The sequence below is a fragment of the Massilibacteroides vaginae genome (assembly GCF_900178525.1).
GTDB classification, from domain to species: Bacteria; Bacteroidota; Bacteroidia; order Bacteroidales; family Tannerellaceae; genus Massilibacteroides; species Massilibacteroides vaginae.
This window is the reverse complement of sequence record NZ_FXDJ01000003.1, coordinates 1-51,564: the sequence shown is the minus strand read 5'-3', so window position 1 is coordinate 51,564 and position 51,564 is coordinate 1. Positions and strand designations below refer to the sequence as shown.

Annotated in this window: 32 protein-coding genes and 1 riboswitch; of the genes, 18 read left to right on the top strand and 14 right to left on the bottom strand. The window is 40.7% G+C overall.

Going from position 1 to position 51,564, the window contains the following annotated elements:
* Positions 1–375: 375 nt before the first annotated feature.
* On the top strand, positions 376–4,494 hold the full coding sequence (locus B9Y81_RS00170) for a DUF6383 domain-containing protein (RefSeq protein WP_085534986.1): 4,119 nt from the start codon (positions 376–378) through the stop codon (positions 4,492–4,494).
* 398 nt (positions 4,495–4,892) lie between these two features.
* On the opposite strand, the gene B9Y81_RS00165 is transcribed toward B9Y81_RS00170, so the two are convergent.
* From B9Y81_RS00165 to B9Y81_RS00145, 5 genes are all read right to left on the bottom strand, one after another.
* Positions 4,893–5,981: a sugar phosphate isomerase/epimerase family protein gene (locus B9Y81_RS00165; RefSeq protein ID WP_245832366.1), complete on the bottom strand. Its 1,089-nt coding sequence runs from the start codon at positions 5,979–5,981 to the stop codon at positions 4,893–4,895.
* A gap of 422 nt (positions 5,982–6,403) precedes the next feature.
* Complete coding sequence (locus B9Y81_RS00160) at positions 6,404–7,192, bottom strand: histidine phosphatase family protein (protein WP_085534985.1); 789 nt, start codon at positions 7,190–7,192, stop codon at positions 6,404–6,406.
* A 5-nt stretch (positions 7,193–7,197) separates the two neighbouring features.
* The gene (locus B9Y81_RS00155) at positions 7,198–8,121 is read right to left on the bottom strand and encodes an endonuclease/exonuclease/phosphatase family protein (RefSeq protein WP_085534984.1); all 924 of its coding nucleotides are present in this window, start codon (positions 8,119–8,121) and stop codon (positions 7,198–7,200) included.
* Positions 8,122–8,140: 19 nt separating this feature from the next.
* Complete coding sequence (locus B9Y81_RS00150) at positions 8,141–10,450, bottom strand: TonB-dependent receptor (protein WP_085534983.1); 2,310 nt, start codon at positions 10,448–10,450, stop codon at positions 8,141–8,143.
* 32 nt (positions 10,451–10,482) lie between these two features.
* Positions 10,483–12,795, bottom strand: a complete 2,313-nt coding sequence (locus B9Y81_RS00145; protein ID WP_085534982.1) for a glycoside hydrolase family 3 protein — start codon at positions 12,793–12,795, stop codon at positions 10,483–10,485.
* A gap of 193 nt (positions 12,796–12,988) precedes the next feature.
* Here B9Y81_RS00145 and B9Y81_RS00140 point away from each other — a divergent pair, with 193 nt between their 5' ends.
* Complete coding sequence (locus tag B9Y81_RS00140) at positions 12,989–13,723, top strand: NUDIX hydrolase (RefSeq protein WP_085534981.1); 735 nt, start codon at positions 12,989–12,991, stop codon at positions 13,721–13,723.
* Between the two features lie 166 nt (positions 13,724–13,889).
* On the opposite strand, the gene B9Y81_RS00135 is transcribed toward B9Y81_RS00140, so the two are convergent.
* From B9Y81_RS00135 to B9Y81_RS00125, 3 genes are read right to left on the bottom strand one after another with little or no spacing between them, the layout of a single operon-like run.
* Positions 13,890–14,516, bottom strand: coding sequence for a LysO family transporter (locus B9Y81_RS00135; protein ID WP_085534980.1), 627 nt, complete (start codon positions 14,514–14,516; stop codon positions 13,890–13,892).
* A complete protein-coding gene (locus B9Y81_RS00130) occupies positions 14,513–14,794 on the bottom strand; it encodes a LysO family transporter (protein WP_085534979.1) in 282 nt (93 codons plus the stop codon). The genes B9Y81_RS00135 and B9Y81_RS00130 overlap by 4 nt, the downstream gene beginning before the upstream one ends.
* Before the next feature lie 10 nt (positions 14,795–14,804).
* Positions 14,805–15,164: a hypothetical protein gene (locus tag B9Y81_RS00125; protein ID WP_139822866.1), complete on the bottom strand. Its 360-nt coding sequence runs from the start codon at positions 15,162–15,164 to the stop codon at positions 14,805–14,807.
* A gap of 154 nt (positions 15,165–15,318) precedes the next feature.
* Between B9Y81_RS00125 and B9Y81_RS00120 the strand changes: the two genes are divergently transcribed.
* Entirely contained in the window at positions 15,319–15,681 is a 363-nt protein-coding gene (locus B9Y81_RS00120) for an MmcQ/YjbR family DNA-binding protein (protein ID WP_085534988.1), read from the top strand.
* Positions 15,682–15,824: 143 nt separating this feature from the next.
* On the opposite strand, the gene B9Y81_RS00115 is transcribed toward B9Y81_RS00120, so the two are convergent.
* A complete protein-coding gene (locus tag B9Y81_RS00115) occupies positions 15,825–16,133 on the bottom strand; it encodes a hypothetical protein (protein WP_085534977.1) in 309 nt (102 codons plus the stop codon).
* 267 nt (positions 16,134–16,400) lie between these two features.
* Here B9Y81_RS00115 and B9Y81_RS00110 point away from each other — a divergent pair, with 267 nt between their 5' ends.
* A complete protein-coding gene (locus tag B9Y81_RS00110; RefSeq protein WP_085534976.1) occupies positions 16,401–18,770 on the top strand; it encodes an ATP-binding protein in 2,370 nt (789 codons plus the stop codon).
* On the opposite strand, the gene B9Y81_RS00105 is transcribed toward B9Y81_RS00110, so the two are convergent.
* On the bottom strand, positions 18,767–20,092 hold the full coding sequence (locus B9Y81_RS00105; RefSeq protein WP_085534975.1) for a sigma-54-dependent transcriptional regulator: 1,326 nt from the start codon (positions 20,090–20,092) through the stop codon (positions 18,767–18,769). The two genes, B9Y81_RS00110 and B9Y81_RS00105, sit on opposite strands and share 4 nt — an antisense overlap.
* A gap of 180 nt (positions 20,093–20,272) precedes the next feature.
* On the opposite strand from B9Y81_RS00105, the gene B9Y81_RS15235 reads away from it, so the two are divergent.
* From B9Y81_RS15235 to B9Y81_RS00045, 13 genes are all read left to right on the top strand, one after another.
* A complete protein-coding gene (locus B9Y81_RS15235) occupies positions 20,273–20,413 on the top strand; it encodes a hypothetical protein (RefSeq protein WP_176221421.1) in 141 nt (46 codons plus the stop codon).
* Positions 20,414–20,892: 479 nt separating this feature from the next.
* Positions 20,893–25,488 carry a translocation/assembly module TamB domain-containing protein gene (locus B9Y81_RS00100; RefSeq protein WP_085534987.1) on the top strand — a complete coding sequence of 1,532 codons (4,596 nt, stop codon included), beginning with the start codon at positions 20,893–20,895 and terminating at the stop codon, positions 25,486–25,488.
* An 8-nt stretch (positions 25,489–25,496) separates the two neighbouring features.
* Entirely contained in the window at positions 25,497–27,800 is a 2,304-nt protein-coding gene (tamL, locus tag B9Y81_RS00095; protein ID WP_394335425.1) for a translocation and assembly module lipoprotein TamL, read from the top strand.
* A gap of 58 nt (positions 27,801–27,858) precedes the next feature.
* Positions 27,859–28,809: a tetratricopeptide repeat protein gene (locus B9Y81_RS00090; protein WP_085534973.1), complete on the top strand. Its 951-nt coding sequence runs from the start codon at positions 27,859–27,861 to the stop codon at positions 28,807–28,809.
* Between the two features lie 138 nt (positions 28,810–28,947).
* Positions 28,948–29,100 carry a 50S ribosomal protein L34 gene (gene rpmH, locus B9Y81_RS00085; protein ID WP_075555701.1) on the top strand — a complete coding sequence of 51 codons (153 nt, stop codon included), beginning with the start codon at positions 28,948–28,950 and terminating at the stop codon, positions 29,098–29,100.
* A gap of 872 nt (positions 29,101–29,972) precedes the next feature.
* Positions 29,973–30,599 (top strand): PASTA domain-containing protein, encoded by a 627-nt coding sequence (locus B9Y81_RS00080; protein ID WP_085534972.1) that lies wholly within the window; start codon positions 29,973–29,975, stop codon positions 30,597–30,599.
* Between the two features lies 1 nt (position 30,600).
* Positions 30,601–31,674, top strand: a complete 1,074-nt coding sequence (locus B9Y81_RS00075; RefSeq protein ID WP_085534971.1) for an RluA family pseudouridine synthase — start codon at positions 30,601–30,603, stop codon at positions 31,672–31,674.
* A 1-nt stretch (position 31,675) separates the two neighbouring features.
* Complete coding sequence (locus B9Y81_RS00070; protein WP_085534970.1) at positions 31,676–32,662, top strand: D-alanine--D-alanine ligase; 987 nt, start codon at positions 31,676–31,678, stop codon at positions 32,660–32,662.
* A gap of 14 nt (positions 32,663–32,676) precedes the next feature.
* Positions 32,677–33,840: a 1-acyl-sn-glycerol-3-phosphate acyltransferase gene (locus B9Y81_RS00065; protein WP_085534969.1), complete on the top strand. Its 1,164-nt coding sequence runs from the start codon at positions 32,677–32,679 to the stop codon at positions 33,838–33,840.
* Positions 33,841–34,134: 294 nt separating this feature from the next.
* On the top strand, positions 34,135–37,512 hold the full coding sequence (locus tag B9Y81_RS00060; protein ID WP_085534968.1) for a DUF6383 domain-containing protein: 3,378 nt from the start codon (positions 34,135–34,137) through the stop codon (positions 37,510–37,512).
* Between the two features lie 541 nt (positions 37,513–38,053).
* Positions 38,054–38,251: riboswitch (cobalamin riboswitch) on the top strand.
* 38 nt (positions 38,252–38,289) lie between these two features.
* Entirely contained in the window at positions 38,290–40,284 is a 1,995-nt protein-coding gene (locus B9Y81_RS00055; RefSeq protein WP_085534967.1) for a TonB-dependent receptor plug domain-containing protein, read from the top strand.
* Between the two features lie 12 nt (positions 40,285–40,296).
* Complete coding sequence (locus B9Y81_RS00050; protein WP_139822865.1) at positions 40,297–41,391, top strand: YncE family protein; 1,095 nt, start codon at positions 40,297–40,299, stop codon at positions 41,389–41,391.
* Positions 41,388–42,515, top strand: a complete 1,128-nt coding sequence (locus B9Y81_RS00045; RefSeq protein ID WP_085534965.1) for an ABC transporter substrate-binding protein — start codon at positions 41,388–41,390, stop codon at positions 42,513–42,515. The genes B9Y81_RS00050 and B9Y81_RS00045 overlap by 4 nt, the downstream gene beginning before the upstream one ends.
* Here B9Y81_RS00045 and B9Y81_RS00040 read toward each other — a convergent pair whose 3' ends face one another.
* The 3 genes from B9Y81_RS00040 to carB all read right to left on the bottom strand — a co-directional run bounded on the left by B9Y81_RS00040 (position 42,516) and on the right by carB (position 49,272).
* The gene (locus B9Y81_RS00040) at positions 42,516–43,868 is read right to left on the bottom strand and encodes an FAD-dependent oxidoreductase (protein ID WP_085534964.1); all 1,353 of its coding nucleotides are present in this window, start codon (positions 43,866–43,868) and stop codon (positions 42,516–42,518) included.
* A gap of 130 nt (positions 43,869–43,998) precedes the next feature.
* Positions 43,999–46,044, bottom strand: a complete 2,046-nt coding sequence (locus B9Y81_RS00035; protein WP_085534963.1) for a helix-turn-helix transcriptional regulator — start codon at positions 46,042–46,044, stop codon at positions 43,999–44,001.
* A 9-nt stretch (positions 46,045–46,053) separates the two neighbouring features.
* Complete coding sequence (gene carB / locus B9Y81_RS00030) at positions 46,054–49,272, bottom strand: carbamoyl-phosphate synthase (glutamine-hydrolyzing) large subunit (RefSeq protein WP_085534962.1); 3,219 nt, start codon at positions 49,270–49,272, stop codon at positions 46,054–46,056.
* A 212-nt stretch (positions 49,273–49,484) separates the two neighbouring features.
* On the opposite strand from carB, the gene B9Y81_RS00025 reads away from it, so the two are divergent.
* Complete coding sequence (locus B9Y81_RS00025; protein WP_085534961.1) at positions 49,485–49,919, top strand: hypothetical protein; 435 nt, start codon at positions 49,485–49,487, stop codon at positions 49,917–49,919.
* A gap of 707 nt (positions 49,920–50,626) precedes the next feature.
* Here B9Y81_RS00025 and B9Y81_RS00020 read toward each other — a convergent pair.
* On the bottom strand, positions 50,627–51,400 hold the full coding sequence (locus tag B9Y81_RS00020; protein ID WP_085534960.1) for a nucleotidyl transferase AbiEii/AbiGii toxin family protein: 774 nt from the start codon (positions 51,398–51,400) through the stop codon (positions 50,627–50,629).
* Positions 51,401–51,564: the final 164 nt, after the last annotated feature.

Below are 51,564 nucleotides of genomic sequence, written 5' to 3'. Positions count from 1 at the left end.
AAGTCCATTCCGAGAGAAACAATATAGTAAAAGGGAGCGCAAAATAAAGTAAGAGAATAAGAAATCGCTTTTTATGTCTTTAATTATTGCAGAAACAAGTCCGTTTATATACTATTTACGATCAATTAATCTATACAATATGAAAATGGTTTGTCATCGAAACAGGTCGTTTCGTACAGTGAAAGAATATCAATGGATAAGAAAGAAATGAGTAAATTAAAAAAAACAGAATAGCTATTGTTCGTATCGATCTTATCCCTATCTTTGCTGATGATATAAATTGATCGTATAATATGTGCATTCGTGTACATTAATAGTATACGGTGCTTAGAAGGTTTATTTATTAACACTATTACTAATATTAATTATCTGATTATGAACAAAAAGTTTTCTACTTTGATTGCCGGTATTCTTTTTACCGGTGTCTTTCCGGTAGTTACGATGGCTCAGGGGATCAAGCACGATGCGGATGGGCTTGATTTGAAATCTGAGATCCCTTATCGTACGCAATTGACTAAACCGGATGTTTTTGATGTCACTTATAATGACTACGGTGTAAACAAAATTGAGCCTAATAAATGGTATCAATTGGAGGTTTCTACTAGTGGTGGCAATGTTTTAAAGGCTGTTCCGTTCACCGCTGAAACAAGGGTGTTAGTTCAGGTTCGTGATTACAACACGGGTGAATTAACATTAAAAGTTGTTGATCAAGATGCTTTGACTATAGGTACATCTGCGCTTCAGGGTGAAGGTTGGGAGGCGATAACAGAACCTTCTTTGAACTCGTCTTTATGGAAGATTGAAGTAGTTAGCAAGACTCCAGGTTCTTTTATGTATAAGTTTATAAATAAAGAAACTGGTTATGAATTGAGTTATAATTGTGCTGATGCGGTTAATTTGGAAAAAGCAAATGACCTGCCAACTTCTTTTATAGATGAATCTGCTACAATTATTAAGAATGACGTAAATGCTTGGCGTTGGTACACTAATGATGTGAATACTGCAGGCGATTTCTCAAAGTCTAAGCTATATACTTACAATCATACGAATGAAAAAGTATTAGGTCTTGTTCTTAATGATGATGATGAAGTTGTTTTAGTTGACATTCCTGCAACAGAGGTGGTAGGTACAGTTGGCGAAGAAATGGTAGGTAATTACAATGTATTAGCATTTACAGTTCGTAATGCCGGTGCTCATGTATTGAATGCTGCCGATTTGAACTCAATGCTTGATGCTGATGGATCATGGGCAAACAGATCTGAATCTGATGGTATTGCAAAATTTAAAGAAGTGTTGAAGGGTTTTGCCGGAAATGATTTCTTTAAGATGAAATATGTAGCAGAAGATACTAAAATTTCAAACTACCTGAATACAGATCTTACTTCACCTTACGGTGGTTATAGCATTGTTCTCAAAGCTGATGCTGATAAGTATTTTATGGTAGCAACAGATGCTACATATGAGGAAGATAAATTGCCGGGTTTACATGGTGGTTTGGTTGTGTTAAATGATAAGTTTGAAGGTGATCTGACAACAGCCCCGATGACTGCGTTAAAGGCTCGCTATCACTGGAAAGTAACTTATTTCCCAACTCCTGACAGTTTGGCCTTTGAACCACTGAACGCTTCTTATATTGCTAATGCGGATAAACAAGCAGGAAAAAAATGGAAGGATACTCCATTAAAAGATGCTGTTCCTGCAGCTTATTATAATACTGTAAATGCGGCTATAGCACATCCTGATGCTGGTGCGACACTAACAACAAGTGTTCCATTTAATAAAGCTGCATTGATTCCGGTTGCATTGACTTTGATGAATAGTACAGCAGGCATTGATAATAACGCTGTGTTAACAGTAGGACAACCTGCGAATGCTGTTGAAGCAAAATTGTATGTTACAATACCGGGGACACCTGCACAAGCAGCTACTCATAAATGGTATCCTCGTGAACATGGTCACTTTGGTCACCCTGGTCGCCCTGCAGGTTTCTATTTTCCACACCAAGGAGATGTGCCAACTCATTATTGGAATGGCTCTGCATTTGTCCTTGCAACAGAAGGAACACCTGCTACTCCAGGTAAATACGGTGTCCCTGTATTAACTACTGTTCCTTCTCAAATGGGCTTGAAGATTAGTTTCGATCATAAATATACTTATCTTCAACGTTCTTCTGTAGCTAATGATGTATATTTCATTCAGATCAGCGTAGATGATAAGAATAAAACGGACTATCGTAAAGAAGGCATGTACCTTGTTTATAACATGGAAGGTCGTTTGATTTATGACAGACCGGATGATTATCAGGATTACAAACAAATGCCTGCAACTCAATGGGTAATTGAGCGCGATTCTTGTGATCATTCCAAAACTGGCGCTAACTATGTTACGATTAAAAACCGTGAATATGGAGATAAAGCTCCTGCTTTGTTCTATGGTCAGTTGTATAGCGTTCCGGGAACGAATAAGTATTATATCATCAACCATGAGAGTTATGATGTAAAATCAAATTCAAACGGTAAATTCCCTGATGAATATCCGTTGTTGTCATGTGGTGATACGATCTATTTCACTCCGTTAACTAAGAGTTTCAAGGAAGATGCTACTTTAGGTTATAAGAAATTTAATCATGAAAGTTTGAAATATGAAACTTACGCGATGAAATATCTGAACGCTGTAACTTTAGGAACTCCTAATACAGATAACTTCCTGAGTGTAGATGAAGCAACAAGTTTCTTAAGCATAAACAAAAATCTTTGGAATGATTTCGAAATCGACACATTACTTGTAGATCAGGAATATGGTGTTAAGAGTACTAAGGCTGGCGCTGTTCAATTGAAGAGAACAAACTATGCCTTGAAAGTTCGTGATAATAATCTGATTGATAACCAATGGAGATACGTGGTTGTTAAAGAGGATGCGAATAAGAATCCTTATTATCAGATGGCTCACTTGAAAGATGTAGATGGAAAGAACGTGAAATTAGGAACATTCTATTTCAAAGCGGATCAAATCTCTGCAGACAAAACTCCTGTAAACGCTTATGCATTAGTTGATGCTACGGGTTGGAGTGCCGATGCTGATAAAAACAAGAAAGAAAACTGGGTTTACAAAGTAGGTTCAAGAGACTCAATGTTGCTTCAGGTTAATCCTGATGATACAGACCCTTATGATGGTCGTAAGTATTTTGAAAACGGATACAAACGTGCTGATGTGAAAGACCAGACAGCTAAAGTATCATTCATGTCATTGAATACTGCTCCGATGGATCGCGTATCTGCTTTCGTATTCACAGATTCTCCTCGTCCATTGTATAGAACTCTTGACCTGGAAGGAAACAATACAATTAGCAAAGTTTATCGCCAGAGAGGTGCAAATGCAGAGGCTACAGAATATCTGTTTGAAGATGGTAATAATGCAGCTGGTTTAGAAGCCGGTGAATATATTAAAGGCTTCAACTATCTGGGAGTTACTGCTGAAAACGTGAAACCGGTAGGTAATGGAACGACAACAGCAATGTATATTGATTCTGTAATCTCTTCTAATCCTCGCATGCCGAAATATTTATTCTTTGTTGCTCCGGATAGTATTGCTGATGGTCAATGGTGTCAAACCGGAGTTCATGGTTACTTCCCAAGTAAAGAGGCTGCTGAAGAAGAAGATGCTTCTCACCACGTATTCTATAACGGTTACCTGGCTGGTCGCGTAATGATTAACCTGAATGACTCAATTGAAGAATATGCTGGTCATGACATGTTGAATCAAGCTCGTAAATACGGTTTCAGAAACTATAGCCGTCTTGGATTTGTTGAAGCAATCCATATGAATGTAACAGCGGAAGAAGCTGCAGAAAAAGACAATGCATTTGGACTCAAGGCTGGTGAATATCTGTTTGTATTCAAAACGACTACGATTAAAGACGTTACAAGCAAATGGAATGTAATTCATCCGGATAGTCTGAACAAAGCTGTTAAGGCCGGTGCAGTAGATCAGATCACTCTGACTGCTAACCATCAGAATGTTGCCTTCTCATTGCGTCTGACAGATGATGAACAACAAAAAGTTTTGTTGGAATCCAAAGGTCTTAAAGTAGCAGGCTCTTATGGAACATTCAGCGAAGCAAGTTGGGTACAGATCCTTGACGGAGTTCCTGTGTTAGCACAGAAGTTCAATATCAATGGTGACCATACAGAGATTGACGGAACATCAACTCTTAACCAATTGGTAAATCAAGCTCAGATCTTCCGTATTGGTGAAACTGATGAACTGCCAACTTCTAACGAAGATATCAATGTAACAGATGTTAAGGTTGTAGCCGGAAACGGTAGCGTAACTATCCTTAACGCTGCAGGTAAGACTGTTGCTATCAGCAATATCTTAGGACAAACAGTTGCTAACACAACAATCACTTCTGATAACGTAACTATCGCTGCTCCTAAGGGTATCGTAGTTGTTGCTATCCAAGGTGAAGATGCTGTAAAAGCAATAATAAAATAATCAATATAATATTAATAAATCACATGCACCGCCTCTCTTCTTCGGAAGGAGGCGGTAAGTAACTTGTGAGAAGTGAAAAAGTGTGAGCGTTAAAATAAAGTAAGAGTCTGCTTCAGCCTGTGAAGGCAGAATAGACATAATCAAAGTACAAAAGTTGGCCCGGGAAACCGGGACGACTTTTGTCTTTGTTATTTAATCAACCTCATATATGAAAATATGATGGACAAAATAAATGTGTTAAAATCATTGACCACAGAATGAAATAACTCGAGATGAGTAAAAAGTGGTGATATAAATTACCAAAAAGATTTATGGCCGCGTCTGCCTGTGGAGGTAGACGCGGTATTTTTTAGTTAATGTCCATTTTGACACATCTCTAATTTGGGTAAACTCCCGGCTTATACCAAGATCTGTCTCAGGTAATCTACACAAGTGGCAACTTCTTTTTCTGCAGTTGACCAGGGAGCGATCGGATATTCCAGTTCGATGTCAACATAGATTGGCCATTTTTCCTGTTGGAGTAGCTTGAGTAGCTCGGCAATAGGTGTTTCGCCCTGACCGAATACCTGATTGGCGTTTGCAGGATCTGTGGTAGGTCCTGTCTTATCTTTGATGTGAATACTGTAGATCCTGTCGTGGTATTTCCGGACAAAGTCACACGGGTTTTTTCCGGTTGAGCCATAATAGTGCCCGGCATCAAAGTTCAGCATGATAGTTGGATTTACTGCCAGGATTGCGTCAACATCAAAGTCAGGCTCGGCATACTGCATATGGTTATGCATGCCTACATACATGTTGTGCTTTTCGGCAAACGGAGCTAACTTCTTGGCAGAATCAAGCGAAATCTCTTCTGTTACGGCTTTAGCTCCCATTGCTTTGGCTACTTTGAACGCGTAGTCTATTTCTTCGTCCGACCAACGGGCTGGGCTGAATTTTACAATATGTGCCTGAATTCCGTTATCTTTCAGTAATGTGCGTGCTTCTTCCGCTTTCGACATGGGCAGGTTGATGCGCCATTCTTTGATGTCTGCATTGTACTTATCTACAGCAGCTTGTTGTTCCGCTGTAAACGGGTAGGGAACTCTTATATAACCGCTTCCGACTGCAACGTAGCGATATTCCTGATTGGGTTTAGGCTGTGCGGCCGGATCACGGCTCTCATCGCGGAAGACTTCCGCCAACGGATTTTCCGGAAGTCCCATGTATTGTTCCAAATCTCCGCTCATCAGCTCAATAGAACTGATACCTGCTGTTTTGCAATACTTGATAATGTTGTCGAGACCTCCCGGCATTGTGCGCCAACTGTAGGTGATAGTTCCAATCTGCACACCACTGAATTTAGACCCCTCCTCAACGGGAAGACTATTTGTTGTGTTGCTACCGGTACAGGAAGAAAAACCGGGTGTAACAAGTGTTGTTGTAACCAGAGCAGTTGCTGAGGTTCCAAAAAACTTTCTTCGAGAAATTTTACTGTTTGTGTTTTCCATAATGCATATTTTATTTGAGTGATAAGTCTGCAAAACCATTCGGATAGAATAGGTGAATATACTTATTATTTACACTTCAATTATTTTTTTGTGTTTTATAGTATCTTCCTTTAAGGTTATTTCAGATTTCTCTCCATAGAAACTCTCCACACGTTTTATTTCCGGCAAGAAAAGAGCTTGCTTTTTTTTAGACATTTTCTCAAAGATAGATTATATACGTATACAAAAACCCCCTTTATAAAACACACTAAACTTGTTGCTAAATTTCAATCACCAAATGTAATTGAAAGCTATGGCTTGTCTGTGTTCTACAAAGGGGGTTGATCAACTTTTGTGCTTGATTTGTTGATCGTAAGTGTTGTGACTAAATTAATCTGAGAGAGAAATCAACTGCTGATTCACATTGTTAATCAAATAGAAGATTATTTCGCTTTGCCTTTTTCTACATAACTCATATCGCCGAAGGATTCTAATGTGAACTTTCCGTCTTTGTAGGTTACTTTACATACGGCAGCATTTCCCATGTGTCCTGCTGTTGGTTTTTTACCAGAACTATCTAAGTCTGAAAGGAAGATACCGATAGACATACCATGACCTACCATCAATACATTTCCTCCACCATTTTGGGCTTGTTTCTCCGCAATATCACGAATGGCTTTTTGTCCTCTGGCTTTCACTACATCATAAGGTTCGCCAATGCCAAGAGTTTCTAATGCGGCAAAAGCATCCACCATTTTCTTCATTAATGTAGGATCTTTCTCCAGGTCTGCCATCAATTCCGTATACGATTTATAACCAAGGCGAAGTGCAGCATCATTCCACATTCTAGGATTAAACTCCCCTTCATAACTACCGAAACAAGTTTCGCGCATTTGAGGTACTTCGGTTATCGCCATATCATTTTGTCCTTTACTGTCTAATACGATACGTGCTGTTTGGCGAGCACGACCAAGGTCGCTGGAATAGGCTGCTTTAAATATAATACCATCGCCTTTCAATCCCTTGCCCAAATATTCCGCAACCTCAATTCCAGCAGGTGTCAGAGGCGTATCTGCCCAACCTTGAACACGGTCCATCGTATTCAAAATTGTCTTACCATGGCGCGTAATATAAAGTGTTACCGTATTGTCTTTCGCGTCTTGTTTTTGCGCAAAAGAAGTAGGAACAAAAGCTGACAGCATAAAGCCGATTAATAAAATGTAAGTTTTCATGATTATTATTTTTTGATTGTTATTATAACAGGATAATGGTCTGAATAAACAGCTGTAAAATCATCTTTGATCACTTCACACTTCACTAATTGCTCCTCCATGTTTTTGCTTACATACAAATAGTCATACCTCAGTGGATGATTTGATTGATCGTAAAACATTTTAGTAGGAGCAGTGGCTATAAAGTGTGGATGAAACGTTTTGAGAGCATCAATAAATCCAAAATTCAGGATTTTTTGTTGAACCGAATAGTCTAACTCATCATCTTTGCTCAGGTTCATATTTTGAGGTCTCTTTTTTCTATCCTCCCTAATGAAATCGCGCAAAAGGTTGTTGTCATATTCCTCTTTATCCAAAGGAGAAACCGAATTCAGGTCGCCCATAAATAACCATTTTTGATCTGAAGAGCGAGATGCGATAGTTGCTAAAATTTGATCTACTTCAGTTCCCCTTCTTTCAGACGAGAATGGATGGAAATGTGTAATAATAAAATGCAAACCTTCAATTTCAGCTTCCAAAAATCCATGAACGGTATTCTCTAACACCCTACGAACGTTAACAATAGGATATTTGGAAGTAAGAGCTACAGGGAAACTAATTGCACCATCAGGCGCGGGCTCTCTTACGATATAACAATACGGATGTCCATAGCTGCGAGCCAGCTTAGCCAAATTGTTTTTGTTTGCAGTTTCAGCAGGTATAAAGTCCGGATCTACAGTCGTGAATCCGTTCATCTCTTGCAACGCTACGATGTCAGCATCTTGTGCCTTAATCCACTCTGCAAATTTAGACTTATTGGCCGTAGTGTCTTGTTTCATTCCCCAATACACATTGTAACTCAATACTTTCAACGTCTTTTCTTGTGAAAAAACACTTGCTGAACACATCAAGGCAACAAATAGCAATATTATTGTCAATTTGTTTTTCATAATGCTTAGTTTAGATTACTTAGAATCTGATTTTAGTTTTAAATTCGATTGTAAACGGACGGATATAGGTTCCTACTAAAGGTTTGTCGTATAGTGCTGTTGCTTGTTCGGCATTCGTGGTGTTTGTTCCCGAAATAGAACCCTGAGCACCGCTTTGGTTCAACAGATTGACAACGCTGATTCCGAAGTCTACATTTTTGTCGTACTTGTAGTTCAAGCCGGCAAAGGTTTCCCATCTTTCTTTAAAGATCAGTGTGTTGGGATAGTTCGCGTATTCTTTGCTAAAGTAGCGCGCGCTTCCCCAGATTCTGAATTTTCCGAACGTATAGCTTGGGTCGATTTCAATCAATGTTTTTGATACGCTACGTGCCACATTGTCGTTGTTGTTAACCTCTTGTCCCCAGCTGGTTGTAAACTCATAGTTCTTGTATTTAGGGTTTTGGAGGGTAAGCAACATGTGTAAGTCGAAGCCTTTGAATGGGCGGAACAACACGTCGGAAGTCCAACCGATTGTACTTACATCGTAGCTGATTGTTTTCTTATCTACCGCTCCGGTTACCGGATCGTTGAACGTTGAGTTGTTCTTGAAGTTTGTGCGTTTGATAGAGGTTACTTTAGAAACAAGACTAAGCATCGGGTGATTGAAATAAACTCCGGCTGCAAATCCAGGTATCTCACATTTGTCTATTTGAGGGTCGTCAGCACCTGCGTACATGCTTAATTTTCCGGCTTGTTGCAAATAATAAGCGTCGGCAAGGAATCCGAAATTCTGGAATGCTTTCCATGTTGCATTTGCTGTTACGCTAAAGTTGAACCAATCCTTCTTTACATCGGATGTTTTGCCCGAAACCCAGTTTGTTCCACCGGCTTTTCTGTCCTCTGCCGAATACCAGTCGCCATCAATGCGTTGCCACTCCAAACGAGTACCGGCGTCTACCGTAAACCTGTCGTTGATTTTCCACTTTTCGGTAGCTACTGCTGCCATTTTGTTTTCAAATCCGTTATAATACTGCATAGCACCATTGTGTTTGCTATTACCACTTTTGTCGGTTTTACGTACCCACTGTCCGTTACCATCGGCATCCATGGTCCATTCATCGTACACCAAAGAACGCGGATTGGGCGCTACATCAAACTGATAAGAATAGGTAGCCGAAGTTGCTTTATCTACATTGTAATACCAATTGTGCAAGCCTACCATCCAATGATGATTCTCTGTTTTCTTACTTAATTCCACACGTGCCATCACGGTGTTTTTCTTTGATTTCGGCGAGAAGATCATCATGCCGTTTTGTACATATCCTTCGTATGGAGCGTTGGGGCTGTCGGCATAATAGTATCTTTTATTTCCTGCCTTCAAGTCTGCCTCCGCCGCATTCGGATCTACGCTGGAAGTGATTGCCGTTAAGTATGGATTGTATAGTCCTGAATTAGAATACTGATAGCGGAATGTATAATCCAATATCATGCCATTACCTATTTGCTGATCACCCAAAATATCGACTACGTGTGATGTGCTTCCTCCATCTTTCATGGCATCCCAAGCCACGGCTTCACCTGTCAAAGGATCGATTGCGTTAATCATCCCTGATTGTTCAAGGTACGAATCACGTCCGATACGGAAGCCCGGAAGTCTTGACACGCTACCGTCTTTATGATAGATATACGGACTTTGTTTGGCGTTGATGGATTCACTGTTTGCAAATTTGTACTGAATACCGATTTGTCCGGTTTCATACTTCTTATTCAGAAAGCCCTTGTAGATTTGCGTTTTATCTAAAAACGTAGAAATATTCGAACGGAAAGTTCCCGGGTCCATATTTAAAAAGGCAGTAGCCGAATAGTACCATCCGTTCTTCAACGGACCGCTTATATTAACATCACCTCTTAATAACCCAAAAGAGTTGGTGGTGAAACCGGCCGCGCCTTTCACAGTTTCTGTACCTCTATTGGTCCATGTGCTTACCGACACGCCAATGTCGCTGGCAAGCAAAGCCGTTTCGGATACATTCAGCACCTGAAATTTAGACACGCCGTTATCTTGTCTCCACACAGCAGTAGGCATCTGCCCCATAAAGTCATAAACCACCGGCAGTCCATTTTCCAACACAACCGTTCCGCCCACACTGGCAGGTAAACCAATATTTACAGCCCGGGGACCATTATCAGCCGATGCGTTTAGCATCACATTGGCAGTTCCTCCTGCCTTTTGAGCAACTTTTGCGGTGTCACTCTTTGCTGTCTCTGTGTTCTTTTGCGCCATCAGGTTTGATGTGCCGAAGAAAGCGAGCAGGCTTGTTGCAACTAAAGATATTGTTGCTTTTTTCATACTTTACCTAAAATTTAAAATCGTTAATTGTATTATTTAAGATTATATTTTTCTGTTCTGGCATCTTTAATAATGCCTTTCCAATTGAGACCAAAACCAAAGTCGTAAGTATTTCCCTCAGTGTCTTTGTGGCATTGCATATCACGACCTACGTCTTCATATTGTGCTTCCACAGTTAACATATCAGCCGGCATTTGAATTGGTAGCAATCCATTTGGTTCATAGTTGCCCGATATTATCTCCATTAAGGATTTATCGGAACTTCCAAATTGAAGGATGATTCCATCCATCTGATTCTCAAATTCGCTGAATACCATAGGGTTTGAAAGGTCAATAATGGTTATGACAGGTTTCTCCTGCATCATTTCACGCGTGCGCAGCATTACTTCCAAATCGTTGGCATTTGCAGTGCGAGACGTTTTACCATTATATGATCGGTTGTTAATCGTTGGGTCTATCACCGGATCACCTGCAGCCATGCTTTGTTTACGTGCATTCGTAGCCGTATAAGGTGAATATTGGAGCGAGATGGGAATATAACCATTCTCTCCGGCTAAACGATCTGTTGTGGAATAGCCATTAAATTCACTTTTCGGATTTTGCACAAACACAAGAGCAAAGTCTGCTTCAGTCGGGTTTTGTGTTACTTCATAATATTGATTCACAACATCCAAATTTACCGGATAATCCAACGTAGGTTCAGTCCATTGTCCCCACCAATTTATTGTAGAAGCTGTATATCTTTTAGGAATATATACTTTTTTCTTCTGTGCAATAGGCAATATATTATTCTTGTTTTTTAAGAGAATAGTAGATTTAAGTTGCGCTTCGTATCCTGCTTTCATAAACTCGTCATTCCCCACAGTAGCAACACTCGCTTCTACATCAAGGTATGGATTTTCAAATAAACCTAAACGGAAAATGTTTTTCAATAAGCGCACAGCCGATTGCTCGAAACGATTGCGCATATACTCCTCACCAAATTCCGTTACCCCCATTTTGTAGGCTTCTAAAACCGGCTCTTTATCGTTGTTTCCACCAAATTGATCCATCCCTGCTTTGATACATATATAATGTCGTTCGGCAACGGTCAATTCTTCCACACCCCATGGTTTCCCTGCAAAATCCGCCGGAGTTTTACCTTCATCTGCTGTTATCAGCCAATCGGTACAAACCACACCATCATATCCATATTTGTTTCTCAGCAAATCAGTAATAATATATTTGCTGAAACCATTTCCATAATTGGTTCCATCCATCGCCTGATTGTAAGAAATAGTATAATAAGGCATTACGGCAGAAGCTTCTCCGGTTTTACCGGCCAATTTAAAGGCGCCTTCCGTGAATGGTTTCAAGTGTTCTTCAAAATTCTTTCCCGGATATACGGCAAATTTTCCGTTTGCCCAATGTCCGTCACGCCCTCCTTCTTCAGGGCCTCCGCTTGGCCAATGTTTTACCATCGCGTTTACACTTTGATAGCCCCATCCCTTTTCAATTTCACTGTCTCCTTCTGACGTTTGAAAGCCATCAACATAGGCCCTGCCCATATCAGTCACCAATTTTGTGTCTTCTCCAAAGGTCATTCCTAAGCGAAACCAACGTGGCTCGGTAGCCAGATCTACTTGCGGCGATAGTGCTGTTGTAATGCCCAACGCTCTGTATTCGGTTGCTGCCACCTCTCCGAATTGTTGTACTATCTGAGGGTCAAAAGTGGCTGCCAGTCCAATTTCGCGTGGCCATTCGGAAATAGTTCCGCCATCGGCATTGAACTCCGCTTTTGTAGTTACGGAATGACGGGGGTCTGAGCTTGAATTGCCGGGAATACCCAATCCCAAACTTTCTACATACGCTTGCATTTGGTTATTCCAGCGTGCCGCCGTTTCCGTGTTTTCCAAGCCCATCAATAAAATATGTCTCAGATTGTCTTCCTTTAAAAACTTCTTTTGTTGATCACTCAAATCCCAGGCGTTAGCACCACTTTCCGAATAGGCTTTACCATTATATGTACCAGCTCCAAAACCAAAAGACGGAGCCGGCAACATTTGGTGCGCACTATAAAGCATTAATCCGGCAATTTGTTCTACACTCATCTGTGAAGCCAAATCTTTAGCCCTTTCGTCTGAGTTTAGCCGCCAGTCTTCATACTTGTCTAACTTACCGTTTTTATTCAAGTCTTTAAACCTGAGGCCATCTTGCTCAATAATAGTCACTCCCGAGGATGGAGAGTAGCCTAGCATTCTGCCTTGCCCACTTTCTACCAATACAAAATCTGCAGTTTCCCGTTGAGGAGCACTACATTGTATCCCCAGGAATCCAATTAAAAGAATAGATAAATATACCTTCATAGCTTTTTATTTAATGCGTCATTACGACACAAAGGTATCTAAGTTATTTTCGCCGCCAAATTTAAATGCGTCAATTGTACGCAGTTATGTTTTAAAACACAATTGTATCATTTATAGGCACTTCTTGGAACATCCAATTTAACTTTACTATATTTGCCATGGAAATTATACTAATTCATAGGACTCTGGTAAAATGAAATCTGATGATTTAAAATATTATACAGAAGATAATATTCACCCCGGCTTTTCTGTAGATTGTGTATTGTTGAGTTTTCACAAGGGGAAAATAAAAGTACTACTAAGGAAATTTGCTTTAGATGATTATTACTCACTTTTAGGCGGTTTTATGTTCAATCATGAAGACGCCAATCAGGCAGCACACCGAATATTAGAAGAAAGATCCGGCATAAAAGATGTTTTTCTAAAACAATTCTATCTGTTTAGTGACCCTAACAGAACGATTACTTCTCAGAATAAAGATTATTTAGAAATAAACGCAGAATCGGAAAATGAAGGTAAATGGCTTTTAAGGCGTTTTATCAGTATGGGCTATGTAGCGATTGTACAATATGATAAGGTGGTACTATCAAAAGATGCCGGTGAGACCTTAAAATGGTACGACATCAATAAATTACCTCCTCTGCAATCCGATCACGCGAACATCATAGAAAAAGCGATGGACAGCATCCGGATGGTGTTTCCTGTCGTACCTGTGGGGTATGAGCTGCTACCTGAAAAATTCACAATGACTGACCTGAGAAAAATATATGAGATCTTTTTGAAGAAAAAATTGGATAGAAGAAACTTTCAGCGCAAAATTCTCGCCAATGATTGCATCGAACAACTGGACGAAACAGTGGAGGGAAGAACGTATAATCCTTCCATTTTATACCGGTTCAAATCTCCGGACATTGGCTTAGTGTTTTGACGCATCCTTTATTAAAAAAAAGATAAAGGTTATTTTTTCAAATATAAAGGTTATTTTTCGAAAAATAACCTTTATGTTTTTGGGTCTTCTTAGTTGCTGATATTCAATGATATACAAAGGTCTGTTTTTTTACCTTTTTTTACCTGTTTGCAGGTGCGAAATTATCTTACAATGAACAGAAAAAAGGGACGAAAAACGGAACGGTAAGGTCTACTAAAATGCCGTGAAAAATAGATACGAAAACCAGGTCTTTCCCACAGTATCGGGTGATGACGGGTAAGGTGGTGTCCATTGTAGTGGCTCCTCCGGCGCAGATGGGGGCTAAGCGACCGAAGTATTTTACAAACAGTGGCGCTCCGAGCAATGCCATGATTTCACGAAAGATATTGGCCATAAGGGCAATCGTTCCCAATTCGGCAGCTACTTGTACACCAAGGGTGGCTTCTTTTAATTCTGTGATGAGTATAGACGAAAGTGAATAGTAGGCGAAACCACTACCCACAGCCAGACAGTCAAATACACTCCACCGACTAATCAATAAGCTGATCAGGGCAGACGCGATCAGCGTTCCGGTTATTGTGGCAAATGGAACCAATAGTAAGTGAGGACGAATGCTGAAGAGTATTTCTTTTAGTTTTTTGTCGCTTCCAATGCTGATCCCTACTTGCAGCATCAGGAGATAAAGCACATAGACTGTAAAGTTTTGTTCTGTAAGAGAGGTAGGGAGTACATCAGCCCAACCTAAACAAACTCCTAATACAAAAAATCCGACAATAATGAGGCTTCCCTTCATGATTCGGCCTCCTTTTTTTTGAAAAAGAACCGGTAAACAACCCAGGCTGCAATAACGCTGCCCAATGTTCCGGCAAAAGCAATCAGGAATGCTTCGAGGCCGAGTGTGCCTAGGTTATTCATGATCAGTTCATTGTTGCCCACAGAAATACCCAGCAGGAAAAGTAAGAGATAGATTGTGAAAGAAATACTTGTGTTCAGTTGTTGAAGAAAGGCTATCTTCCTAAGTAGATAGCCAATTCCAATGCCGCCGAACATAATTCCGATAATTACAAACATGCCCGTTTATTTATTTTTTTGCAGGTTTACAGGTGAAAGGAATGTCCATGCCATCGCTAAGTGCCTGCCCTTCCAGTTGATTTTTACCTTTCGTTTTTAATTTAACGTCTACCGCCTGCCCATCGATATAAAAACTACAAGCGTAGTGGTCTTTTTCTTTTTTAATCTCTTTTATGGCTACGGTCGAATATTGGATTTTCACCTCACCACTAAGCTTTCCATCCTGTTCCTTGATTAGAAACGTACCGTCCTGATAACCATAAGGAGCATCAGGTGCAGAAAATTCCCACAAATTCACAATGTCCTTGTTTTGTGCCTGTAACGCCACACAAAGAAATAAACTACAGATAATTACCATTAATTTTTTCATGACATGTTGATGTTAAATTAAACAACAAAAAAAATCGCTGTTCAAATATAGATAAAAAACACATAGCGCTAAAGCATGGGATATCGTATAGCTAAGAATATTTTTTGAATAAAAAATCTCTATCTTGTATCCAATTGCATATAAAAGGGAAGAAATGAATATTGAAGAACTACGTGAATATTGTTTGTCCATAAAAGGCTGTACGGAATCTTTGCCGTTTTTGAGGCAAAATGTGTTGGTGTTTAAAATAATGGATAAAATGTTCGCTTATATTGCATTGGAGCCTAAAGACGGAATTTTCAGGGTGAATTTGAAATGTAATCCGGAGAAATCAATCGAATTGCGTGAAAACTATGCGGGGATAACAGCTACGGATTTTAAATCTCCACTTTGGAATCTGGTTACACTGGATAGCGATGTCCCCAATAAATTAATAAAGTACTTAATTCAACATTCCGTAGATGAAGTTGTTCAGAAACTCCCAAAAAAGAAACGGGAGGAGTATTTGAGTTTGTGAACAAAAAAACAGGAGGGAAACTGTGCTGTTTCCCTCCTTGCTTACTTTCTGCTACAAATAGACTAACAAACTATATGTTGAAAAGCTAAGCTTTCGTTTTGTGTGTGTATAAAGTAAATAGACTGTTCCGGCTGATTGTTTATTTACTGAATTGCTTTCCCTTCATCATCTAAGATTACTATTTTTTCACTTTCATCGGCTTTAGAAACTAATGTTATTTTAGTGAGTTTCTTTTCAACGTTGTAAGCCAGTTCTTTTACAGTGAATTCTTCAGAAAGCTTTGTGATTGCGTTTTGAACATTACTGTTCAAATCGTCAAATGAAATTTTTACATAAACGTCTTCTTGCTGAGCAACGTATTCGATTGTTGACTTTTCAGCTACATCTTGTTGAGCGTAAGTGCTTATTCCTGCACATAACGTTAGAGCAAATGCTAATACCATTGTTTTCATGATTCAAAAATTTAAATTGATAAATAAATAATTATTAAGTTTCACTTTCGATTAATTATATCCAATACTTGTTCCAAAAAATCAAGTGATACGCAAGTGTGGCTTTATTGTTTTGTAAATCAATAATTATAATTTTTGTGGCACGATATTTCTTTCTGAGGAAAGTGTGTGGAAGTGTGGAAATCTTCCATGGATTTGGTTGTGGAAACGAGAAAAACGTAGAAAAAGACAGTGACTTACGATAAGTCTTGTATTTTTGTTTTACTTATGCCGGGTATATTAGAACATAAAATTCGCATTAATGCTACACTTATCTATTTAGTGGTAAGTCTGATCTGTGTTGGTATGCTTGCTTATACATATTATTTAAAAGCGGATATCAAAGAGCAGAAAGAGCGTGTTTCCCACTATCACAAAGAGTCGATATTGGCCAATCGTATGATTGATAAGGTGAATCAGGCGCAGATAGAAGTTAATCGGTATGTGGCAACTCGTCAAACAAAGCATTACAAGGCTTTCCAGAAGAATTTATCGGAAGTAGAGGGCTTGATCGATACGCTGGGGATGTCTGCCGGAGATTCCATACAATATGAAATATTACTTGAAATAAAGGGACTGCTAAAAGAAAAAGGACAGATCATTCTACGGTTAAATAACCAGTTTTCGAGCGCCGCTTCTTCCGACAAGGTGGATGAACTTATTGAACAATACACACCCGCGGTTCAGGAGGTGCTTGTGTCGACAACGGTGAAGGATACCTTAGTGCAGACTGTGCCGAAGAAAGGTTTCTGGCGAAAGCTTTCCGGCTTGTTTACGTCCGACGAGGATACACTGGTTACGCAGCGTGTGATTAAAACCGATACGCTAAAAAGATTGCAAGCTGATAGCCTGTATCTGGCAAGTGAGGTGAGCGGAATTGTGGAAAAAGTAGAAGCAGAATATAAAACACGTTTGTTGAATATTGAACAACAAGTGAATCGTCTGATCAATTCGGATCATGAAATTTCGACGAAAATTTACTCTTCGTTGATTGATTTCTATGATAATATACTTTATAACAGGTGGTCGGAAGTGCAGCGAAGCGATTCGCTTATTAGCGAAAATAGTCGTTATTCAATGATAAGCGGAGGAATTGCCCTGGCGTTGATTCTGTTGTTCCTGATCCTTATTTTCAAGGATGTGAACCGTGCTTATACGATGCGCAAGTTGTTGGAAGAGGCTAACAAACGTACTGAAGAAACCATGCAAAGCCGGCATCAATTATTGTTGTCTGTGTCGCACGATGTAAAAACTCCCCTGAATTCTATTATGGGTAATCTGGAACTTAAGGAAGCAGGGGGGAAGTTTGATCCGGCAGAGATCCGGTCGATGGAAAACGCGGGAAAGCATATTCTTACTTTGCTTGAAAACCTACTGAACTTTTCAGCCTTGGAACAGGGGCATCTCAAAAAGGAAGAGCAAAAGTTCTTCCTGACAGATTTCTGCCGGGAGGTTTGTGATTTGTTTTATCCTTTGGTTACGCAGAAGGGGTTGACGTTTCTAACGGAGTTTGAATTTCCAAAAGACTTGTACCTGCAAGCGGACGAACTAAGATTAAAACAGATTATTATTAATGTATTATCAAACGCGGTAAAATATACGCAGTCGGGAAGCCTGAAATTGGTGATAGATTGCAACAAAAGCCGACTATGGTGTCAGATTTCGGATACCGGTGTAGGTATTCCCAAAGAACAGATCAATACGGTGTTTGAACCTTTTTCGCGGATAAAAGAGCATACAACGATGGCTTCAGGAAGTGGATTTGGTCTGTATGTGGTAAAAGGTTTGGTCGATTTGCTGGGCGGAAGTATCCGGCTGACTTCCGAAGTGTCGCAAGGTACTGAAGTAACAATCATTATCCCTGTCAGAGCAATTCCTGTTGAAAAAACGGACGAATCAACAAAAAGGATCTTATTGATTGATGACGATAGTGCTTATCTGTCTATGTTGGAAACCATGCTGCACTGTTTAGGACACACGGCAAAGGCTTGCCATTCTTTAGCCGCTTTTGAGAATGAGCTTTTATCCCTTGAACAGTACGATGTGGTATTGACCGATATGCAAATGGGAACATTCTCCGGAGAAGATATACGGGAAAAAGTAAGGAAGCGCTCTGCAATAATACCGGTAGTAGTTATGACGGCTTCGTCTGGTTATGCTGAAAATAAGGCTAAGGAACAGGGCTTTTCCGCTTATTTGAGAAAACCGGTGAGTATTTCGTCCTTACAACACGTAGTTGGCGGAAAACAAACCGTCGATCTGAATTCGTTGAATGAAATGCTGGAGTACGATAAAGAAATGATACATGCCGTATTGCTTGCGTTCGTTACCTCTACCGAAGAGAATATCCGGCATCTCGGGGAAGCGTTGGGTGCTAAAGATACTGAACGTATCGCTTCACTTGCGCATAAAATGTTGCCCATGTTTTTACAAATAGGCGATCTGCCTACCTCTTCCGCGCTTGAGAAGATGGAGAAATACCGTGGAAAGTCATTCGCGGAATTACCGGATTGGGAATATGTTGTTGAATCCTTGATTGAAAACGCAAGCAAGTTAATTGCTGTGATTAAAAAAGAACATTTAACCCAGCCCAATTAAATATCCATACCATAGGAGTGCATCTTGTTATACAAGGTTTTTCTATCTATTTTTAAGAGCTTGGCGGCTAATGTCTTGTTGCCTTGCGCGCGTATTAGCGCTTTCTCGATCTGTTGCTGTTCGTTTTCCGGTCGTAGCGGCAGGTCTTCTTCTGAAAAAGTAGTGGAAAGAGTTGGAGGCAAATCACTGAGTGTTATTTCATCACCTTCGGTAAAAAGAACAGCTCTTCTGATTGTGTTCCGTAATTCCCGGAGGTTGCCCGGCCAATGATATTTTTTCAGAACGGCAATTGTCTCTTCCGTAAAACCACTCACCGTTTTGTCGAGCTCCTTATTCGCGTTATTCAGAAAATGGGTGGCGAAATGCAGTATGTCGCTTTCTCTGTCTCTCAACGGCGGTATCTGGATGGATAATTCGTTTAACCTATGATACAGGTCTTCTCTGAATTTACCTTCGCTGATAGCATGCTCCAGGTCTTCATTTGTTGCCGCGATGATTCGTACGTCAACTTCAATATCTATCGCAGAACCAACCGGACGCACTTTAAGTTCTTGCAAGGCCCTCAACAGTTGTACCTGAACATCATAAGGCAGATTTCCGATTTCATCGAGAAAAACAGTACCTCCCTGCGCTTGTTCAAACACCCCTTTTTTATCCGCAACGGCTGAAGTGAATGATCCTTTTAGGTGTCCGAACAGTTCGCTTGGCGCTAATTCCCGCGACAAACTGCCGCAATCAACAGCGATAAACAAATTGTCTTTCCGTTTGCTGTTATCGTGAATCATGCGTGCTACGTATTCCTTTCCGCTGCCGCTCTCTCCGGTAATTAAAACGGATATACGCGTAGGCGCTACTTTCAGAATGTGCCCATACATCAGTTGTGCGGCTTTGCTTTTTCCATACACCACACCTTCCGATGATAGCTTGGTTTCTTTCTTATGCCTGACTTCAGCGGTTACCGGAGTAGCCAAAGCCTGTTCCACTTTTTGTTTCAGTAACTGTGGGTTTATCGGTTTGGTGAGATAATCAAACGCGCCTAATTTCATCGACGAAACGGCACTTTGTATTTCTCCGTAGCTCGTCATGATAATTACTTGAGAAGTTGGTCTGATTTCTTTGATCCATGTAAGTAGCATAATTCCATCCCCGTCGGGTAAACGGAGATCAGAAATGATTAGTCCGAAAGATTGTTTTTCTATCGCTCTTTTGGCTTGTTCTATTCGGGAGCACCAGGAGGTCTCAAAGCCGTTTTTTTTGAACCAGTTTTGTAGCAATGTACCAAACGAAGTGTCGTCTTCTACTATCAGGATATTCTGTTTCATCTGCTTCTTTTAGTCGATGATTTGGCATAAAAGGACCGAAAGATAAGAATTTATGAAATAGGAAAGAGTGCCTCTCTTCACAAAAAAACTATATATTTGTTTACCCTTTATAATTTTCACAACAGTTGAAATACGAACAGGTATGAAACTACGGAAATATCAATCAAAACAAAAAAAGGAATGAAAAAGGAAAGACAATATAAAGAACCCAACTATTCGGTAAGTCCGAAGACGGCAAAACTGATCATGACTGTTTTCTATGTGCTGAGAATAATTCTCGTTATTGCCTGTATCTGGGGACTGATTCTTATTTTCAGGTAAAAATAAAAACCAATTCGCGGGCGTGCTTGTTGTAGATCAAATGGAATATCCGATCGACAACGCGTGTTTAAAAAAGTTAAAAACAGGGCCCGGTTTTCTGTTTTTAGCCGATTTTTTATGTTGCTGATAATCAGTGCGTTGTATATACTGAAAAACATAAAGGTTATTTTTTGAAAAATAAAGGTTATTTCCGAAAAAATAAAGGTTATATTTTTCTTTATATAGTAATGTAAAAATCGCCCTCTGTTTTAAGACGAATTTGAATTGTTAATTATTTACATTAATCGGATTTTTTTCCTAAACTTTTGTTGTTGTTCTGAGCGTATTCATGCATAAATAGAAAGCACCTATTGGGCGCATAAATTTATAAAGCATGTAAAAGCAGGGTGTATTAAGGTAATTCTTTCTATTTTTGCCACTAACTGGACTTGAAGTTTTACCATTATCAATTAAGATAAAGAATAGAATCGTGGATGAGAATGAATAATTGGTTGAAAAGAATTGGAATGATCTGTTTGATACCAATTGTGTTGGTGTTGTTAGTGTCATTGCTCCTTTATGTACCGGCGATTCAAAACTTTGCGGTAAAAAAGGCAACCGGATATGCTTCTGAAGCAACGGGTATGTCGATTTCGATTGATCGTATCCGCTTGTCATTTCCGCTTGATCTTTCTGTTCGTGGTGCGGGAATCCGCACTGTTTCATCAGATAAGCTGCTGTCTATTCAGGAATTATCTGTCTCCATAAAACTACTTCCGTTATTGAAAAAGGAAGTGTCCATCAATGGTATTCACCTTAAGAATGCCTCCTTAAATACCAATAACCTGATTGACGGAATGATCGTGAAGGGTGAAATTGGTAGTCTGTTTGTCAAAGCCGAGCATATCAATTTGAATACGGAAACCGCTGTGTTGGATTTGGTTGAGTTTGCTGAATCTGACCTGCAGCTGGAATTGACCGAAAAGCAGGAAGAAGATACAACAAGCACGCCCGTAAACTGGCAGATCGGATTAACGAAACTGTTGGTCGATGATGTTGCCTTTTCTTTCGCGACTACGGCTGATTCTTCCCGCGTTTCCTCTTTCCTTTCGAAGGCGATCCTGACGGGAGGCGTGTTTGATCTGAAAGAGGAATTGTATGCTGTAGAGCGTTTTAGCCTGAACAATTCATTGCTAAGCTACGATACGAACGGGGGATTACCGCAGGAAGGATTCGACGCGTCGCATATCGTATTGACCGACGTGAATTTTGCTTTTGATTCAATTCGGTATAAGGATAAAGAAATCAATACGAAAATAAGTAGTTTCCAACTGAAAGAACGTTCCGGTTTGGAGGTTATATCGTTAACAGGAGCCGTTCAGGCCGATTCGAGTTCCATTGTAATTCCTGAAATAGTATTGAAAACGCCCTATTCGGAAGCACGTTTGCTTGCCACTGTACCTTGGAGTACATTGGATGAACAGGCAAGTGGTACGTTGCGGGGATTATTTTCTGCATTTATCGGCAAACAGGATGTGTTGATCTTTTCCGGTATTCCGGCAACTTCTCCTTTTGTTGCGGCCTACCCCAATCGCGATTTAACGCTTACAGTTGGTGTAGAGGGCAACCTTTCTTCCTTAAAGATTCAGCAGGCGAAGATGGCGCTGGATAGTGCGTTTGTTTTGACCGCTTCGGGAAAAATGAAAAACGTAACGGATAGCCTACATCGTTCGGGAGAATTGAAACTTCAGGCAGCTACCGGTGAGATAGATTTTCTGCTGGAACTTCTGAATAATGAAACAAAGCAATTGTTGAATCTACCCACGGGAATGACGCTGACAGGAGACGCTAGTTTGAAAAACCGGGCATATAAAACCGATTTTGTGTTTACTGAAGGAGCCGGGAAAGTAGCATTTACCGGTGGCTACGATCTGAAAAACAATTCTTATGAAGCCATTTTGAAGGTGGATAGTCTTGAGCCGGTTCACTTTATGCCGCAGGATTCTTTGTATTGGCTGACTGCCTTTGTGGAAGCCAAAGGGAAGGGTACGGACATTTATTCGAAGCGAACGCATGCTGAATTGGAAGGCGAAATTACGGATATTCGTTACGGCATGACGTCGGTATCAGACGTAACGTTGAGAGGCTCATTTAAAGAACATTTGTTTGATGCTGTGCTGGAAAGTCGTTATCCGTTGGCCGAAATGACTCTTTCTTTATCCGGAATTTTTGAGAAAAATAATTTGGAAGGAATGCTGATCGCAGATGTTGAGAACTTAGATATGTATGGTTTTCATCTGACAGAAAACCCCTTTTCAACCTCTTTCCAGCTTTTTACAGAGGTGCGGTCGGATTTTAAAATGGATCATTTGTTGGATGTAACCCTTGGAAACTGGGAGATGAAAACCGCAACTCAGCAGGCTAAACCCAAAACACTTACCCTGCATGCCCGAAGTAATCCGGATACAACACGCGTATCTTTCCATGCCGGCGATCTGGGAATTATGCTTACCGGTACGTCAGACCTGATAACCATGCAGAACAAATTACTAACCGCACAAAATAATATACAGAAACAATTAGAGCAGGATTCTACAATTAACGTGGAGGTTTTACGTCCGGATTTGCCGGAGATGTTGCTGACTGTTCACGCCCGGAGGGATAATCCGGTATATAATATGTTGCAATATTTTCTGAATATGTCTTTCACCGGAATGGATATGGTAGCATCTACCTCTCCTGAAGATGGATTTCGTTTAGATGCAGGGGTGTACACCATTATCCGTGACAGTATGCTGATCGATACGGTAAGAATGGTTGTGCGGCAAGATACGTTGGGGTTACTTTATAATGCAGACGTAATTAAAAAGAAGTACCTGACCCAGGAAGCGTTTGTAGGAGGTGTAAATGGTAAGATCCGTTCTCGTTATGCGGATGCTGAATTTTATTACAAAGACCAGCGTGGCAAAACCGGATTGGAATTAGGTATTCGCGCGGACAAAGTGGAGGAAGGCATGCGCATTAGTCTTTATCCCGAAAAACCGACCTTGTTTTTCCATCCTTTTGTTTTGAATGAAGACAACTATATTCATATTAAAAACACAAAAGATATAGATGCCAATTTAAAACTTACAGGAAATAATAATGCCTCATTCTGGGTACATTCCCTGCCAGAAGACGGCGGGATGGAAGAGTTGCATGCCGAGCTCAGTCAGATTAATCTGGAACTGATCTCTAAAGGCTTCTCATTCATGCCAAATTTAAAAGGACTGCTGAATGCCGATTTCCAATATGCGCCGATAGACAGTTCCTACATGTTGGTGGCAGATATGAATATTGATAATCTGCTTTATGAGGGTGGGCGCGTAGGTGAATTAATGCTTAATGGAGTATATCTTCCTATCGATCAGAATAACTCGCAGATGGACATGCACTTTTACCGTGACCGGGAAGAGATTGTAAATATAACCGCCCTGTATACCAACGATAAAAAAGATTATATTGAAGGACAGGTGAATATTATTGACCTTCCGTTAGCGATGTTCTCACCGTTTATTCCGAATAAGATGGCAACATTGGCCGGTGTGTTGAACGGAAATGTTTCGGTAAGCGGAACAACCGAATCGCCTTCGCTGAATGGGGCCGTTCAAACGGATAGTGCTTCTGTTTATGTGTCTTCGGCAGCGTCGACTTACCGTTTTGAAAACAAACCGGTGGAGATAATTAACAATCTGCTTTCGTTCAATAAATATAAAGTATATGCTACGGGTGAAAATCCGTTTGTTTTAGACGGAACGATTGATCTGAACAATCCGGCGGAAATGATGACCGATCTGACCATGAATGCGAACAATCTTCAACTGTTGGATGTGAAGCGCAATAAAGAAAGTCTTGTTTATGGAAAACTATTCGTGAACATGAATTCAACCTTAAAGGGACCTATTAACTCCTTGAAGATGCGCGGAAACTTACGTGTTCTGGGCAATACGAATGTAAGCTATGTTATGGTTGAATCGCCGCTCACGGTACAGGATAGACTGGATGGCTTGGTTACTTTTGTGTCTTTTGGAGATACACTTTTCAGTAAAAGAAGACCGATGGCCGGTTTAGCGTCCGGAGGATTGGATATGCAGCTGGGCATTAAAGTGGATCCTGCCGTACAAATGAAAGTGGACCTTACGCCCGATCGTTCCAGCTATGTGGAACTGGAAGGTGGAGGAGACTTGGTGTTCCAATACACACCATTAGGTGATATGTTGTTTAACGGGCGATATACCCTGACCGGAGGTACGGTACGTTATGAATTACCGATTGTGTCGGCCAAGAACTTTACAATTAAAGAAGGTAGTTATGTGGAATGGAGTGGAGATATGATGAATCCACGACTGAACATGACAGCGACCGAACGTGTACGCACCTCTGTTGCGCCCGAAGGACAGTCTTCACGTATGATCAACTTTGATGTAGGTATAAAAATACAACAAACATTGGAGAACATGGCGCTCGACTTTACACTGGATGCGCCCGAAGATATGGGTATGCAAAGCGAATTGACAGCGAAAGGTGCGGAAGAACGCCGGAAATTAGCCGTAGGATTATTAGTAACCGGAATGTATGTGGATGGAAATAGTGTAGGGTCGGGGATGAATATGGGATCAGCCTTGAATAGCTTTTTACAGAATGAAATTAATAGCATTGCAGGAAGCGCGCTTAAAACGGTAGATATCTCTTTTGGTATGGATAATTACGACTCGGCAGAAGGAAACCGGACGGACTATTCATTCCGTTTTGCCAAACGATTCTACAATGACCGCATACGTATTGTGATCGGTGGTCGCCTTTCTTCCGGAGCAAATGTAGAAGATTCGCAATCAGACAATTTTATTGATAATGTTTCTATAGAGTATCGATTGGATGAAGGAGGAAGCCGTTACGTTAAGCTCTTTCATAATAAAAATTACGAAAGCTTGCTGGAAGGAGAAATCATTGAAACCGGTGCCGGTATTGTGTTGAAACGCCGGATGACGCGTTTGTCGGAATTGTTTGATTTCAGAAAGAAGAAAGTTGAACCGGTAGTAGAGGAGGAAGAACAATGATGAAATCAATGATTAGATTAATAATTCTGTACTTTATAGCCATCTCTTTCGTTTCCTGCTATACGACCCGAAGTTTACAGGAAGGGGAAGTTTTATATACCGGAATAAAGAGTCTTACTGTAGAAGATACAGAAAATACCAAAGCGAGCGATGCCGCAAAAGAAGAAATTGAGGCTGCTTTGGCTTATGCGCCGAATAATGCTTTTTTAGGTAGTTCGAGCATGCGTACTCCATTCCCCTTCGGACTTTGGGTGTACAATGCCTTTGTAAATAAAAAGGGAGCTGTTAATAAATGGATTTTAGAAACGCTGGGAGCTAAACCTGTTCTTATCGGGACGGTTAATCCGGAGGTGCGAACACGTGTTGCGAAGAACCTGTTGAATGAACACGGATTCTTTAACGGTACAGCTTCGTATGAGATAGTACCGGACAAGAAGGATTCTTTAAAAGCGGGAATAAACTATCATATCGTGTTGAATCAAGCCTATACCTATGATAGTATTCGCCATATTCGTTTCAGGCATCGCGCGGATACGATCATGCAAATGTATCAGCACAGGCAAATTATTCAACCGGGCGATAATTTTAATGTGATGAGCATGGAGGCCGAAAGGCAACGGGTTTCCACGCTGCTCCGTAATGAGGGTTACTATTACTTCCGCCCGGAACATATCGTTTATCAGGCAGATACAACAATCACATCCGGAAAGGTGGCGTTACGTGTAATGCGTAATCAATCAATGCCTCGTAATGCGCTTAAACCCTGGAAGATCGGGCAGGTTTCGGTTGCTCTTATGGGATACGACAATGAGAAACCTACAGATTCATTACTTTACAAAGATCTGAAGATCTATTATGAAGGTAAGCTCCGGGTGCGTCCTACTGTTCTTTATCGCATGCTGAAGTTTAATCCGGGCAGCTATTATTCCGAACGTAGGCAAGAACGCACCCAAGAGGCATTTGCCAAGTTAGGAATATTCCGCTACACGGAAATGCAATATACTCCTCGTGACACTTCCCGCCGTTGTGATACGTTAGATCTTCGGATCAATACCGTGTATGACTATCCTTTAGACGGCGAATTGGAATTCAATTTTAAAAATAAAAGCAACAATCAGATGGGGCCGGGTACGGTTTTTAGTCTGACTAAACGCAACCTGTTTGGTGGAGGTGAGTCGCTGACCGGAAGTGTAAACGGCTCTTACGAATGGCAAACGGGCCGACGTATTGATAATGGAGGAGGATCCATAAACAGTTATGAATATGGAGCCAGTTTGTCATTGACATTTCCGCGTGTTGTTTTTCCGGGATTATTGCATAAAGGATTGGATAACTATTCAACGACAACATTCCGCTTGAGTGGTAATCAATTGAACCGGGCCGGTTTTTTCAAAATGTTATCTCTGGGAGGAAGTCTGGTGTATGAATATCGACCAAGCCGGAATAGCCAACACGTGCTGAGTCCGTTTCGTTTGTCGTATAATAAATTGAGAGACCCGACCGATGCGTTTAACGAACTAACCCAAAAGAACCCCGCGCTTCGACAAAGTCTTCAGGATCAGTTTATCCCGGCGATCTATTATTCGTATGTGTATGATAGTCCTATGAAAAAGAGAAGCGGAGATCGTATCTGGTGGGAAACATCGATAACAGAAGCCGGAAATCTTATCTCCGGAATTTACGCGTTGAATGGGCGAAACTTCAATGAGCGGGAAAAGAAAATGCTGGGTAGTCCTTACGCCCAATTTATAAAATTCACCAATGAACTGAGGTATAGCTGGCGTATAGACCGTAACCAATCTTTGGTTGGACGTGTAATGGCCGGAATTATATATAGCTATGGCAATGCCCGTGTATCCCCCTATAGCGAACAATTCTATGTGGGCGGCTCAAACAGTTTGCGGGCCTTCACAATCCGTAGTATCGGTCCGGGGCGGTTTGCGCCGGACAAAGAAAACCGCTATGCCTATATTGACCAAACGGGCGACTTAAAATTTGAAGCGAATCTGGAATACCGTTTTCGTATCATGGATGATCTGCATGGTGCCATGTTTGTTGATGCGGGAAATATATGGCTGCTGAGGAATGACCCCAATCGTCCGGGAGGCTATATATCGGATGCGAGTTTTCTGAAAGACCTGGCCTTGGGTACAGGAGTCGGCGTTCGTTATGATATGGATTTCCTGGTGGTTCGTTTTGACGTTGGTCTGGGTATTCACTTACCGTATGATACAGGTAAGAAAGGGTATTATAATATCCCTAAGTTTAAAGACGGACTTGGTTTTCACTTGGCGATCGGTTATCCGTTCTGAAAAAATCCATACATTTGCGTGGAATTGATTAATATTGAATGAATAAACTTGATAAATAATGGCAAATTTCTTTACCTCCTTATTTTCCTCGTCTGTAGAAGAAGCTACGGATGGCATTAGTAAAAGCGACCGTAAAAAATTTGATATTCTGAAGTATGATGGAGTAAGGGCACAGAAGATCGGCAAGTTAGCCTACGCTATAAAATGCTTTACCGAAGCGTTAGCTATCGATAACGACCTGGAGACAATGAGCTACCTGGTTGGTGCCTACACCATGACGCATGAACACGAGAAAGCCCTCGAAGTGCTGGACAGTATGGTAGAAATAGAACCGGAACAAATAAACACCCTCTTTACACGCGTCAGTGTGCTGTTTCTGTTAAACAGAGAAGAAGCAGTTATGGAAGAATGCGATCGGATTATCAGCTATGAACCATCCAACCCACTTGCTTATTATTTAAAAGGAAGAGCCTGCAAAAACAGAGGAGAGCTGGATGCTGCCTTAGATAATCTTTCGAAAAGTATCGCGTTGAAACCGGACTTTTCGGATGCTTGCCTGCTGCGTGCAGAGGTTTATCTGAAGAAAGAAGACGGCGTGTCTGCCCTGAAAGATGTGGAAGAAGTGATTGCACGGGAAGGAGAGGAAGAAAACGCGTACTTGCTGAAAGGAGCCATACACGCTTTCCTGAAAAATGAAACAACAGCCGAAGAAGACTTTAATAAGGTGCTCGAATTAAACCCCTTTAATGAAGAAGCTTCCCTAAGATTGGCTGATTTACTGATCGTCTCTAAACGGTTAGACGAAGCCCTGATCGTGTTGGACGAATTAATTGAACTGTCTCCCTCTTTGTCAAAAGCCTATTCAGAGCGGAGTAAATTGAAAAAAGAAATGGGCAATGAAACCGGTTCTGAAGAAGATTTGAAGAAAGCGAAGGAACTTCAGGAAGAAGATATGGAACAGACCGGACAAGCGGATTTTAGTAATATGTATAAAGGAGGCATATTTTAAATACGAAAGAGAACAGGGTGAATTTTGTGAAGATAAAAGGTTTAAAAAAGATGTAACCATTTGTTTATCCGAAAAAAAGAATATAACTTTGCCGCCCGAAACACTGTAAAAAGAGGATAATAATAAATATAGAATAAGATGAAAAGAACATTCCAACCTTCTAACAGGAAAAGAAAGAACAAGCATGGCTTTCGTTCAAGAATGGCTACAGCAAACGGACGCAGAGTATTAGCATCTCGTCGTGCGAAAGGAAGAGCTAAACTTAGTGTATCTGACGAATACAACGGTTAATCCGAATATCATTTGATTAATGAATAAAAAAGGTATCCCCCAAAAGGATACCTTTTTTATTGCCCATAAACTTGTGACCTCCGCTTTTTTCGGTTGATCGTGTTTTTGTATCTATTTCAACTTCGGATCAACATACACAAAAATGTCGCATTAAAAAGCAGTGATTTTTTGCAATACTATATGAAAAAAAATATAAAGGTTATTTTTTAAAATATATCCTTTATTTTTCCAAAAATAACCTTTATGTTTTTGGGTAGGTATAATCTATTGATAATCAGTGTTGTAAGAAAGCGAAAAAATGACGTGGAAACGCAGGGTTGAAACCCCTTAAAAATCCTGTCTCTCCCTTGTCACCCTGAGCTTGTCGAAGGGTCTCATGCCACCCCCGCTGTCATGTTGAGCCTGTCGAAACATCTCATACCAACCCACTGTCATGTTGAGCCTGTCGAAACATCTCATACCAACCCACTGTCATGTTGAGCCTGTCGAAACATCTCATACTGTCTGACAATTATTGAACGAAGCTATATGCAGAGATTCCTCCACTTCGGTCGGAATGACAAAGAGGAACGGTCGGGTTGAAAGGGAGGAACGGTTCCTTCCCCGCTGTCATGCTGAGCCTGTCGAAGCATCTCATACCATCAGACTATTATTTAACGAAGCCTTATGCAGAGATCTCTCCACTTCGGTCGAGATGACAGGGAATACCAGCCGAAGCAACAACAAAAAAGAACAGACTATCCGTTTAATAATCGTTGGCTTTTTCCCTTTTATATCTTAATAGAACTTATAAAACGTCTTTAACCGAAGTATTTGCCGCTATGTAATGTTTTTTTTCTACTTTTGTGATGCTTATTATAAAGAAGTAAGGAATGAAAAACTTTCTTGTAAAACTGATAAAGAATCCTTTTTTTATTAATATTCTTTTGATGTTTGCAGTTTTGGTTCTGGTAATTTTCGGCACATTAAACTGGTTGGATAAATATACCCGCCACAATGAGGTGGTGGTGGTGCCGGATGTAAAGGGGTTGACCATGGAAGATGCTGCGTCTTTCTTTGAAAATAATGGTTTACGCTACAATATTATAGATTCGGTTTTTTCTAAAGACGTTGCTCCCGGAACAATTGTGGAATTAAAACCAATTGCCGGAGCGAAAGTTAAAGAAGGGCGTATTGTATTTATTACGCTCAACGCGCTGAGTTCACAAATGGAAACGATTCCGGATGTGGAAGATATGTCCTTTCGGCAGGCTTACGCTTTGTTGAGAGCACGTGGTTTTGAGTCCGTTGAAATTGAATATGTGCCGGGTGATTTCAAAGATCTTGTGATTGCTGTTGAACTGCGCGGTCGCGTGTTGAGAAGCGGAGAGAAAGTGCCGTTGATATCCCCTTTGATTCTGAAAGTGAGCAATGGAGAGGATGAGGTGTTGCCCGAAGATTCGTTAGGATTGGAACAGCCTGTGCGCACTTTAGATAGTGAAGACGAAAACTGGTTTTGATATGGACGACCTCATTGATGATATAGATGAGTTGGACGACGACTCAACGTTTGAATCTGATACCCATTCGGAAACTTCCATGTACGAGCATTTTCGCTTTGTCGCTGATAAGGGACAATCGCTGTTGCGTGTAGATAAGTTTTTGGTGGATCGAATGATGGGAGCCACCCGTAACCGCATTCAGTTGGCCGCTGAGGCCGGTTGTATTTTAGTAAACGGCCTGCCGGTAAAAAGCAACTACCGTGTGAAACCACTGGATGTTGTATCCTTGGTGATGGCGCGCCCTCGCCGTGAGCTTGAAATTATTCCTGAAGATATTCCTTTAAATATTGTATATGAAGACGCAGACCTGCTTGTGGTAAATAAGCCGGCCGGTCTTGTTGTTCATCCCGGACACGGAAACTATACAGGCACTTTGGTGAATGCCCTTGCCTGGTATTTGCGTGATGACCCTACCTATGATCCGTCCGACCCCCGACTTGGATTGGTGCATCGTATTGATAAAGATACCTCGGGATTGTTGGTTGTGGCAAAAAAACCGGAAGCAAAAGCCGATCTGAGCCTGCAATTTTTTCATAAAACAACAACCCGTACTTACAATGCTTTGGTTTGGGGTATTATTCGTGATGATGAAGGTACGATAGAAGGGAATATTGCCCGTAACCCGAGAGACAGGATGCAGATGATGGTTTTTCCTGAAGGAGACCAGGGGAAAAGTGCGGTTACCCATTACCGGGTGCTCGAGCGTTTAGGTTACGTTACACTGGTAGAATGCCGCCTGGAAACCGGGCGCACGCATCAGATACGCGTACACATGAAATATATAGGACATACTCTGTTTAATGATGAACGTTACGGAGGAAGTGATATTTTGAAAGGAACTACATTTACAAAGTATAAACAGTTTGTTCAGAATTGCTTTGAGCAATGTCCGAGGCAGGCGTTACACGCCAAAACATTAGGTTTCAGGCATCCTGCTACGGGAGAAACAATGAGTTTCGATTCTGTAATTCCTGAAGATATGGAAGGACTGATTCAGCGTTGGAGAACCTATGCAAATACTAAAGAATTATAAAATGAAGAAGAATGTTGCTATTATTGCCGGAGGAGACTCCTCTGAGATTGTTATCTCATTAAAGAGCGCGGCAGGACTTTCGACTTTTATTGATAAAGAAAGATATAACTTGTATATTGCAATCCTGAAGAAAAATGAATGGATTGTTGAGCTACCCGATGGAACAAACACGGTAATCGACAAAAATAATTTCAGTTTTCAGGAAAAAGGTGTAGGTAAAAAGTTTGATTTTGCGTATATTACCATTCATGGAACTCCTGGCGAGGATGGCCGTTTGCAAGGCTATTTTGATATGATCGGTATGCCGTATTCATCGTGCAATGCTTTAGTGAGTGCTATTACATTCAATAAATTTGTTTGCAATAACTACCTGAAAGGTTTTGGTGTGAAGGTTGCGGATTCCATTCGTTTGTTTGGTGGCGAAAGCGCTGATACCGACGAGGTGGTGAGCCGTTTGGGTTTACCTTTATTCGTAAAGCCGAATGTAGGAGGAAGTAGCTTCGGAACAACAAAAGTGAAATCTGCCGGGCAATTGCAGGAGGCGATCGCACATGCTTTTGCCGAAGGCGAAGAAGTTATTTTGGAGCAATTCATAGCCGGCACGGAAGTAACAAGCGGCTGTTATAAAACAAAGGAAAAGGCTGTGTTGTTACCTTTAACAGAGGTGGTGACCGATAATGAGTTTTTTGACTTTGACGCGAAATATAATGGTCAGGTGGATGAAATAACCCCTGCGCGGATTTCTTCCGAAATGACAGCAAAGATTCAGGAAGAAACGTCGAGAATTTATGATTTGTTGGGAGCGACAGGTATAATACGGATAGATTATATAATTCAGGCAACCGGTGAGCCTGTAATGCTGGAGGTGAACACAACCCCCGGAATGACGACCACCAGTTTCATACCGCAACAAATTCATGCGGCAGGTTTGGATATAAAGTCGGTGATGACGGAAATTATTGAAGACGCATTGCTTAGAAGAAAGTAAAAAATAATATATATATGAATAAAGAATCGGTATCCTTTAATTTCGACGACATTCGTCCCGTGAATAACGACGAGGTAAAAGGCGCTATAGAAGAGTTGATCACAAACGAAGACTTTCAAAGAGCGTTTCGTTACTTGAAGCCGGATTTGGACTGGGAGGCTTTTTCGAAGGTGATGAGAGCATGTAAAACAAAAGAGGAGTTTAAGTCCCTGCTCTCTTATGACGCCGTTTCGACTGTTGCCAGGAAGACGACGTTTTCGTTGACTGTTTCTGGTAAAACCCGTCTTCCGGAAGACAATTCTCCCTGTATGTTTATTTCAAACCACCGGGATATTGTGCTTGATGCGGCTTTCCTTAACGTGATGCTGTATGATGTTGGCTACGGAATGACGCAGGTTGCTATTGGTGATAACCTGTTGATCCGTTCTTGGATTAAAACATTAGTGCGTTTGAATAACAGCTTTATTGTGAAGCGTGGTGTTTCTGTACGCCAGATGTTGGAAGTAAGCGGCACCTTGTCTGCCTACATACATCATACGATCAAGGAAACGAAAGAGTCTGTTTGGATCGCGCAGCGTGAAGGGCGTGCTAAAGACTCCGACGATAAAACGCAGGGAAGTATTTTGAAAATGTTGAATATAGGTGGAGACGCCGATATCCTGACGAATCTGATGTCTTTGAATATTGTTCCCGTTTCTATTTCATACGAGTATGATCCTTGTGATTTTCTGAAAGCGCAAGAATTCCAACAGAAGCGTGACAATCCTGATTTCGTGAAATCTCAGCGAGACGACCTGTTAAGTATGGAAACCGGTATATTATATGATAAAGGTCGTGTGCACTTTACAATGGGGAGCCCGATCAACAGTCAGCTGAAAGAGCTGGATCCGACCTTGGAAAAAGGGGAACTTTATTCCGCTATCGCTACCATAATAGATAAGGAAATATACCGGCACTATCGGTTTTATCCATCCAACTATGTAGCCTATGATCTGCTGAATAAAACCCGTCGTTTTGAAGTAAATTACAGTCAGAAAGACAAAGAAGAATTTGAAGCCTATCTTCAAAAGCAATTAGATAAAATCATCATCCCGGACAAAGACGAATCCTATCTCCGGAATAAAATACTGGAAATGTATTCCAATCCATTGAAAAATCACCTGGAAACGGTTGAATAACATCAATGGATACATTTTGCCTTAGCGTCAATAATGGTCTTGACGCTAAGGCAAATACGTTTCGTCCTTAAAAACCTACTTTTTGTACTATAATCCCGCAAAAACAGATAATAAAGACCTAAAGTATATGGAAAATTATCTTTAAAGGGTTGGTTATATAAAAGTAATCATTAATTTTGCTACTTGAAAAATCATTTGTTTTGGACGTTCTTCATAAGAACGATTTGCTTATTACTGTTGTTTTTTTGAATTTGAATAGTTTATATTTCTATTATTAATATTAATTTATCAATTATGAAGAAAAAGTTTTTTACTTTATTGGCTGCTGCTGCATTCCTTGTAGGTGCTGCTGTGCCTGCTTCTGCTCAGAGTGCTTCAGGTATCTCTGCAGGTGAAAAGCATACAGACGCGTTGCAGCAAGGTAAGTTGTATCACATCGCCAAGGATGCTGCTAACTACATTTATCCGGATGCGGACAATTTACTTAAGCTTGGAACCGCAGAAACTTTAGCTGCCGGTGTATGGTGTGTTAACGCTGCTAAACCAGTAACTTCAACTTATCCTGAGTTCTCATTTGAAAACAAGGCGAAAGGAATCGCTTTAGGTGTTGATTTAGCACCTTATATTGCTACTGGCGATACAGTTTATGAAGCCGAACTTACTTACTCTGATGTGTCTTCTTGGAGATTCTCTTCTACATATCAGGAAGGAATGGATGCTACAGTAAACTATTTGATGTCTTATCTACCTACTACGAAAGACTCTGTGGCAGTGTTGACGTATGACGGTGCCGGTCAGATGTTTGTGGAAATTGTAAAAGCTCCGGCTGTAGGTCAACTTCCAACCCCACTTACAAATACATTGTTTGAAGGTTTCTTGTTTGACGCTGCTCCTCTTGTACTTACTGCGGAAGATTTCAATACTATGTTTGGCTCAACAACTTCAACTGTTGCTAAGGGATTCAATTTTATTGATCCTACAAGCGATCAATTGGAAGCAAGTCAGTTGAAAGATAAATTTGTTGCTGAAGATGTTGATCTGGCAGGTGGCTCAAAATATCTTCGTTTGGCAGACAAAGCTGATCCTACTAAGTATTTACGTGTTGACACTACTGTTTACAACGTTGCAGGTAATCCTTACTTGAAGTTTGCTTATTCTAAAAAAGCTGAATACGAAGCTTTAAAAACAGAAGCTTCTCCTCTTTTAGAATTGGTAGAGCAACACCACTTCCGTTTGGTGTATTTGCCAAGCGCGGACAGCATGATTATTAATGTTGAAAACGTTTATAAACCTATAAAAGGTGATGTTCTTACAGGTAATGGTGCTTGGGAAACTTGGACTTATGAAGGATCTGATGATGTGTTAGCCGATATCGCTGCTGGTCACAATCAGGTGCCTGCTGCAGGAGCTGATGACAAAACTTATGTAGTTGTTCAGAACTTAACGAATACTACTTATTGTTTAACAATTGGTGAAACACCGGTTCAAACACATATTGGTTTTGGATTTACAGGTTGTAATGTATCTGATAACAGAACTTCATTAGAAGGTTTGTTCGTTATTAGAAATACAGAAGGTAAATATCTTCAGGTTCCCATTTATACGGATACTACTACAACTAATGTAGCTAAGTGGGTAACACTTGAAAAGAATGTTGATCCATTCCAGATGCCTTCTTTCCAATGGGCTGTAGAAAAATCTCGTTTGATCGATCCGGAAAATATTTCTATGATTACACTTACTAACCGTGAATATGAAGGAATAAAGTATGGTGGAATTCAATTGTGGTCTGATGACAAGACTAATATTTTAGGTGGTAATGTTACTGCAACTAAGGGTGTTTCTTTGGACGACAAGGCTTCATTTGTTGAAGTTCCTGAAGCACAGAGATTAGATAAATATCTTGGTTACAAATATGTTCCGGCTGATGTTGCTCAGGTAACTACGTATACTTTCAACTATCTGCACGAACTTGACGCGACTAAATATTTGTCGGTTAAGAATGATCAGAATGACTCTTTATTGCATGTAACTGATGCAAAAGACGCGTTTGAATTAGTTCCTTACCACCACAGCTATACTGCTGACAATGGTTGGAGCGTAAAACCAGTTGATTATGGTTATCAACCAACTGCTTGGACAACTAAAAAATATTCAGCACAATTGGTTAGATCTGCTTATGTTCTGAAAATTAAAGAAGGAAACAAGATCTATAATACGAATAAAGTTGTTGTTGTTGATAAAGAAGAACGTTATGCTGTAACTTCTGGTGATCTTGAAGGTAATATCAGTCAGGGTGATAGCGCTGTGTTCTATTTGAAAACAAATAATACAAAAGAAGGTGAAAACTTCTACGCTTTAGTTGATACAGCTTCATTTACTGATTTTGATTTTGTTCAGACAGGTGGTTTAGACAGAATTACTGTTAAGGCTGGTGTTGCTGACCATAACATGTGGGTGAAAGCTCAGAATCATTATGAAATCAGAACTTCTGCATTCTCTGTAATCGAAAGCGAATCTCCTCTTTACAGAAGATTCAACAGAGAAGGTGCGGTTAAGAGCGATAACTTCTATTCTAAAGACAAAGCTGCTGATTTACGTGATACATTGAAGTTCTTCCGTGTAAACGAATCTAACAACTTCTTGTATGAAGATGCTAACAGTAAATATTCAAAAGGACTTGGTATTAATTTCTTAGGCCAGAAACACAAATCTGACTTCGACGCAACACAACGTACGATCCAAATGATCGTTGATACGGCTTACGTTGCAAGACCAGCTATTGCAGGTGCACTGAAAGAAACTCCTAAACCTCAATATTTGTTGTGGTCTACATTGAGATATGTTGATGGAACTGAATCTTGGGATGACGAGGACGAATGTCATTGCGAACCTCCTGTAGTAACTGATCCATATTCAATTGGTCGTTTGTTAATCAATGCTACTGATTCTACGAAATTAGATAAAGTTGGTAAGAACTACATGTGGGACAACCAGTGGGAACGTTTGATCTTTACTTGGGCTGTACGTAACGCTGAAAATCCAGATATCCTTTATATCATCAATCCTACTGAATTTGTAAAAGTATCTCCTTTCAGCTACAAAGCACTTGAAGCTTCTAAAGCAGTTGTTCGCAAGATTGACTTAGGAAATAACTCACACAAAGATGTAGCATTCTCATTCCGTTTGTATGAAAACGAAGATGCTATTGATTATGCAGAACAAATTCAGAACTTCTTTATCGAATCTGAATCAGGCGCACGTGAAAACGGAAAACAAATCAACGACAGAAATAGTAATGGTGTAACTATTGCTCCTATGGTCGGTGGATGGGTGAAAATCCATAATGGTGTTCCTGTAATCAGCCGTGGTGCATTTGACGAAAAGAAAATTTCTGACGCTGAAAGATTTAATGTTGAAGTTGACAACTCTGGTGATACTCCGGTTGCTAACGAAGATGTTAACGCTGCAAACGGTGTTAAGGTAACTGCTGAAGCAGGTGTTGTAAGAATTCAGAATGGTGCAGACAAGTCTGTAACAATCAGCAATATCTTAGGACAAACAATTGCCAGCCAGATCATCACTTCTGATGACGTAACTATCGCTGCTCCTAAGGGAATCGTAGTTGTAGCCGTTCAGGGTGAAGATGCTGTTAAAGCAATCGTGAAATAATAAATAAACTTAGTTTATAATCTATAGCAATGGCTCTCCCGTTTGGGAGGGCCATTGTTCTTTATAAATGTATTATTTTGCTCTTAAATGCTAAATAATCGTTTTTTTATAGGCTAATGTTGTTTTTTTGTTATTAAGATTAGGAAGAATGCATCTCTTTAATTACATTTGTAATTGAATTGCTTAACAGTGTTGTTTTTCGGCAGGTTTTTATGTTATGCCCTACAAGTTTTTGAACGTAAATATTTTTTACATCCAAAGATTCATTGTAATAATAAGCTATTACAATTCCTTCACTGCTCAGCAATCAACTTAAAATAAAACAGAGTTTATAATCAAATAATTCTAAATTGTCATCAATGTTTCTCTTTTAGAGGAGCATTAAGAAGTAACCTGAGAAGGAGAAAGATGATACATTAATATTAAGTGTTAAAATAAAGTTCTAACTGTCGGTAATCTGTGAAGAAGGAAGACAGAAAAAAAGGTAGAGGCTGCTCTTTATAGAGTAGTCTCTATTCTTTTATAATCTTTTTTGCTTATCTTTGTTCTGGAAAATTTAGGTGTATTGATTTCAAATTCTTGAAATCATAGTAAAAGGGAATCCGGTGCAAGTCCGGAGCTGTGCCCGTAGCTGTATGTTCTGAATAAAGGTCAGTAATCTTCAAAGCCACTGTCTTCGGATGGGAAGGCGCTGACTGATAGAACAAGCCAGAAAACCTGCCTGAATTTGTTTTATACGTCACCTCGGGTAAAGGAAGCGGTAAATCAAAGAATATTATGCGTGTTTTTTACGTACAAAGACTACTTTGTTTATTATGTGCATGGACATTTGTTTCTATTGCTTATAGTCAACAAATTGATACAATGAAACTGCATCAGCTTTCTGAAGTTGAAGTGGTTGAGAAAGTGCGACCAGCTGCGAATCGTGCAAGTACACCGGTTCAGTATATGACAACAGAATCAATTAAACGCTTGGGGATACAGGATTTGTCTGAAGCTGTTAAGCGTTTTTCCGGAGTTGCGATAAAGGATTATGGTGGAATAGGAGGGTTGAAAACTGTTTCTATACGAAGTTTCGGTGCACAGCATACGGCAGTTAGTTATGATGGCATCACTATTTCCGATGCACAAAGCGGACAAGTGGATATCAGCCGTTTCTCATTAGATAATGTTGAGCAGGTGTCTTTAACTATTGGGCAAAGCGATGATATTTTTCAGACGGCTCGTATGTATGCTTCCGCCGGAGCTTTATCAATTAAAACTGCCCGACCGGTATTCAACGGTAAAAATTATAACCTCTCTACACGTTTAGGTGCTGGCTCCTTTGGCCTTTTTACGCCGTCTGTTCAATATGAACACCGGTTAACGCACAAATTGTCCATTTCAACCCGTGCAGACTGGGTAAGTGCGAAGGGTGAATACCCTTTTACATTAACAAACGGAAAATTAGTGACCGAAGAAAAGCGAATGAATAGCGATGTGCAATCTTTACGTTTGGAAGGTAACCTTTATGGAGAGGTTGCCGGTGGCGAACTGCTAGGTAAACTTTATTATTACGATTCCGAAAGAGGTTTACCCGGCTCTGTTGTTTTCTATAACGATTACGCAAAAGAACGTTTGTGGGACAATAACTTCTTCGGTCAAGTGCAGTATCGCAAAGAAATGAACGATCGCATGGCGCTTCAATCCTCTGCCCGTTACAGTTATACGTATAGTAAATATAGGGATATTGATAATAAATACCCGAACGGTTTGCAGGTAGATCGGAATACGCAGCAGGAATATTATTTTTCTGCCGGATTTTTGTATCGTCCGTTTACAGTATCCTCATTGTCGCTGACTTCTGATATTGCTCGTAGTTTACTGGATAATAATTTTACAAACATGGCAGAGCCACATCGTATAACATCGTTAACTGCCTTTGCCGCAAAATACCAGAATACACGCTTTACATTTACCGGGAGTTTGCTTGGTACCTATATTGCTGATAAAGTAAAATCCGGTAATAAACCGGCAGACAAGAAACGTTTATCACCTGCAGCAAGTTTGTCGTGGAGACCTTTTGAGGAAAACACGTTTCGTTTACGCGCTTCGTTTAAAGATATTTTCCGAATACCAACGTTTGTTGATTTGTATTACCTCCGCTACGGTAATCGAAATCTCAGACCCGAACGTGCCTTACAGTATAACTTAGGATTGACTTGGAGTGGAGAATTTATTTTCTTTCGGCACCTGACCGCTTCGGCTGATGTATATTATAATAAAGCGGAAGATAAGATTGTAGCTTCACCAAGCACTTATGTATCGAGCATGATCAACCTGGGCGAAGTTGAGAGCAAAGGGCTGGATGTTAATTTGCAGGGAGAAGTACCTCTTACAACTGCTATGCAGCTTGTTTGGACGTCGAGTTACAGTTTTCTACACGCCATTGATATAACTGATCCGCAGGGAAAAAGTTATCGCCATCAGATACAATATACACCAAAACACTCGGGTGTTGCCTCGATAGCTTTTGAAAATCCATTAGTAAACTTCACATATAGCTTAACGGCAGTAGGAGAACGTTATATATTGCCTCAGAATATTGAGGCAAATCGAATTGAAGGCTATGTAGAACAGAGTATCTCCCTGAATAAAGCTTTTAATATTGGAAAAACTAGACTTCGTTTACAAGGTGAAGTGCTTAATATTGGCGACAAAACGTATGATATTATAAAGTTCTATCCTATGCCCGGTCGTTCCTGGCGAATTAATGTAATGTTAAACATTTAATTATATATGAATATGAAAAATAAAAATTACCTGTTATTAGTAGTGACGTACTTGTTCCTTCCGTTTATTATAATTTCATGTAGTGATGACGACGATGATCCGAAACCAACTCCTGAAACCGGTATACATGGTGCGTATATATTGAATAGCGGAACTATGGGTACAAGCTCGGGAACTTTGGATTTTTATGATTTTGAGACGGGAGAGTTAAATCAAAACGTGTTTAAATCCATAAATGGACGTGAATTGGGAGATACCGCAAATGATATGATTATATATGGATCTAAAATGTATATTGCTGTAACAGATGCCTCTACACTTGAAATAGTAGATCTTACCGGAAAATCACTTCAACAGATTAAACTAATTGATGATGCCAAAATACCGCAGAAGCCACGTTATCTAACTGCTGATAGAGGAAAAATCTATGTGTCTACGCAAGATGGTTTTCTTTCCCAAATCGACACAACTGATTATACGGTAGAGAAACGTGTGAAAGTAGGATTAGGGATAGAACAACACTGTATTCTGGGTGACAGTCTATATGCTACGGTTTTTGGTAGTTATCCTGATTATGATAATAAAGTAATAGCGGTAGATATCCTCACGTTTGAGGTGGCTGATACAATCGAAGTAGTTATTAATCCAACGATGATTCTGGCAGGAGAAGATAAAATGCTGTATGTTTTATCCTCCGGTGATTACATTGACATCAAACAATCGATTCAGCGTGTAAATCCAAAAACGAAAGAAAGAAAAGAGCTGATTACAAACAACAGCTTAAGTATGAAAAAGCACGGTGATTACCTTTATATTATTAGTGCTACAACGGATGCTTCTTTTGTGAAATTGAATACGGATTATAAAAAATACAACCTGAAAACAGCTAAATTTGAAGAGAAAGATTTTGTAAACTCAAACGTATCTATTGAGAATGCAACCTATACTTTTGTAAATCCGGAGTCAAATGAATTATATATAACAGCTGGTTTATATAATGTGACAGGCGATTTTTATATTATTTCAACAGATGGTTCTTTGGATAAAAAGGTTAAGCTTTCCGGAAATAATCCCATTTGCGTACGTTTTTTATCCGATAAGCAATGAAATTTCCCTGCTTAAAATTAACAGTATTACTCTCCTTGCTTCTCCTCTCTTGTGGGGGGAAGCAAGAAAGGGTGATAGGGGATGTTGCTTCTTTGGACTCTGTTCGCTATGCTACGGGCTTTACCGTAACCGGGCAGGATGGATATACCATTGCTGAAGTAGTTAATCCTTGGGATAGTTCTAAGATTTTGCAACGTTATATTCTTATAAACCGGGAGCAACCAATGCCGGCTTCTCTTCCGCAAGGAACTGTTATTCGTATTCCGGTGAAAAATATTGCAGTGTATGGTGCTGTTCATATTGCTATGGTTGATCTTCTGGGAGAGTTAGACAAGGTAATTGGGGTATGTGAACCGGAATATATAAACTCACCTGTTATTCGGGAAGGAATTCGAAACGGTTCAATTACAGACCTTGGGCAAGCTGTAAGCCCTAATGTAGAAAAGATCATCGATAGCAATACGGAGATGATTATAGCCTCACCTTTCCAGAACTCCGGCTATGGAGGAGTGGAGAAACTGGGTATCCCGATTGTTGAAGGTGCCGATTACATGGAAAACTCACCTCTTGGACGCGCAGAGTGGATTCGTTTCTATGGTTTGTTGTTTGATCAGGTGGAACTTGCCGATTCATTGTTCAGGGAAACAGAACAACGGTATAACGAACTGAAAGCATTAACAGGTGCTATTGTGAATAAACCGACAGTGCTTTCCGAAAAACGTTACGGTGCAACCTGGTTTGTGCCTGCAGGAGAAAGTTATATGGCTCAACTTTACGCCGATGCGGGTGCTGATTATATCTTTAAAGACACACCCGGAGGAGGAAGTCTGCCTTTATCTTTCGAGTCTGTGCTTGATCAGGCGATACATGTGGACCTTTGGCTTATAAAATACCACAATGCAACAGACCTTACTTATCGTGATTTGCGTCGTGAATATACGCCTTATGAGCATTTTGACGCGTTTAAAAACAGAACTATTTTCGGCTCGAACTCCGCGAAAGTTTCTTATTACGAAGAAACGCCGATCCATCCGGACTATCTGTTGGAAGATCTGGTGAAAATTTTCCATCCCGAATTATTGCCGGATTATGATCTGCGTTACTTTCATCCACTGGGAGAGTAATTAAGCTCTCCCGTTTAACATGCCGTAGAAATAAAGCGGCTTCAGTACATATACCTTCAGCATCCATGCGGCCCATTGTTCTTGCGAAACGTCAAGCATGGAGAAAGGGAAGGACGAATCCTGCTTCTTGTCGTAATCAAACTCACATAATAATACATGGCCGTAGTCAGTCACGATCGGACAGGCGGCATAGCCGTTGTATTTTTCTACCGGTTCTTTACCTTCCATCAATGAAATCAAGTTCTTGGCAGCCAAAGGAACTTGTTTGCGGATCGCAGCTGAAGTTTTGCTTGTAGGCAGATTTGAGCAGTCGCCCAACGATACAATATTCGGATATTTTGTATGCACCATCGTGTATTTATCTACTGTGATCCATGCTTCCGGTGCAGACATATCCTCTGTGTTACATAGTCCTGCTTCGCGGGTAAAGTCCGGCGCGGTCATGGGAGGTGTGAAGTGGAGGAAGTCGTAGCTTTCCGTAAATGGTGTGGAAATTTTCTCCTCGCCTACCGTTTCAATTCGTTCAAAATGCACTGCTTTAGTTTGTGTATCTATTCCTTTTACCCGTGTGAACAGATTGATCGGGATGTTCCGTTCATTATATATTTCCAGTAAACGGGGGGTATATAAAGGTACATCGTACAGTTCTTTAGCCGCCGTATAGTAGTCTATTTGCAGATTATCACGTTTCTTTTCTTTTCGGGCGTGATGTTCAGTTAGTAAACATATTTTCTTAGGAGCACCTCCACATTTATGCTTGGTGTAGGTATCTGTGAAAATCGCGCGTCCCCCTTCTTTTACAACTGCCTGCATTCCTTTCCAGGTTTTTTGCGCACCTTCAAAATCATAAATGGTATGTGCGTTTCCTTCGCCCAGCGTTTCCCGGGTAATACCTTCTACAGGATTGATCTGCAATCCGGGGGTGAGCACTAAAAAATCATACGACAGTGTGCCGTTTTTATTTGTAGAGACCTGGTTCATTACCGGGTCTATTGATTCGACATAATCTTTTATCCAGTTCACCCCTTTGGGCATACAATTTTTCTGCTCTTTCCACACATCCTTCGGAGAATAAACACCGGAAGCGATTAGCGTGAATCCCGGCTGATAAAATTGGCGGTCGCTTGGATCGATCAGCGTAATATCCGGTTCGTCCAGCCAACGTTGCAAACGAGCAGCCATACTTATTCCGGCGGCGCCTCCGCCTACTACTATAATTTTTCCTTTTGCTTTACTCGAAAAGGCCTGGGCATTATTAGAAGGTAGCAATGTTAATACTCCGGCAGCAGCCATTGTTTTAAGAAAATGACGGCGATCAATTCCGTTCTTCTGGTCATCAATTAGGTTTATCATATTTTTCTGAATTCGGTTTGTTTGGATGCAAAGTAAGGTTGAAAATACTGTTTCTCCTAAAAAAATGCTACTACATTACTTGCTCAAAGCAATCGATTAGAGGCTTTAAATGCACTTTTTAGTACATTAATTAAAATTTCATCAAAAAATCCGTCAGATTTATATCTCCTTCAAGACCGAGTCGTTTGCGTAGTCGATAGCGGCGTAGTTCAACCGCGCGTACCGAAATAGTTAACAATAAGGCAATCTCTTTTGTGGATAGGTTCATACGTAGCAGACAACAAACCCGGATGTCACCCGGTGTAATATCCGGAAAGGCTTGCCGCAGGCGATCGGTGAAATCGCGATGGGCACTGTTGAAATAAGTCTCGAAAGCATTCCAATCTTCCTGATCGTCCAGACTCTTTTCTATGGATGCGCGTAGTTTTTTATACAACCTGTCCGGATAGCCCTCTCCCATACTTTTCTTTTGCTGATCCAACTCATCAATCAGGGATTGTAGCAGGTTATTTTTGCGAACGTGTGCAGATGTTTGACGGGTTAATTCATCGTTTTTATTCTGCAATTCCGTCTCCAATAATTCGTTTTTTAGTTTTTGCAAACGTTGTTGTTCTTCCTGGCGTTCTGCTTTCAAGCGATCTAACGTTTTCTTTTTCTGAAATTTTAGGTATCTATATGTGCTTCCCCAACCCAACAAGGCGATTATGGTCAAATATAGTAAAGCCGCCCACCAGGTTTCATACCATGGCGAACGTACAATAAGCTGAATGTCGGTTTCCGGAAACGGGCCCCGAATAGCATAGGAACGTATGCGTATGTTGTATTTTCCCGGAGCTAATTGCAATAAATTCACGTAGCCATCTTTCTGCCAGGGTGACCAATCAGGAGAAACCCCTTCAACCAGATAGCTGATCTGTTGATTAAATGTAAACACAGACGTACCCGCATAAAGTGATAGCTCCATAAAGTCATGAGGCAGTTCAATCGTTTTATTCTCGGGTTGCACAGCATGTTGTTTCCTTTTATTGTCCGTAAATTCGATACGGGTCAGGTGTGGTAAAGTGAATGTATGAAGCCCTTCTTCAAGAATTTGCCGGCTATTCAATATCACAACTCCTTGCATAGTGGACACAAGATGCAAGGTGTCATTCAGCGGAATGAATGATTGTCCACGGTTTACTAAATTCAGATTGAAATTATCAAAGAGAATACGACATTTGAGGTGCGGTTTTCTGTCTTCAATATGAAATAGTCCGGCTTCATTCTTCTGTACAAGCCAACAACTCTGTTCCGAAATAGGATAAATGCGATTCGTTCCACTGAAAGAACCTAAATCTTCCGTATCGTCGAACAAATCGGCAAGTTGTATTTTTTCTTTTTCTTCAGAAGGAGGGAAGAGTTCCCTTGCCTCCTTGTCAGGAATTTGCGAAAATGAGCTGTTAGGCGATAATTCACTTTTAAAATAACCTAAGTTGCTTTTCAAATAGAGGTGGTCGTTTTGCAGAAAGGCACGTTCCGGTTTTCCGGTAAAGCTGCGTTCACCCAGCAACAAGATAGGCGGGCGAAGTGTCAGCAACGCTAACCCATTGTCCATCGCAATCCAGAGACGTTTATCTTGTTGTACCAGCAAATCATGAATTTGATTGTCCTGAAGCAGATTATCCGCAGTAAGGCGAAGCAGCATATTTCCGGTTGAATCCGTTACAAATAAGCCTTTCCTTGCCGTACCAATAAAATAATAGTGGTCAATTTTCGCCGTAGCTGTAATTTGTCCTTCGGTAAAGGCAAAGGGAAGAGGTTGTTCTTGCAGAGCTACGGGAATCTCATTCGTTTGCGTGTATTGGAGTTGTCCGTACTCATTCCGTGTCCATTCGCAATAATTGCCGGATCCGGAAGTAAAAGTCCGGCCATGCTGTGTGAAGATTTTGGAAACAATGGCTTGTTCCGGAAGTTCGTGTATTTTCCACGAATTACCATCGAAGGTAAGCAATCCGGAATTATTGGCAACATAGAGTATGCCATCGTCTGTTACGGAAAGTCCCCAATTCTGACAACTGGCTTTGTAGTCACTAACAGTATAGTTTTTTACAAAAACAGACGGTATTACTTCCGTCGCGGATAGCCGTAAAGCCAAAGCGAAAAGAAGTAATACCGTAATATAGCTGTTCCTGCACATTAGCCGGAATTATTTGTACTCCTGCCAGCTCTTAATCTGGATATGGCTCTTGTCAATACTACAGAAAGCATCAATGAAAGCACTTGCCAGACGGGCGTTAGTGATCAGCGGGATATTGTGGTCAATAGCCGCGCGACGAATGCGGTAACCGTTTGTTAACTCACGTTTTGTGTGATCTTTCGGAATGTTCACAACCAGGTCGAACGCGTGTTTGGAGAACATTTCCATGATGTTCAGATCGCCATCTTCATCCGGCCAGCATACAGCTGTTGCCTTGATGCCGTTGTCGTTCAGGAATTTTGCTGTTCCGTGTGTTCCGAATATTTCAAATCCTTTAGACGCCAGCTGACGACATGGGTCTAACAGTTCCACTTTGCTTTTTGCTTCACCGGATGATACCAGTACGTTCTTTTCAGGAACATGGTTTCCTACGGCTTCCATAGCAGACAATAACGCTTCGTTAAAGTCATCACCTATACAGCCAACTTCTCCGGTAGAACTCATGTCTACACCCAGAATCGGATCCGCCTTGTGCAAGCGGGCGAACGAGAACTGAGAAGCCTTAATGCCGATCCAGTCAATGTCGAACGCACTCTTGTCCGGACGGGAATACGGAGCATCAAGCATGATGCGGGTAGCCGTCTCAATGAAATTGCGTTTCAGTACTTTAGAAACAAATGGGAAACTGCGTGACGCGCGCAAATTACATTCAATTACTTTCACGTCGTTGTTTTTAGCAAGAAATTGAATATTGAAAGGTCCGCTGATGTTTAATTCCTGAGCGATCATTTTGCTCACTTTCTTAACACGGCGAGCCGTTTCAAAGTAGATCTTCTGAGCCGGGAAAACAAGCGTAGCGTCACCGGAGTGAACACCGGCGAATTCGATATGTTCGGAAATCGCATATTCTACAACCTCCCCGTTCATGGCAACAGCGTCAAACTCTATTTCTTTCGCACCTTGAAGGAACTCCGATACCACAACCGGATATTCTTTAGATACACGAGCCGCCAGATCAAGGAATTCAAGCATTTGTTCTTTGGTGTAGCAAACATTCATTGCCGCGCCACTTAACACGTATGATGGGCGAATAAGGATAGGGAAGCCCACCTTTTCGATAAAACTGTCTATTTCTTCCATGCTGGTTAACTCTGCCCATTGTGGCTGATCGATACCCAATGAGTCGAGCATTGCCGAGAATTTATGTCGGTTTTCCGCCCGGTCAATAGAAAGTGGCGAAGTTCCGAGGATAGGCACTTGCTGACGACTCAGCTTCATGGCTAAGTTGTTCGGAATTTGTCCGCCTACCGATACAATAACACCCTTAGGCGTTTCCAGATCGATCACGTCGAGTACACGCTCAAATGACAACTCGTCAAAGTACAGACGGTCGCACATATCATAATCGGTAGAAACAGTTTCCGGGTTATAGTTGATCATGATGGATTTATACCCCAGCTTGCGAGCCGTTTGTGTAGCATTAACCGAACACCAGTCAAACTCAACCGACGAACCGATACGATAAGCACCCGATCCGAGAATAATTACACTCTTTTCGTTTTTGTAGTAAGGTATATCGTGTTCTTTACCATCATAAGTAAGGTAAAGATAATTTGTCAGGTCAGGATGTTCCGAAGCAATGGTGTTGATCCGTTTAACAGTTGGAATAATACCCGCTTTCTTTCGGTGATTACGAACGCGCACACTCTCCTTCTCCATATTACCTTCCGGATTTTCTACAAACCGGGCAATCTGGAAGTCGGAGAACCCGAGTCGTTTCGCTTCTCTCATTACCTCTTCCGGAATATCTTCGATTACCTTGTATTCGCTGATTTTTTTGCTGTAATCAACAATGTTTTTCAAACCTTCCAGAAACCAATGGCTGATTTTGCTTAGCTCATGTATACGTTCAACAGAATAACCTTGCTCCAACGCCTTCGCGACAGCAAAAATACGTAAGTCGGTAGGATTCGCTAATTCTTCATCCAGATCCTCAAACTCAACATCCCTGTTTCCTACGAAACCGTGCATGCCTTGTCCGATCATACGAAGACCTTTCTGCATGATTTCTTCAAAACTCTTACCGATAGACATGATCTCTCCGACAGACTTCATGCTCGAACCGATCAAACGGCTTACACCGGCAAACTTGGTCAAGTCCCAGCGAGGGATCTTAACGATCATATAATCTACCTCCGGCGCTTTATAAGCGGAGTAAGGCGTACCCATTTCACCAATCTGATCCAAGGTATAACCCAAAGCCAGTTTAGCAGCAACAAATGCCAACGGGTAACCGCTCGCCTTCGACGCGAGAGCCGACGAACGACTCAGGCGGGCATTTACCTCAATAACCCGGTAGTCGTCTGTTTCCGAATTGAAGGCGTATTGAATATTACATTCGCCAACAATACCAAGATGGCGTATTGTTTTTACAGAAATTTCTTTTAATAAATCAAGTTCGATGTCATCCAGTGTACAAGTAGGAGCTACAACAATACTTTCTCCCGTGTGCACTCCTAATGGGTCGACATTTTCCATGCTAACCACCGTGAAGCAATGGTCGTTCTTGTCCCGTATCACCTCAAATTCAATTTCTTTCCATCCTTTCAGCGATTCTTCAACAAGAATCTGAGACGAATAAGCAAAAGCACTTTCAGCAAGTGTGCGGAGTTCCGTTTCGTCCTTACAAATACCACTGCCTAATCCTCCCAAAGCGTAAGCCGAACGGATCATCACCGGGAAACCGATTTTGTAGGCGGCTGCTACAGCATCCTCCATACTTCCAACAGCCTGGCTTACCGGAGTTTTTACATCTATTTCATTTAGCTTTTTAACGAACAGATCACGATCTTCAGTATACATGATTGCTTCAACAGAAGTGCCTAACACTTTTACATCGTATTTAGCAAGTGTGCCATTGGTGTAAAGTTCCGTTCCGCAATTTAATGCCGTTTGACCTCCGAAAGCCAGCAAAATACCGTCCGGACGCTCTTTCTTAATGACTTCTTCCACAAAAAAAGGCGTGATCGGCAGGAAATAAACCATGTCCGCTACGCCTTCCGAAGTTTGAATAGTTGCGATATTGGGGTTTATCAACACCGTCTTGATCCCCTCCTCTCGCATGGCCTTCAGTGCCTGCGAACCGGAATAATCAAATTCACCGGCTTGTCCGATTTTTAGTGCCCCTGAACCTAATACAATTACCTTTTTAATTTCACTTTTTGACATCGTAGTCATGTTCTTGATTTTATAGAATGTTATTTATAGTATCCGCATACCAGCTACAAATATACTGCTTTCCCTCGTGCAACTCAGTGATTTATTCTTTAAAAACCGTTAGGAATGACAAAAATGCAGTATAGGTATTGTTTTTTTACTGAAAAATGTATCTTCGCCAATAGAAAAGGGTGTTGATTAGTAATTATTAAAAGAGAGAATTTATGAAAACGAAGATTTTGTCCTTATTTATAGTGTTTTTCTCCATAGGCGTTTTTTCTTCCTGCGAAGGACCGATGGGACCGGCCGGAGTAGGGGAATGGGATATTTTTAATTTGACCGTAAAAGGTGACCATTGGGCGTGGGATGAAGACAGAGAGGTGTTTTATTATTTTTTTGATGAGCCGGCCCTAACAAAGTTTATTGCTGAAGAAGGATCTGTTCAAGTAGCAATCGTTTTTGATAAGTCGTTTCATCCATTGCCTTTCATTCGAAATCTTTATGATTACGATGCCGATAACTATGTGACCGAGACGGTTAGTTTTGAGTATGGTGCGGGGTGGATACGTTTTAATTTCAGTGCAAGTGACCTGTTTGATAATCTTCCAAATAATTATAAACCGGGTACACATGAGTTTAAGATTACTTTGCTTCATTAAAAAAGTATAGTGTCTTTTGTCATTCCAACCTCCCTCCCTGTCATCTCGACCGAAGTGGAGAGATCTCTGCGTATGGCTTCGTTAAAGAATTGTCACTTGGTATTAGATGTTTCGACAGGCTCAACATGACAGTGGATGGGGCAGGGTTTTAAGGGGTTTCACCCCTGCGACCCCACATCATTTTTTGGCTTGATCCAAAAAACGAAGCAAAAAAGATCAAGGCTGCACTTCCTTCGCTAAAAAACACTGCGCTTTCGCTAAACAAATCGAAAACTCGCTTCGCTCAAACAACGATTTGTTTTTAACGCTCTCGCTCCGTGTTTTTCTTAACGCTCATCCAATGAGGCCGGTTTTTTTACGGCTCGCCGCTTATCGCGGCATCGCGCTCTTTTCCGGGTAGGAACTACCCTTTTCTTTGGTTGGTATTGAGTGATAGATTTTTCGCCCCTACGAATACCGGACTATCCTCCCTTGTCATCTCGACCGCCCTCCTTTTTTAACCTAACCTACTTTCCCTGTCATCTCGACCGGAGTGGAGAGATCTCTGCATAGGGCTTCGTTCAATAATAGTCACTTGGTATTAGATGTTTCGACAGGCTCAACATGACAATGGGGTGGTATGAGATGTTTCGGTAGGTTCAGGGTGACAATCGCTAATGACTGACTGTTATTAGTCTTTGCAATACAATTACCTTATTATATTGACTTTATTCTTTCCGTTCCGATCCTTCTTTTTTGTTTGCAATTTCTTGTTGTAGTTCTTCTTCTGTAGCTAACTTGTCAATAATCCTTTCTTTTACAATTCGATATGCTTTCTGCGCATCATAGGTCTCATCCGGTCGTAAAAGGGCTTTCGTATCCCCAAGAAATTCATCTTTTTTCATCTTGTCTTCCAAATTGGAAACATATAATCTATAAGTCGGATTTTTATTTTCCCATTCCATATATTCTTTAAAGCACGAAATGACATTATCCGTGTTAAGTTCCGGGTTTTGCAATGCTTTATATAAGTCGTACAAATCTCTGCCCTTACGTCTTTCATATAGTGCCCTTACTTTTGTTCCGATAAGTTCATCCAGCTTATATGTCTTTATTTTGCAATAGCCTGAAAACCATAGATTATCCATATCAAAATTCACTTCTTCAAAACCTAAGATATTAAAATGTTCACGACAGTTTATTTCAATTTTAAGTTTAATGGGAAGAATTGGTGGAATGGAGGATTCCAGTCGAAAAATTAGTGTGTTATTATTTTTTTTCTGTTTTACTTTTGGTTCTCCTAAAAAGGACAGCACTTCCCGGAGTCTATCTATTGTTGGTTTTATTGGTTCCGAATCAATCTGGACAAGATCAATGTCTTCGCTGTATCTGGGTTGGGGAGAAAGGTATAGCTTATGTAGAGCTGTTCCACCTCGAAAAGCAAGACGTTCAAATAAAAACTCATCACTAAAGATGGCAACCAAAGCTCTGCATATAATCAAATCCTGTTCTACTTGTTCGACATCGCTCCAAGGAACATGTTTATTTCACTCTAAAAGTATACCACTATTTCAATCCAAAAGTATACCATTTTTTATAAATTCAAAAGGTATTGTCGTAGTTGTTTCCGGGGTACCCCGGAAACAACTACGAAGGCCGGTGCCCT

Excerpts from the sequence above, each read along its gene's own strand:
- B9Y81_RS00170 (WP_085534986.1), top strand. The coding sequence starts at position 376 with ATGAACAAAAAGTTTTCTACTTTGATTGCCGGTATTCTTTTTACCGGT.
- B9Y81_RS00165 (WP_245832366.1), bottom strand. The coding sequence starts at position 5,981 with ATGGAAAACACAAACAGTAAAATTTCTCGAAGAAAGTTTTTTGGAACC.
- B9Y81_RS00160 (WP_085534985.1), bottom strand. The coding sequence starts at position 7,192 with ATGAAAACTTACATTTTATTAATCGGCTTTATGCTGTCAGCTTTTGTT.
- B9Y81_RS00155 (WP_085534984.1), bottom strand. The coding sequence starts at position 8,121 with ATGAAAAACAAATTGACAATAATATTGCTATTTGTTGCCTTGATGTGT.
- B9Y81_RS00150 (WP_085534983.1), bottom strand. The coding sequence starts at position 10,450 with ATGAAAAAAGCAACAATATCTTTAGTTGCAACAAGCCTGCTCGCTTTC.
- B9Y81_RS00145 (WP_085534982.1), bottom strand. The coding sequence starts at position 12,795 with ATGAAGGTATATTTATCTATTCTTTTAATTGGATTCCTGGGGATACAA.
- B9Y81_RS00140 (WP_085534981.1), top strand. The coding sequence starts at position 12,989 with ATGAAATCTGATGATTTAAAATATTATACAGAAGATAATATTCACCCC.
- B9Y81_RS00135 (WP_085534980.1), bottom strand. The coding sequence starts at position 14,516 with ATGAAGGGAAGCCTCATTATTGTCGGATTTTTTGTATTAGGAGTTTGT.
- B9Y81_RS00130 (WP_085534979.1), bottom strand. The coding sequence starts at position 14,794 with ATGTTTGTAATTATCGGAATTATGTTCGGCGGCATTGGAATTGGCTAT.
- B9Y81_RS00125 (WP_139822866.1), bottom strand. The coding sequence starts at position 15,164 with ATGAAAAAATTAATGGTAATTATCTGTAGTTTATTTCTTTGTGTGGCG.
- B9Y81_RS00120 (WP_085534988.1), top strand. The coding sequence starts at position 15,319 with ATGAATATTGAAGAACTACGTGAATATTGTTTGTCCATAAAAGGCTGT.
- B9Y81_RS00115 (WP_085534977.1), bottom strand. The coding sequence starts at position 16,133 with ATGAAAACAATGGTATTAGCATTTGCTCTAACGTTATGTGCAGGAATA.
- B9Y81_RS00110 (WP_085534976.1), top strand. The coding sequence starts at position 16,401 with ATGCCGGGTATATTAGAACATAAAATTCGCATTAATGCTACACTTATC.
- B9Y81_RS00105 (WP_085534975.1), bottom strand. The coding sequence starts at position 20,092 with ATGAAACAGAATATCCTGATAGTAGAAGACGACACTTCGTTTGGTACA.
- B9Y81_RS15235 (WP_176221421.1), top strand. The coding sequence starts at position 20,273 with ATGAAAAAGGAAAGACAATATAAAGAACCCAACTATTCGGTAAGTCCG.
- B9Y81_RS00100 (WP_085534987.1), top strand. The coding sequence starts at position 20,893 with ATGAATAATTGGTTGAAAAGAATTGGAATGATCTGTTTGATACCAATT.
- tamL (WP_394335425.1), top strand. The coding sequence starts at position 25,497 with ATGATTAGATTAATAATTCTGTACTTTATAGCCATCTCTTTCGTTTCC.
- B9Y81_RS00090 (WP_085534973.1), top strand. The coding sequence starts at position 27,859 with ATGGCAAATTTCTTTACCTCCTTATTTTCCTCGTCTGTAGAAGAAGCT.
- rpmH (WP_075555701.1), top strand. The coding sequence starts at position 28,948 with ATGAAAAGAACATTCCAACCTTCTAACAGGAAAAGAAAGAACAAGCAT.
- B9Y81_RS00080 (WP_085534972.1), top strand. The coding sequence starts at position 29,973 with ATGAAAAACTTTCTTGTAAAACTGATAAAGAATCCTTTTTTTATTAAT.
- B9Y81_RS00075 (WP_085534971.1), top strand. The coding sequence starts at position 30,601 with ATGGACGACCTCATTGATGATATAGATGAGTTGGACGACGACTCAACG.
- B9Y81_RS00070 (WP_085534970.1), top strand. The coding sequence starts at position 31,676 with ATGAAGAAGAATGTTGCTATTATTGCCGGAGGAGACTCCTCTGAGATT.
- B9Y81_RS00065 (WP_085534969.1), top strand. The coding sequence starts at position 32,677 with ATGAATAAAGAATCGGTATCCTTTAATTTCGACGACATTCGTCCCGTG.
- B9Y81_RS00060 (WP_085534968.1), top strand. The coding sequence starts at position 34,135 with ATGAAGAAAAAGTTTTTTACTTTATTGGCTGCTGCTGCATTCCTTGTA.
- B9Y81_RS00055 (WP_085534967.1), top strand. The coding sequence starts at position 38,290 with ATGCGTGTTTTTTACGTACAAAGACTACTTTGTTTATTATGTGCATGG.
- B9Y81_RS00050 (WP_139822865.1), top strand. The coding sequence starts at position 40,297 with ATGAAAAATAAAAATTACCTGTTATTAGTAGTGACGTACTTGTTCCTT.
- B9Y81_RS00045 (WP_085534965.1), top strand. The coding sequence starts at position 41,388 with ATGAAATTTCCCTGCTTAAAATTAACAGTATTACTCTCCTTGCTTCTC.
- B9Y81_RS00040 (WP_085534964.1), bottom strand. The coding sequence starts at position 43,868 with ATGATAAACCTAATTGATGACCAGAAGAACGGAATTGATCGCCGTCAT.
- B9Y81_RS00035 (WP_085534963.1), bottom strand. The coding sequence starts at position 46,044 with ATGTGCAGGAACAGCTATATTACGGTATTACTTCTTTTCGCTTTGGCT.
- carB (WP_085534962.1), bottom strand. The coding sequence starts at position 49,272 with ATGTCAAAAAGTGAAATTAAAAAGGTAATTGTATTAGGTTCAGGGGCA.
- B9Y81_RS00025 (WP_085534961.1), top strand. The coding sequence starts at position 49,485 with ATGAAAACGAAGATTTTGTCCTTATTTATAGTGTTTTTCTCCATAGGC.